The organism is Pedobacter sp. AK017 (assembly GCF_014200825.1).
Taxonomy (GTDB): Bacteria; Bacteroidota; Bacteroidia; order Sphingobacteriales; family Sphingobacteriaceae; genus Pedobacter; species Pedobacter heparinus.
On sequence record NZ_JACHCW010000004.1, the window covers coordinates 115,344 to 173,014 of the forward strand.

The 57,671-nt window shown below is 43.4% G+C and carries 48 protein-coding genes (2 of these 48 cut by a window edge); 40 read left to right on the forward strand and 8 right to left on the reverse strand.

The annotated features are described in order from the left end of the window. Positions 1-864, forward strand: partial view of an outer membrane beta-barrel protein gene (locus tag HDC92_RS07095; protein ID WP_183873332.1) — the end only. 1,947 nt of this gene lie to the left of the window's left edge; only the last 864 of its 2,811 coding nucleotides appear in the window; the start codon falls outside the window, past its left edge; it ends in the stop codon at positions 862-864. A gap of 220 nt (positions 865-1,084) precedes the next feature. Further along, positions 1,085-2,740: a polysaccharide lyase gene (locus HDC92_RS07100; protein ID WP_015808605.1), complete on the forward strand. Its 1,656-nt coding sequence runs from the start codon at positions 1,085-1,087 to the stop codon at positions 2,738-2,740. Positions 2,741-2,898: 158 nt separating this feature from the next. On the opposite strand, the gene HDC92_RS07105 is transcribed toward HDC92_RS07100, so the two are convergent. Together HDC92_RS07105 and HDC92_RS07110 are read right to left on the reverse strand one after the other, a co-directional pair. Further along, positions 2,899-3,327 (reverse strand): SRPBCC family protein, encoded by a 429-nt coding sequence (locus HDC92_RS07105; RefSeq protein WP_015808604.1) that lies wholly within the window; start codon positions 3,325-3,327, stop codon positions 2,899-2,901. Positions 3,328-3,548: 221 nt separating this feature from the next. Beyond that, positions 3,549-6,035: a T9SS C-terminal target domain-containing protein gene (locus HDC92_RS07110; RefSeq protein WP_255484470.1), complete on the reverse strand. Its 2,487-nt coding sequence runs from the start codon at positions 6,033-6,035 to the stop codon at positions 3,549-3,551. A gap of 243 nt (positions 6,036-6,278) precedes the next feature. Here HDC92_RS07110 and HDC92_RS07115 point away from each other — a divergent pair, with 243 nt between their 5' ends. The 19 genes from HDC92_RS07115 to HDC92_RS07205 all read left to right on the forward strand — a co-directional run bounded on the left by HDC92_RS07115 (position 6,279) and on the right by HDC92_RS07205 (position 37,266). Next, complete coding sequence (locus tag HDC92_RS07115) at positions 6,279-7,511, forward strand: hypothetical protein (protein WP_183873336.1); 1,233 nt, start codon at positions 6,279-6,281, stop codon at positions 7,509-7,511. Then, positions 7,512-8,450 (forward strand): sensor histidine kinase, encoded by a 939-nt coding sequence (locus HDC92_RS07120; RefSeq protein ID WP_183873338.1) that lies wholly within the window; start codon positions 7,512-7,514, stop codon positions 8,448-8,450. A 54-nt stretch (positions 8,451-8,504) separates the two neighbouring features. Continuing rightward, on the forward strand, positions 8,505-9,269 hold the full coding sequence (locus tag HDC92_RS07125) for a LytR/AlgR family response regulator transcription factor (protein ID WP_183873340.1): 765 nt from the start codon (positions 8,505-8,507) through the stop codon (positions 9,267-9,269). A gap of 238 nt (positions 9,270-9,507) precedes the next feature. Continuing rightward, a complete protein-coding gene (locus tag HDC92_RS07130; protein ID WP_015808598.1) occupies positions 9,508-11,133 on the forward strand; it encodes a polysaccharide lyase in 1,626 nt (541 codons plus the stop codon). A gap of 196 nt (positions 11,134-11,329) precedes the next feature. Then, positions 11,330-14,446: a DUF6298 domain-containing protein gene (locus HDC92_RS07135; RefSeq protein WP_255484471.1), complete on the forward strand. Its 3,117-nt coding sequence runs from the start codon at positions 11,330-11,332 to the stop codon at positions 14,444-14,446. A gap of 10 nt (positions 14,447-14,456) precedes the next feature. Then, positions 14,457-15,878: a glycoside hydrolase family 140 protein gene (locus HDC92_RS07140; protein WP_183873343.1), complete on the forward strand. Its 1,422-nt coding sequence runs from the start codon at positions 14,457-14,459 to the stop codon at positions 15,876-15,878. Then, positions 15,875-16,810 carry a glycoside hydrolase family 43 protein gene (locus HDC92_RS07145; protein WP_183873345.1) on the forward strand — a complete coding sequence of 312 codons (936 nt, stop codon included), beginning with the start codon at positions 15,875-15,877 and terminating at the stop codon, positions 16,808-16,810. Before HDC92_RS07140 ends, HDC92_RS07145 begins: the two co-directional genes overlap by 4 nt. 33 nt (positions 16,811-16,843) lie before the next feature. Beyond that, a complete protein-coding gene (locus HDC92_RS07150) occupies positions 16,844-18,685 on the forward strand; it encodes an exo-alpha-sialidase (RefSeq protein WP_255484472.1) in 1,842 nt (613 codons plus the stop codon). Positions 18,686-18,693: 8 nt separating this feature from the next. Next, positions 18,694-20,127: a sialate O-acetylesterase gene (locus HDC92_RS07155; protein WP_183873349.1), complete on the forward strand. Its 1,434-nt coding sequence runs from the start codon at positions 18,694-18,696 to the stop codon at positions 20,125-20,127. 14 nt (positions 20,128-20,141) lie between these two features. Beyond that, positions 20,142-22,904 (forward strand): glycoside hydrolase family 2 TIM barrel-domain containing protein, encoded by a 2,763-nt coding sequence (locus HDC92_RS07160; protein ID WP_183873351.1) that lies wholly within the window; start codon positions 20,142-20,144, stop codon positions 22,902-22,904. 33 nt (positions 22,905-22,937) lie between these two features. Beyond that, complete coding sequence (locus tag HDC92_RS07165) at positions 22,938-25,670, forward strand: alpha-L-rhamnosidase (protein ID WP_183873353.1); 2,733 nt, start codon at positions 22,938-22,940, stop codon at positions 25,668-25,670. Between the two features lie 13 nt (positions 25,671-25,683). Then, positions 25,684-26,358 (forward strand): DUF3826 domain-containing protein, encoded by a 675-nt coding sequence (locus tag HDC92_RS07170; protein ID WP_255484473.1) that lies wholly within the window; start codon positions 25,684-25,686, stop codon positions 26,356-26,358. A gap of 23 nt (positions 26,359-26,381) precedes the next feature. Continuing rightward, positions 26,382-27,518, forward strand: a complete 1,137-nt coding sequence (locus tag HDC92_RS07175; protein ID WP_183873355.1) for a sialidase family protein — start codon at positions 26,382-26,384, stop codon at positions 27,516-27,518. A gap of 3 nt (positions 27,519-27,521) precedes the next feature. Next, positions 27,522-28,916: an acetylxylan esterase gene (locus HDC92_RS07180; RefSeq protein WP_183873357.1), complete on the forward strand. Its 1,395-nt coding sequence runs from the start codon at positions 27,522-27,524 to the stop codon at positions 28,914-28,916. A 4-nt stretch (positions 28,917-28,920) separates the two neighbouring features. Then, a complete protein-coding gene (locus HDC92_RS07185) occupies positions 28,921-29,808 on the forward strand; it encodes a sugar phosphate isomerase/epimerase family protein (protein ID WP_183873359.1) in 888 nt (295 codons plus the stop codon). Positions 29,809-29,814: 6 nt separating this feature from the next. Next, positions 29,815-32,331 (forward strand): L-rhamnose mutarotase, encoded by a 2,517-nt coding sequence (locus HDC92_RS07190; RefSeq protein WP_183873361.1) that lies wholly within the window; start codon positions 29,815-29,817, stop codon positions 32,329-32,331. 15 nt (positions 32,332-32,346) lie between these two features. Next, positions 32,347-33,432: a Gfo/Idh/MocA family protein gene (locus HDC92_RS07195; RefSeq protein WP_015808585.1), complete on the forward strand. Its 1,086-nt coding sequence runs from the start codon at positions 32,347-32,349 to the stop codon at positions 33,430-33,432. 30 nt (positions 33,433-33,462) lie between these two features. Continuing rightward, complete coding sequence (locus HDC92_RS07200) at positions 33,463-35,052, forward strand: SLC5 family protein (RefSeq protein WP_183873363.1); 1,590 nt, start codon at positions 33,463-33,465, stop codon at positions 35,050-35,052. Between the two features lie 9 nt (positions 35,053-35,061). Continuing rightward, complete coding sequence (locus HDC92_RS07205; protein ID WP_183873365.1) at positions 35,062-37,266, forward strand: amylo-alpha-1,6-glucosidase; 2,205 nt, start codon at positions 35,062-35,064, stop codon at positions 37,264-37,266. On the opposite strand, the gene HDC92_RS07210 is transcribed toward HDC92_RS07205, so the two are convergent. Further along, on the reverse strand, positions 37,257-37,766 hold the full coding sequence (locus HDC92_RS07210; RefSeq protein WP_183873367.1) for a DUF6266 family protein: 510 nt from the start codon (positions 37,764-37,766) through the stop codon (positions 37,257-37,259). The two genes, HDC92_RS07205 and HDC92_RS07210, sit on opposite strands and share 10 nt — an antisense overlap. A gap of 289 nt (positions 37,767-38,055) precedes the next feature. Here HDC92_RS07210 and HDC92_RS07215 point away from each other — a divergent pair, with 289 nt between their 5' ends. The 7 genes from HDC92_RS07215 to HDC92_RS07245 all read left to right on the forward strand — a co-directional run bounded on the left by HDC92_RS07215 (position 38,056) and on the right by HDC92_RS07245 (position 41,306). Next, on the forward strand, positions 38,056-38,565 hold the full coding sequence (locus HDC92_RS07215) for a DinB family protein (protein WP_183873369.1): 510 nt from the start codon (positions 38,056-38,058) through the stop codon (positions 38,563-38,565). A gap of 150 nt (positions 38,566-38,715) precedes the next feature. After that, complete coding sequence (locus HDC92_RS07220) at positions 38,716-38,913, forward strand: helix-turn-helix domain-containing protein (protein ID WP_255484474.1); 198 nt, start codon at positions 38,716-38,718, stop codon at positions 38,911-38,913. Between the two features lie 39 nt (positions 38,914-38,952). Then, positions 38,953-39,498, forward strand: coding sequence for a Crp/Fnr family transcriptional regulator (locus HDC92_RS07225; RefSeq protein ID WP_255484475.1), 546 nt, complete (start codon positions 38,953-38,955; stop codon positions 39,496-39,498). A 115-nt stretch (positions 39,499-39,613) separates the two neighbouring features. Then, positions 39,614-40,102 (forward strand): DUF4199 domain-containing protein, encoded by a 489-nt coding sequence (locus HDC92_RS07230; protein ID WP_183873373.1) that lies wholly within the window; start codon positions 39,614-39,616, stop codon positions 40,100-40,102. Continuing rightward, entirely contained in the window at positions 40,099-40,458 is a 360-nt protein-coding gene (locus tag HDC92_RS07235; RefSeq protein WP_015808578.1) for a DUF1801 domain-containing protein, read from the forward strand. Before HDC92_RS07230 ends, HDC92_RS07235 begins: the two co-directional genes overlap by 4 nt. 50 nt (positions 40,459-40,508) lie before the next feature. Then, positions 40,509-40,943, forward strand: coding sequence for an SRPBCC family protein (locus HDC92_RS07240; RefSeq protein WP_183873375.1), 435 nt, complete (start codon positions 40,509-40,511; stop codon positions 40,941-40,943). Positions 40,944-41,105: 162 nt separating this feature from the next. Next, the gene (locus tag HDC92_RS07245) at positions 41,106-41,306 is read left to right on the forward strand and encodes a hypothetical protein (RefSeq protein ID WP_183873377.1); all 201 of its coding nucleotides are present in this window, start codon (positions 41,106-41,108) and stop codon (positions 41,304-41,306) included. Positions 41,307-41,364: 58 nt separating this feature from the next. On the opposite strand, the gene HDC92_RS07250 is transcribed toward HDC92_RS07245, so the two are convergent. Continuing rightward, the gene (locus HDC92_RS07250; protein ID WP_015808576.1) at positions 41,365-41,595 is read right to left on the reverse strand and encodes a hypothetical protein; all 231 of its coding nucleotides are present in this window, start codon (positions 41,593-41,595) and stop codon (positions 41,365-41,367) included. 12 nt (positions 41,596-41,607) lie between these two features. Next, positions 41,608-41,919: a hypothetical protein gene (locus HDC92_RS07255; RefSeq protein WP_183873379.1), complete on the reverse strand. Its 312-nt coding sequence runs from the start codon at positions 41,917-41,919 to the stop codon at positions 41,608-41,610. Positions 41,920-42,212: 293 nt separating this feature from the next. Between HDC92_RS07255 and HDC92_RS07260 the strand changes: the two genes are divergently transcribed. Genes HDC92_RS07260 through HDC92_RS07270 form a run of 3 tightly spaced genes read left to right on the forward strand, consistent with a single transcriptional unit; the run spans position 42,213 to position 43,068 of the window. Further along, a complete protein-coding gene (locus HDC92_RS07260; RefSeq protein ID WP_255484476.1) occupies positions 42,213-42,527 on the forward strand; it encodes a hypothetical protein in 315 nt (104 codons plus the stop codon). A 28-nt stretch (positions 42,528-42,555) separates the two neighbouring features. Further along, complete coding sequence (locus tag HDC92_RS07265; RefSeq protein WP_183873381.1) at positions 42,556-42,840, forward strand: hypothetical protein; 285 nt, start codon at positions 42,556-42,558, stop codon at positions 42,838-42,840. Between the two features lie 27 nt (positions 42,841-42,867). Further along, positions 42,868-43,068, forward strand: coding sequence for a hypothetical protein (locus HDC92_RS07270; protein ID WP_317618087.1), 201 nt, complete (start codon positions 42,868-42,870; stop codon positions 43,066-43,068). A 35-nt stretch (positions 43,069-43,103) separates the two neighbouring features. Here HDC92_RS07270 and HDC92_RS07275 read toward each other — a convergent pair whose 3' ends face one another. Beyond that, positions 43,104-43,538, reverse strand: a complete 435-nt coding sequence (locus HDC92_RS07275) for a DUF1810 domain-containing protein (protein ID WP_183873382.1) — start codon at positions 43,536-43,538, stop codon at positions 43,104-43,106. 341 nt (positions 43,539-43,879) lie between these two features. Here HDC92_RS07275 and HDC92_RS07280 point away from each other — a divergent pair, with 341 nt between their 5' ends. Then, positions 43,880-44,677 carry a hypothetical protein gene (locus HDC92_RS07280; protein ID WP_183873384.1) on the forward strand — a complete coding sequence of 266 codons (798 nt, stop codon included), beginning with the start codon at positions 43,880-43,882 and terminating at the stop codon, positions 44,675-44,677. Here HDC92_RS07280 and HDC92_RS07285 read toward each other — a convergent pair. Beyond that, positions 44,658-44,801 (reverse strand): hypothetical protein, encoded by a 144-nt coding sequence (locus HDC92_RS07285; RefSeq protein WP_183873386.1) that lies wholly within the window; start codon positions 44,799-44,801, stop codon positions 44,658-44,660. The two genes, HDC92_RS07280 and HDC92_RS07285, sit on opposite strands and share 20 nt — an antisense overlap. 132 nt (positions 44,802-44,933) lie before the next feature. Next, complete coding sequence (locus tag HDC92_RS07290; protein WP_015808572.1) at positions 44,934-45,713, reverse strand: IclR family transcriptional regulator; 780 nt, start codon at positions 45,711-45,713, stop codon at positions 44,934-44,936. A 215-nt stretch (positions 45,714-45,928) separates the two neighbouring features. Here HDC92_RS07290 and HDC92_RS07295 point away from each other — a divergent pair, with 215 nt between their 5' ends. The 8 genes in view from HDC92_RS07295 to HDC92_RS07330 are tightly spaced (at most 39 nt apart) and all read left to right on the forward strand, a layout consistent with a single transcriptional unit that may run on beyond the window. Beyond that, complete coding sequence (locus HDC92_RS07295) at positions 45,929-48,679, forward strand: family 78 glycoside hydrolase catalytic domain (RefSeq protein WP_183873388.1); 2,751 nt, start codon at positions 45,929-45,931, stop codon at positions 48,677-48,679. Positions 48,680-48,687: 8 nt separating this feature from the next. After that, a complete protein-coding gene (locus tag HDC92_RS07300; protein ID WP_183873390.1) occupies positions 48,688-49,797 on the forward strand; it encodes a glycosylase in 1,110 nt (369 codons plus the stop codon). Positions 49,798-49,806: 9 nt separating this feature from the next. After that, entirely contained in the window at positions 49,807-52,224 is a 2,418-nt protein-coding gene (gene galB, locus HDC92_RS07305; protein ID WP_183873392.1) for a beta-galactosidase GalB, read from the forward strand. 39 nt (positions 52,225-52,263) lie between these two features. Beyond that, the gene (locus HDC92_RS07310) at positions 52,264-53,424 is read left to right on the forward strand and encodes an ABC transporter substrate-binding protein (protein ID WP_015808568.1); all 1,161 of its coding nucleotides are present in this window, start codon (positions 52,264-52,266) and stop codon (positions 53,422-53,424) included. Then, positions 53,421-54,572 carry a CaiB/BaiF CoA transferase family protein gene (locus tag HDC92_RS07315; protein ID WP_015808567.1) on the forward strand — a complete coding sequence of 384 codons (1,152 nt, stop codon included), beginning with the start codon at positions 53,421-53,423 and terminating at the stop codon, positions 54,570-54,572. The genes HDC92_RS07310 and HDC92_RS07315 overlap by 4 nt, the downstream gene beginning before the upstream one ends. Positions 54,573-54,575: 3 nt before the next feature. Continuing rightward, positions 54,576-55,739, forward strand: a complete 1,164-nt coding sequence (locus HDC92_RS07320) for a CaiB/BaiF CoA transferase family protein (RefSeq protein ID WP_183873394.1) — start codon at positions 54,576-54,578, stop codon at positions 55,737-55,739. Beyond that, positions 55,732-56,964 carry an extracellular solute-binding protein gene (locus HDC92_RS07325; RefSeq protein ID WP_183873396.1) on the forward strand — a complete coding sequence of 411 codons (1,233 nt, stop codon included), beginning with the start codon at positions 55,732-55,734 and terminating at the stop codon, positions 56,962-56,964. Before HDC92_RS07320 ends, HDC92_RS07325 begins: the two co-directional genes overlap by 8 nt. 6 nt (positions 56,965-56,970) lie before the next feature. Next, a protein-coding gene (locus HDC92_RS07330) for a Gfo/Idh/MocA family protein (protein ID WP_183873398.1) crosses the window boundary here: on the forward strand, positions 56,971-57,671 show its 5' portion. The gene runs 379 nt beyond the window's last position; 701 of the gene's 1,080 nt are visible here — the first part of the coding sequence; it begins with the start codon at positions 56,971-56,973; its stop codon lies off the right edge, out of view.

Here is a 57,671-nt window from a genome sequence, read left to right on the forward strand (position 1 = left end):
CCTAGAATTGGTAATCCTGACCTGAAAGCATCGTTTACACATACCATAAGGTCGGAGTACAACAACTACCTGGCAGATATTAAGATGAATTATTCACTAAACATGAATGCTTCTTTTACGCAGAACAGTGTGGTAAACAATACGATAGATGTGCTGGATCCAAATGTGATAGTCGGGCCCAACCAGAAAGCGGTATACATTTCTGAAACGAGGTACATCAATGTGAACGGTTCCTATCGTCTGGCAGGAAATTACTCCGTCAGCAGGCAATTTGGCAACCGCAAATACAATTTATCATTCAGTGGTTCAGCAAATTACAACCATCGGATTTCAATGAGCAACGGCGACCAGAATATCAATACGGTTAAAACTTTTATTGAGCGTTTCGGACCAAGGATTAACCCTTCAGACTGGTTTGAGGTGAATTCTTATGTTTCGCACAATTATACTAAATCTGAAAACACCCTTTTAAAAAATCAAAATGAGACCAGTACGCTTGCATTCAATGTGGATGGGAAAATATATTTTCTGAAAAGCTGGTTGTTTGGCTACAGCGCCAGTAAAAATTATGTAAGCGGTATCAAGGCCAATCTGACCAGCAACCCTTTTGTAGTAAATGCTTATCTTGAAAAAGAATTGCTTAACCGAAGGGGAAAAATCTCTTTGCATGCTTTTGATATCCTGAACCAGAATAATTTTGTAAACCGTGATTATAATGACAACGGGGGATATACAGATACAAAGTCCAATGCGCTTAGCCAGTATTTTATGCTTCGTTTAAGCATGCGCCTGCAGAAATGGAGCGGGGCGAAGGGGCGTAAGGGACAACCGATACGGAGAAGAGGGGACGGGAGTTTTATGTAAAATTAATCAGGAACGGGGGACACGAACTGTAACATACCCGAGACATAAACGTTATTTTGACGTATAAAAAACTGATCAGATAAGATCATACAATAGATGGGAAAAATACTATAGTAAAAGACATTTGTTAGGTTGCATTTTTGGATTATTATACAATCTAACCAAATCATATTCATCTGAAATACCAGGTACTTTTGGTATATCTATTATTCGAGACATCATGAACAAGAGATTTTTTCAATTCGTATTTTCTGCAGCACTGGTGGTTGCAGCGCCCTCTGCTTTCGCTCAATACCCTAAAATACCACAGGATGTGGCTAAAGCTTCAGGTGATATGATGAAGGAAGCCTATCGTCAATCGGAGATCGCCTGGCAAAAAGCAATCCCGATTATAGAAAAAGAAGCTAAAGAAGGTAAGCCTTATATTCCATGGGCAGGAAGGCCGGTTGATTTGCCGCAAGCGGAAATTCTGGCTTTTCCCGGTGCTGAAGGTGGGGGTGCCTATAGCTTTGGTGGTCGCGGTGGCCGTGTCATTGTGGTCAGCAATTTAAATGATAGTGGGCCTGGTTCTTTACGTGATGCCTGTGAGCAGGGTGGTGCAAGGATTGTAGTATTTAATGTTGCTGGAATCATCCGCATCAAAACCCCTTTAATTATCCGTGCACCTTATATTACCATTGCCGGGCAAACTGCACCAGGTGATGGCGTTTGTGTAGCTGGTGAATCGGTCTGGTTAAATACCCATGATGTGGTTGTTCGTTTTATGCGATTTAGAAGGGGAGAGACCTTTGTTGGCCGCAGAGATGACGCTATTGGCGGAAATCCTGTAGGGAACATCATGATTGACCATGTTTCGGCAAGCTGGGGACTGGATGAAAATATGTCTATGTACCGTCATATGTATAATGACAGTACCGGTAAACAGGAAGTTAAACTGGCTACCGTAAACATTACCATTCAGAACTCTATTTTTTCTGAGGCTTTAGATACCTGGAACCATGCCTTTGGCAGTACCCTGGGTGGAGAAAACTGTAGTTTTATGCGTAACCTTTGGGCAGATAATGGTGCACGTAACCCCTCTATCGGATGGAACGGTATTTTTAACTTTGCAAATAATGTGATCTTTAACTGGAACAACCGCTCTACAGATGGTGGTGATTATACGGCCATGTACAATATTATCAATAACTATTACAAACCTGGGCCTGTTACCACGTTAAATGACCCGATCAGTTACCGGATCTTAAAGCCGGAATCTGGTCGCAGTAAATTGCCTTATGTAGTGTTTGGCAGGGCTTATGTGGAAGGAAATATCATTGAAGGCAATGAAAAGGTAACTAAAGATAACTGGAATGGGGGTGTGCAGGTGGAAGATAAGAAAGGCAATCTGATGTCTTACGAGCAGGCCCAGCCTTACTTTGCTGCCATGCGGGTTAAAAAACCTTTTCCAATGGCTGAAATGACCATTTTACCAACCATGGATGCGCATAAGTATGTGCTGGCCAATGTGGGTGCAACTTTACCAAAACGTGATCCGGTAGATACACGTGTAATTGAACAGGTGAAAACCGGTAAAATTAATTATCTGAAAGATGTGAAATTATCAGATAAACCGGATTTTGAACACAGGAGGCTGCCAAAAGATTCTTATAAAATGGGTATCATTACCGATATCAGCCAGGTAGGTGGATATCCGGAATACAAGGGCACACCTTACAAGGATTCGGACAATGATGGTATGCCGGATAGTTACGAAACAAAAAATGGATTAAATCCCAATGATGCAGCTGATGCAGCAAAGATCACCAAAAGTGGCTACTCGAATATCGAATTGTATTTAAACAGTGTGGTTCCGTTAAAAACAGTTAAACCTTAAGATCCTTTTCTTCTTGTATTAAGAAGGAATATGCTTAAATTTAACAAGCTGTGCTTAATTATTTGAGCACAGCTTATTATGGCTTAATTTCATTTATAGCAAGGGCTAACTGCAACCAGTTCCCGAACCGGGGCAATCTAAATTTGGATACCTGGGTACTAAAACTTTCGTTTTTGATAGGGTGTTCCCTGCCCATCTTCACAGTAACTTTTCAGGCTTAACAGGAACATAGCCCAGTTGTAGTTGCACCATCGGTAGAATTCTGTCAGTTCGCGCCAATCGAAATGCTTGAGAACAACTGTTGTTACTCCATCCTTCTCTGTCAGATCAAATGAAATACCTGTTCCTACCCACTCCGGGTCTGTAGCTATGCATTTCCAGAGCACCCTTTTGTTCTGAGACAGCTCTACTACTTCCATTTTTGTGGCATAATTATCTCCGAAATCAAACTCATTGATAAAGCCTAATTCGGGTTTAACGATCAACTTTTCCGTCCAAACAGCCCCAAGTCCAGTTTGTGTTGTCAATGCTTTATAAATAACTTCGATAGGTGCTTTGATATAATTGATATGTTCGATTTTTTCCATTTTTATGATTGAGTATACTTGCGGCTTTCAAATGTATATATATTATTGTTAACATATATGGGCCGCCTGCGGCAAAAAAGGTGGCGATATGCGGCAAGCGTGGAAGTTACTGGGTTAAAAATATAGAAAGCGACCTGACAAAACATGTTTTAGACAGTATATAAAGAACAGCAGATATGGAAAGGGAGCATTTCATTGCTCCCTTTTTTATTGCATTTATCTTAAATTCCCGTTGCCATATTTATGGTTCTGGTAAAGGTGCTTCCTGCGGCATCGGTTACCGTAAACTTAAAAGACGCGAGTCCGCCTTTTGCAGAAGTAAATTTAACCTTGCCATTGTCAGCCAGTTCAACCTGGCCGTTAACTGCGGCAAAAACCCGGTATGCCGGTTTTTCTGTATATCCCCTGGACAGCTGTTTCAGGTCTATCTCAACACTTCCACTTGTTGCCATCATAAAATGAGGACCTGCCATCCATTCCAGATAATTATCAAGATTCGTAAAACCATTTTTATCAGGGTCTGCATTGGCATCGGAGAAGTCTCCTGAAGCAGAGTGGGGATTCAGCTGGTGCAATTTTTCCCACCAGTCTGGCAGACCATCATGGTCGCTGTCAAAATCGGCCGGGCGTTGCACTTCAGGATAATTTTCCCATCCCCCAACATCTTCCTGCGAATCAGGCAACCCTGGTTTACCCGATTTGCTGCCTTTATAGGTATAAGTTCCACCAAGTGTTTCATTGATGATGCGGATATCATGATCGTCAAAAATTGGCTGGTTGCAGCCAACATCAGACAATACATCCTTATAAGCATCTCCTGCACTTTGTGTAGTTACATATGGAAGGAAGAAGGGCTTGTCGACAAAGGTTTGGTAACTTAATTTTCTGCCCGATTCTTTGCGCCCCCTTTCCTGGTTCTTTTCATCAAATTGCCCCGGCATAACGTTGCCATCGAAGAAATAGCGCTGCATACCGCCACCATAGCCCTCATGCTGTGCATTTAAAGCAAATTTAAAAGTAGTGGCCGCACCTGGTTTGTAGTAATTGTTTACAAAGTTAACTTCCATTGCACCACCATCTGTAGTACGATAGTCCCAGTTATATACGACATTGTTGCGCATGTCCATTCTGCCTAAGTAATTGCCGTCGCCATCGGCCCCACCAGCTAAACTCCAGTTTCTGCCGGCACAATGTGCCAGCAGGTTATGATGAAAACTACCAACATCGCCACCAACACTGGCTGCAAAACCATGTGATTTTCCGACCTCATATTTATTGTGTCCGGCAATATTTAACGCTTCTGCTATAAGGGTACGTTGCAAAGTGATGTTATGGGCTCCCCTCGAGCTAAATGATTCATCAATGGTCCAGCTGATAGAGCAATGGTCTACAATGCTATGATTTGCACCGGTTATTCCCATGCCATCGTAAGTTGTACCGCTTCCAAGGCGAACACGCATATAACGGATAATAGCATCATCTGCTACAACCCCCAATGGTGCGCTGCGGATACAGATTCCTTTGCCTGGTGCAGTTTGACCAGCAATGGTTACATAGGGCTGATTGATGATCAGCCGCGATTTTAAGGTAATGATCCCCGAAACCGTAAATACAATTGTGCGTGGGCCAATATCCTTTACAAGGGCCTCCCGAAGACTTCCAGGGCCTGAATCGTTCAGGTTGGTTACTTCAACCACTTTTCCACCCCGGCCGCCGCGGGCAAAACGGCCATAACCTTCGGCACCAGCAAAAGCAAGCTGACGTGGCCTGAAATGCCAGATATTACCTTTAGTAACTTTCCCTGCTGCATTCAATTCGTCAACTCTCCAGTAATAAGTAAGCATACTGTAAAGCTTTTCTGCGTTATAAGTGCTTGTTTTGCGGTTGCCTTTAAATTCTGGAGAACGTTTAGTTGCAGAAGCTACTGCGGCCGAATCGTTTCCAAAATACAGATCATGTGACAATGCGGTTTTTGCGGCGGTCCAGCTCAATGTTAGTGTTCCGGCATCTGCATTAACGTGTTCATCGCTATGCAATGGCTGTGGCGACTGGGCAAGGTCAGTCACATTGGGTGTATTTAGTTCAAAACCATTAATAATCAGATTTTTATTGGCCGCTGAAGAGCCCTTGTCGGCTTTAAAAGTTATTACCACGTCTTTACCAGACTGTGCGCTAAACTGCAGGTAAGCCGTACTGATATTGGTATTTGCCAGCACGCGGTAAGAAGGTATCAGTTTCCTTACCTCAAGTTTCCCATTTACATAGATGTCAATAGGGGCATAATTGTCGGGCCCTCCGCCCCCGATAATGTTATGAAAGGTAAGCAGGGTATTTGGCCCTGCCGGAAGTCCGCTGATGCGCATTTCTATTTCAGCTCCGGCATTTCCATCGCTAACCATCAGTCCATCACTGGCCAGCCTGGCATAATTTGGTGCCTGAACACCTGTTTTATAATAATCAGTTTGCAGTCCTGAGCCAGCTGTGCCTTTCTTACTGAAGGTGATGGTTACACCTTTGACCTTAAGCTGATCAGAAATTCCGGATTTAACCGGCCAGGGTATATATTCAAATTCATTTACTTCTGCAGCTCTGCGGGAAGAGACATTTAAATCTACTTTTAATACAGGTCTGTTGGTTTGTGCCATTACCATGCCTGGAATGGAAAGGTATGAAATGAACAACAGGAATTTAGTGTAAAAAGGTTTCATTATATATTTGGTTCTTATGTTTTGAAACTTAGGCGTTTCGTTCATATAAATAGAAAGAAATTATTGTTGATAGCAAATAGATGATGGTTGTAATCAGACTTTATTGTACTGAACCGGGATAACTCATGGATGAATTTATTCAACCTGTTAATATCCCGGTTCAATTCTAAATTATCAGTATCTGGCTGGTATTTATTTGTTAGAACAATATAAATAAATAAATTGTCTGGATTAACTAAAATAATGAGATTTAATCGCTGGTATTTACATTTTATGTTCCTGATTTTCCTTGCAGCCCAGGTAAGGGCCCAGCACGAAGGGTTTATATATGGGGAAATTAAATTAAAAAACAAGCAGGTCTATACCGGCCAGATCAGGTGGAGTGGCGGGCAGGTATTGTGGTCCGATATCCTGCTGGTTGCCAAGCAGGTTAATCCCAACCTGAAGTATTTGAGTGAATATCAGCTAAACAACCTGTCTAAAGACGGCGTTGAGCCGGTACTTGACTGGAAATTTATGAACTTATGGAAAGATAAATATCCAGAAAGGAAAAGTGAAATTTTATCACGTTTCGGAGATATTGCGCTGATCCATGTAACCGGGGCAAAAGAAGCACAGCTTTACTATAAAAGCGGATCTAAAATCAGGGTAATGGTGGACGAGCACGAGAGCCGGCATTTGGGCAAGGACATTGTAGTGTATAACAATGAACTTGTGCGTACTATAAAATGGTCTGCCATCAGCACCATACGTTTTTTTGCTGGCCCCCCTCGTTTAAACCATCTCAAAGGGAACCCACTTTACGGTACAGTGATCACAACAGCAGGGCCATTTAGCGGCTTTATCCAATGGGATAAAATAAAATACCTTGATAACCAAAGTCTGCAGGGTATATTGAACGGGGAGCAAGCTGTTCAATACGAATTTTCTGATATTGCTGAAATAGAACGTTTTGATAAAGGGGTGAAAGTAAACCTGAAGTCGGGGAAAAAAGTTTATTTAACTGATGGGGGGGATGTTTCAGCTACCAACGCCGGAATAGTAGTGATGCATCCCCGGTGGGGCAGGGTAATTGTCACCTGGAAAGCTTTCAGATCAATACGCTTCGAGCCAATGCCCGACAACCTGGGCTATGAGGCTTATGAAAGTCCGAAAAAGATATTTGCAGCGGTAACCACACGCGATAAAAGGATGTATAAAGGCAATTGCGTTTTTGATATGGATGAAGAATGGAACTGCGAACTGCTGGAAGGTAATAAAGACGGGATGTACTACCAGATACCTTTTAAGTACATCAGCAAAATATCCCCAATGGGCCAGAGCTACACCAATATTACTTTAAACGACCAGCGGGAATTGATTTTAGGGTATCACAATGATGTAACAGCAAAAAATTGGGGTATATTGGTCTGGCTGGAAAACCCGGAACACAAATATATACCCTGGAGTATGATCAACGAAATCTCATTCAGATAAATGATGTATCTAAACTACCTGGTCGCATTTTTATGGATTTTAAGCGTTATTGTCCTGCTTTGGTTTGGCAACAGATTTATTTTTAGATTATTGGATAAAAGCGTGTCCTGGCTTAAATATACGGCCAGGAGGTTTTTCCTTCAGCTGATGCTGAGTTGTATTTATTCTCTGGCCTGCATTAACCTTAGTTATTATCTATTTAAGATTACCAGTACAGTTACCCCGCCCGATCTGGCCCAGATCCTGGTGCTCAACATTTATGGGCTGTTGTTTATTATTCCGGTACTTTCAGTCAATTTTGGCATTTATTTTATGATGCAATGGAAAAAAGAACATATAAAGTCCGACCAGTTGAAACAGGAAAATTTAAATAGTCAGCTGGAAGCATTACGCATGCACATTGACCCTCATTTTCTGTTCAATAACCTGAATGTACTGTCAACCCTCATTGAAGAAAACTCCAGGGATGCCCAGTTTTTTCTGGAACGCTTTGCCGATGTATACCGATATGTACTGCAATATAAAAAAGAAGAGTTGGTTGCCCTAAATACGGAAATCACTTTTATCAGATCGTATGTTTTTTTATTGAAAAAACGTTTCGAAGAACAATGTATAATTGATATTGACATTCCCGGAGATCTACCGGACACGATGTGCATACCTCCATTGTCGTTACAAATGCTTGTCGAGAATGCAATTAAACACAATAAAATATCCCTGAAGAGCCCGCTGATGATCGGTATTTTTATTGAGCATGGAACAACTTTGGTTGTCCGGAATAATTACCAGCCCAAACCGAATTCGGAAAGTAAACTGGCCAATACAGGTTTGGAAAATATCAGTAAAAGATACAAGTACTTATCTGATAGTGCAATAACTGTAGTTAGAGATGAAAATTCCTTTGTTGTGAAACTTCCGCTTTTAGAACTGGAAGATTGAAAAGCCAATTTTATATATTAGTGCCAGTGAAATTAGAGGTTTAACCCCAAACGCATGAAAGTTTTAATTGTTGAAGATGAGGTTCCTGCTGCCCAAAGACTCCAGGCCTTATTAACTGAATATGGAGGGATAACGGTATTGGAAGTTTTACCCAGTATAGAAAGTACTATAAAATGGTTGCAAAAACATCCGCTTCCGGACCTCATTTTTTTAGATATCCACTTATCTGATGGACTTTCTTTTGAGATTTTTAAGCAAACTACGGTAAAATGCCCGGTAATTTTTTGTACTGCATATGATCAGTATGCATTGGATGCCTTTCAGCTGCATAGCATAGACTACATTTTAAAACCTATACAGTACAATAAATTGTACAAGAGCCTGGAGAAAATGAAGGATATCCGCCAATCCTTTTCTTCTGTCTCGGACCCCATCCAGATGAATGACATTGTCAGCATGATCAGGAAAGGGGAAGCCAGCTATAAAAGCAGGTTCATGGTAAAATCAGGGGCAAAGATCAAAACCATAAAAACTGATGACGTAGCCTATTTTTATTCCCATAATAAACTGAGCCTGCTGGTTACAAGGCAGGGCGAGAAATTTCCGATTGACTATGCCCTGGATGAGCTGATCCAGATGCTCAACCCGGGCCTGTTTTTTCATGTCAACAGAAAACTGATCATTCACGTTGATGCAGCCAAAGAAATCCACCCTTATTTTAAAGGGAGATTAAAATTGGTACTCCAGCCTGCAATAGAAGAAGAAGTAATTGTAAGCAGCCAGAAAACGCCTGCTTTCAAAGAATGGCTTGATCAATAATTCAGTTCAATGATATCCGCATTCAGTATCAAATAATCCCCCTTCATCAGGTTATCATTTTTATTAAGGTTAATATTCAGTTCTTTCATATCATCACAGGGCTTTCCTTCTTATATTCCGCTTGCAGCATTTTGGAGGAGGGACATTTTGATTATGATAACATCATACAGGACCATGTGAAAATTGTACAAGATATATAGTTAACCGTATGTTAATTTTGAACTACTAACCAAATGTTATGAGAAAAACCGTTTTGACCCTGCTTTCAGTGCTTTGCACCGGAGTAGCTTTTGCCCAATATCCAACCATTCCACCAGCCTTACAGGATTCATCTGATGCCGTTGAGGCACAGCAAAGAAAATTGTCTGATCAGGCCTGGGAAAAGGCTTTTAAAATAGTGCAGGAGGAAGCTAAAAATAATGGACGGCCTTATGTACCTGGAGCATCCAAACCCTCCGACCTTGTAAAGGTTAAACTGCCGGCTTTTCCTGGAGCTGAAGGTGGTGCCGCATTTACACCGGGAGGACGTGGAGGTAAGGTCATTGTAGTAACCACACTGGCCGATAGTGGTCCGGGATCATTTCGTGCTGCCTGTGAAGAAGGTGGAGCACGTATCATAGTTTTCAATGTTGCTGGAATCATACACTTAAAAAGCCCGGTTAGCATCCGTGCGCCGTACCTGACCATTGCCGGACAATCTGCTCCGGGGGATGGGGTATGTATTGCCGGGGAATCTTTATGGATAGATACCCATGATGTGGTGATCCGATACATGCGTTTTCGCCGCGGAGCTACTGATGTAACCCGCAGAGATGATGCGCTGGGTGGTAATCCAATAGGAAATATCCTTATCGACCATGTTTCGGCAAGTTGGGGATTGGATGAAAATATGTCTATTTACAGGCATGTATATCATGCAAATGATGGTTCAAAACCAGAGAAACTGCCGACTGTAAATGTGACCATACAAAACTCTATCTTCTCTGAAGCACTGGATACCTATAACCATTCGTTTGGTAGTACCATTGGTGGGCTAAACAGTACATTTATGCGGAATTTATGGGCCAATAACATTAGCAGAAACCCATCTATAGGGATGTATGGCGATTTTGGTTTTGTGAACAACGTAATTTTTAACTGGTGGAACCGCAGTGCTGACGGGGGCGATAACAATTCACTGTTCAATTTCATCAACAACTACTATAAACCAGGACCGATTACACCAGCAGGGCAACCCATTTCGTACAGAATATTAAAACCCGAGTCTGGCCGGGATAAAAGATATGCACATCTCTTTGGAAAAGCTTATGTAAGCGGGAATGTGGTAGAAGGTAATGAAAAAGTAACAAAAGACAACTGGGCAGGCGGTGTGCAACCGGCCGACAGAACAAATAATCAAAAATTACTGGATTCCATCCGTACAGATAAACCTATGCCAATGGCGCATGTAACTACGGTTGATGCTTACAAGGCATATGATTATGTATTGAAGAATGCCGGTGCCACTTTACCGAAACGTGATGCGGTAGACTTGCGTATCGTTGAACAGGTTAAAACAGGAAAAATCAAGTATAGCGAACAGGCAAAACCACCGGTTGGCGGGCAGTTCATTAAAAGACGTTTACCTGCAGATTCTTATAAACAGGGAATTATCTCAGACATTAGCCAGGTAGGTGGTTATCCTGAATATACAGGAACGGCTTATCAGGATTCAGATAACGACGGAATTCCTGATGCCTGGGAGATCAAAAACGGTCTGGATCCCAAAAATGCTGTTGATGCCGGAAAGATCAGTAAAAATGGTTATGCTAATATTGAAAATTACCTGAACAGCCTGACCGACATTAAAAGTGTAAGACCATAACAAGGTCTTTACACAATTAAAGGGCTTATGATAAGATCATATAATAGATAGGAAAAATGCTATAACAAGCATTCGGCTTATCTTTTAATTTTGTGACACAAATATAAATTTGAGTGGCATCTAAGGGTTTTAAACCGTTATTTCTGCTTGTAAAATTACAACGATTGTGAAATGTAATCCTATAAAATATTGTCGTTTGTTGGGCTTGCTCATACTGGGACAGTTTTTCGTATTGGCCGGGTATGCACAAAAAGTAAATATCCCCGAACCACCAAAACCAATATTTAAAGGTAAAGAAGGTAAACTGAATTACAGTCCGGACGAAAAAGGCAACCGGATTCCCGATTTTTCTTATGCAGGTTATAAAGCCGGAGAGCAACCCATACCAGAGGCTGTAGTAAAGGTTGTTGTGCCGGTTAAGTCAGGCGATGCTACGCTGAGGATCCAATCGGCCTTAAACTATGTTGCAGCTTTGCCTTTAGGCAAAGATGGCTTAAGGGGAGCTGTATTGCTGGAAAAAGGAAAATATGAAGTTGGAGGTACTTTAAAGATCAATGCCTCCGGCGTGGTTTTGCGTGGAAGCGGAATGGGGGAAAACGGAACGGAGATATTTGCAACAGGACTGGACAGAATGGGGGTATTACGCATAGCTGGTAAACCAGATCGTATTAAAGAGGCCCCTGTAGCAGTTACAGATCAATACGTTCCGGTAAATGCAATGACGGTTACCCTTGCAAATGGAGGATTTAAAAAAGGTGATCAGGTAATTGTACAACGCATATCCTCTAAAAACTGGATTGATTTGATTGGAACAGACCATTTTGGCGGGGGCATTACCTCACTGGGCTGGAAAGCAGGACAACGTGACATTTACTGGGACAGAAAAGTGATTGGGGTTGAAGGGAATACTTTATTATTGGATGCACCCTTAACTACAGCGCTGGATGCTGTTTACGGTGGGGCTACTGTATCAAAATATAGCTGGAATGGCAGAATTTTCAATTCCGGTGCAGAAAATATAAGATTTACATCGGACTTTGATGATAAAAACCCTAAAGATGAATACCACCGCTGGACGGCTATTTCTATAGAAAATGCCACAGATGCATGGGTACGCCAGGTTGTTTTTGAACATTTTGCAGGTTCAGCAGTAACTGTTCAGGAAACTGCAAACAGGATAACTGTGGAAGATTGTAAATCGCTGGCGCCGGTTTCGGAGATTGGTGGCGAACGCAGATATACTTTTTTAACTACAGGAGGGCAAACACTGTTTCAAAGATTGTATTCTGAATATGCTTATCATGATTTTGCAGTTGGCTTTTGTGCTCCCGGTCCAAATGCTTTTGTACAGTGCCAGGCTTATCTGCCATTTAGCTTTAGCGGAACAATTGACAGTTGGGCATCAGGTGTTTTATTTGATATTGTTAATGTGGACGGACAGGCCCTGAGTTTTATGAACAGGGGGCAGGACGGACAAGGTGCAGGCTGGTCGGCCGCCAACAGTGTATTCTGGCAGTGTACAGCGGCCCGGGTAGACTGTTATGCTCCGCCAACTGCGCAGAACTGGGCATTTGGTACTTGGGCACAATTCTCGGGCGACGGTTATTGGGATATGTCTAACGAGCAGATCCAGCCGCGTAGTTTGTATTATGCCCAATTGAAGGACAGGCTGGGAAAACAGGCCGATGAACGGACTTTTGTAATGCCTGTAGAAACGGAAGCTTCAAGTAGCCCGCCAGTGGATGTAGCTCAGAAGCTAACCAGACTGGCTGATAAACCAGCCATGCTGTTAACGGAATATATAGATCAGGCAACCGAAAGACAAAAGATTTCAACTGATACGCGCAATGCAAAAAATATTGACAAAATAGGTGTTGAGAAAATTAATACTCCGGCTAAGGCCAGTGCGATGCAGATAAGCAATGGTTGGTTGCGTCGGGGCAATGCCCTGGTAACCGGAAACCGTGCAGACGTCCAATGGTGGAATGGCAGCGCAAGGCCATATGCGCTTAAAGGCATGAAAATGCACATCACCCGTTTTGTACCTGGCCGTACAGGTAAGGGGCTGACAGACGATCTGGAAGAAATAACTGACTCTATGCAAAAAGGATCAGTAAAGATCTTAGACCATAATTATGGTTTGTGGTACGACAGGAGACGTGACGACCATGAGCGGATCAGAAGAATGGACGGAGAAGTATGGACGCCATTTTATGAATTGCCTTTTGCACGCAGCGGACAGGATAAAGCATGGGATGGACTGAGTAAATACGACATTAGCAAATACAACCCATGGTATTGGGGCAGGTTAAAACAATTTGCAGACCTTGCTGATCAGAAAGGCCTGGTACTGATCCACGAAAACTATTTCCAGCATAACATTATAGAAGCTGGTGCGCATTATGCCGATTTTCCATGGCGTACGGCAAATAACATCAATAATACCGGTTTTCCGGAGCCAGTACCTTACGCGGGCGACAAGAGGATATTTATGGCAGGGCAATTTTATGACATCAGCAATGCTGAGCGTAAGGCACTGCACCGTGCCTATATCCGTAAATGCCTTGATAATTTTAAAGACAATACCGGTGTAATCCAGTTGATCGGTGCAGAGTTTACCGGGCCATTACATTTTGTAGAGTTCTGGATAGATACCATTAAAGAATGGGAAAAAGAGACAGGTAAACACCCGATTATTGGTTTAAGTACCACTAAAGATGTGCAGGATGCCATATTGGCCGATAAAAACAGGGCAGGAGTAGTCGATCTGGTCGACATCCGTTATTGGCATTACCAGGCTGATGGTTCTGCTTATGCACCACAAGGTGGACAAAACCTGGCTCCTCGCCAGCATGCACGTTTGCTGAAACCTAAAAAAACATCTTTTGATCAGGTATACCGTGCTGTAGCAGAATATCGTACCAGATATCCCGAAAAGGCAGTGATCTATTCAGGTGATGGTTTTGATGCTTTTGGCTGGGCCATTTTTATGGCTGGCGGATCTTTGTCAAATGTTCCGGCTGCCAATAATGCTTCGCTTTCGGGTGTGGCCACAATGAAACCATTTAATTTGGCTGGCCGGTCTTCAGGTCAGTATGCTTTGGCTAATCCAGATGGCGCATATCTGTTGTACAACAGCTCTTCCGTTCCTGTAAAACTTGACCTAAGTAAAGCTACAGGAAACTATGTGGTAAAATACATCAACCCGCGCAGCGGCCTGGTGGTTAAGGAAGAAAAGATAAAGGGGGGAGCCGCTAAAGAATTTAATAAGCTTTCATCGGGAGACGAAGTCGTTTTTATCAATAAAATTTAAATATTATTGCATGTATCAAAGAATAGTTTTATTCGCTATGGTCTCGTTAATGCTCTATGCCTGTGCATCGGACCAAAAACCGAAAAGTTTAAAAAGAGGGTTGCACATTTCAGCAAACGGCAGGTATTTTACTAAGGAAGATGGCAAGCCTTTTTTCTGGCTCGGCGATACAGGCTGGCTTTTGTTTAACAAACTGACCCGTGAGCAGGCCAGCCAATACCTGGAAGACCGTATGCAAAAAGGTTTTAATGTAGTGCAGGTAATGGTGTTACATACAGTGCCATCCGTAAATATTTATGGCGATTCTTCGTTGGTTGGAGGAGATATTTCAAAACCTAAGGTTACGGAGGGTAGCTCATTTGCAGACTCCACACAATATGATTTCTGGGACCATGTAGATTATATCGTAGATAAAGCAGCAGAGAAAGGTATATATATGGCGATGGTACCGGTTTGGGGCACGAATGTGAAAAATAAAAAAGTTACACCTGAACAGGCTAAAATTTATGCCGAATTTCTGGCGAAACGTTATAAAGACAGGTGGAATATTATCTGGTTAAACGGTGGGGACATCAAAGGGTCAGAAGTAAAACCAGTATGGGAAGTGATTGGCAGTACTTTACGGACAAATGATCCCAACCACCTCATTACTTTCCATCCCAGAGGCCGGACCGGTTCGTCGGAATGGTTCCATGAGGCCAAATGGCTCGATTTTAATATGGTACAGTCCGGACATCGCCGTTATGAGCAGGATACTTCCGCAAAAGAAAAATGGCATTATGGCGAAGACAACTGGAAGTACATTGAAAAAGATTACAGCCTTAAACCTGTAAAACCTACTATAGATGGGGAACCGTCTTATGAAGGCATACCGCAGGGATTACATGATGTGACCCAGCCAAAATGGAACGATGCCGATGTGCGCAGATACGGCTACTGGTCGGTATTTGCCGGTGCTTTTGGTTATACTTATGGTGATAATTCTGTAATGCAGATGTACAATCCGGCAGATAAAGATCCGGCTTATGGTGCAACCAAGCCATGGCAGGAAGCCATAAACGATCCTGGCGCAGGGCAGATGGTCCATTTAAAAGACCTGATGCTTTCCAGAAAAAGTGAAGCTTATTTTGACAGGGTACCAGATCAGTCGCTTATTGCCGGAGCTGCTGGCGGCGATGGAGAAAAATACAACAGGTTAATGGCTACAAGAGGTAAGGACTATATTTTCGTATATACCTATACCGGCCGCAACATTCCCCTGAAGATGGGTGTACTGGAAGGTGATAAAGTTAAAGCATCCTGGTTCAATCCAAAAAATGGAAAAACAACAGTGATTGGCGAAATAGAAAATAAAGGAATACATGATTTCGATGCACCTGGATTAGAAAGAAATGGAAATGATTGGGTGTTGATTATAGATAAATTGAAATGATGAACAGTCTGAAAAGTACATACTGGTTATCTTTATGCTTGACACTATTGGTTGCACTAAGCGCTTGTTCCAAAAAAGGTTACGTATTTACCTCCTTTCATGAACCTGCCGATGAAGGCTTAAGGATGCTGTACAGTTATGATGGTTACAAATGGAACGACCTGGATAAAATTTACCTGAAACCGGAAATAGGCGAGAAGAAGATCATGCGCGACCCATCAATGGTACAAGGACCGGATGGGGTATTCCATCTGGTCTGGACCTGCGGATGGAAAGGGGAGAAGGGATTTGGTTACGCCAACTCAAAAGACCTGATACACTGGTCGGCAGAACAGTTTATCCCGGTATTACAACAGGAGAGTAATGTCATTAATGTGTGGGCCCCGGAGTTGTTCTATGATGACCAAAAAAAAGAATTTATCATCATCTGGGCCTCTACCATTCCACATCGCTTTGCAAAAGGAATAGAAGATGAAGAGAACAACCACAGGATGTATGCCATTACCACCAAAGATTTTAAAACATTTACCGACACAAAATTATTCCTCGATCCGGGTTTCAGCGTAATTGATGCGGTCATTGTACAACGGTCGGCAAAAGACCATGTGCTGGTACTGAAAGACAATACCAGGCCAAACAGGAATTTAAAAGTAGCTTTCAGCAGCGATGCCTTAGGGCCATACACGGGCGTTTCTGCAGCCTTTACCGGAAAATTGACAGAGGGGCCAACGGTTGTCAGGCTCGGAAAAGACTGGTTAATTTATTACGATGCTTATGGGGAGAAAAAATATGCAGCGATGAAGACTAGTGATTTTAAAACTTTTACTGATGTGACTTCAGAGACTATTGTTCCCAAAGGGCATAAGCATGGAACTATAGTAAAAGTAAGCAGGAAAATAATTGAAAATCTGAAAAAAGATAAGGCCAACTAATGGTTTAAACACCATTGAAAAGATTGTATGCCAATGAGAAGATATAAAATTTGGTTAACCCCCGTACTTTTGATACTGGTACAAGCAGCACAAGCACAAGATACCTTACGTTATACCGGCAGTGTCATGGTTAATGCCGACTATCACCATGGTCAGCTTGTGCCTGCGATGGGGGTACACAACATCCAGACTTTCAGGGCCAACCGGGAACATCCTGAACTGGCTGAGGGACTAAACTGGACTTATAACCATGCACCCATGCTGGCCTGGTGGAATGGTACTTTTTACCTGGAATACCTGAGCGATCCTGTGGGTGAGCATATCCCGCCCAGCAGAACACTGTTGCAAACCTCTAAAGATGGTTACAAATGGTCTAAGCCGGACATTGTTTTTCCGCCCTATAAAATTCCCGATGGCTGGAAAAAAGATGGCTATCCTGGTGTAGCTAAAGATTTATATGCCACCATGCACCAACGCGTTGGTTTTTATGTATCCCAGTCCGGACGCCTGTTCCTGCTGGCTTACTATGGTATCGCTATGGATAAAAAAGACGATCCGAATGATGGAAAAGGCATCGGGCGCGTCATCAGAGAGATCAGGAAAGACAATACTTATGGTCCTATATATTTCCTCAGGCCGAATTCCAGCTGGGATATGAAGCATGCGGCATATCCGATGTATAACAGCAGTAAGGATAAAGACTTCGTAAAAGCATGCAATGAAATTCTGGCCAGTCCCTTAATGATGCAGCAAATGGTAGAAGAGGCCGATAGAAATGATCCTCTAATTCCATTGAACAGACCAGTAAAGGCATTCAGTTATTACCACCTGCAGGATGGAAGGGTAGTGGGGTTATGGAAACATGCGCTAACATCCATCAGCAAGGACAGTGGCAAGAGCTGGCAATATAATCCGCTGCGTGCACCTGGAGTAGTAAACAGCAATGCCAAAATATGGGGTCAGCGTACCTCAGATGGCCGTTTTTCCATAGTATACAACCCTTCGGAATTCCGCTGGCCACTGGCCGTTTCTACTAGTGATGACGGCTTGGATTACAAAGACCTTTTGCTGGTTAATGGCGAAATCTCTACCATGCGCTATGGTGGTAATTACAAATCCTATGGTCCGCAGTATATCCGTGGGATCCCGGAAACTGATGGTAAGCCAGCTGATGGCAATATGTGGCTTACTTATAGTATGAACAAAGAAGACATCTGGATCGCCAAAGTACCGGTACCTGTAATTTCCAGTACTAAAATGCCGGTCGATGAAGTGTTTAATTCCCTTCCCGACGGGCAGGAACTTAAATTATGGAACATTTTTAGTCCGCTTTGGGCCCCGGTTCGAATAGAAAAGACACCCGATGGTACTAAGGCACTCACTTTGCGCGATAAAGATCCATACGATTATGCCAAAGCGGAACGGTTGATCCCGGAAGCAAAAAAAGTAAAAGTAGAATTTTCAGTAAGCCCGGCCCAGAACAATACCGGGTCATTGCAGATTGAATTTCAGGATGCCAAAGGTACAGCAGCGGCCAGGTTAATATTTGATGCCGATGGTGCCTTAAAAGCCAAGGTGGGTTACCGGAATTCTGAGGTCATGAAATACGAAGCAGGAAAAACATACCACATCAGGATAGAGCTGGACCGGGACAAAAGGATGTACGACATCTTTGTAAATGGCCAAAGTAAAGGAACAAGGCTGATGTTTGTACCTGTAGCATCATTTGAAAAAATTACGTTCAGAACAGGTGATATACGCCGGTTTCCGGATGTAGATACACCAACAGATCAGGATTTCGATCTTAAAAATGCTGGCACACCAGTGAAAGAAGCCGTATATTACGTCAAATCATTAAGAACAACAGCATTTTAAATTAAACTATGAATCTGAAAACGTATTTCCTTTGCACAGCCTTATTTTTTGGATGGACGACAGCAGTCCCGGCAAAAGTATTATTGCCACAGATCTTGTCTGGCAATATGGTATTGCAGCGTGATAAACCCTTAAACATCTGGGGCTATGGCAGTCCGGGCGAAAAGGTAACTGTTAGTTTTTCTGGTCAGCAAAAGACTGCGGTAACCGATGCAAAAGGTAACTGGAAGGTGCTTTTATCTCCCTTGAAAACCTCAGCAGTTCCGGCCACAATGACCATTAAAGGAACAAATACCATTCAGTTAAAAAATATCCTGGTAGGTGAAGTATGGTTGTGTTCGGGGCAATCGAACATGGAATATGCCATGCACAAATTAAAGACCATGAAAAAGCCACTGAATGAAAAGCTGGGTTTTCCGGCAAATGAAGTGGCCAATGCGCACAATAACCTGATCCGTATCTTCGTGGTCAACCGTAAAGATCTGGCTAAACCGGATACCAATCCCAAAAACTGGAACGTAGCTGCAGATCCGGCATTAAAAAATTCATCTGCTGCTGGTTATTTTTTCGCAAAGGAATTGCAAAAACAACTTCATGTGCCAGTTGGGATGATCACTTCCGCAGTTAGTGGTAGTGCCATAGAGCCCTGGATTCCAGTAGCAATTCTTGCCGGTCCTGATTTTCAGGGACAATATCTGGGTAGCGATCCGGGTAAATTCTATCCTACCATGATCGAACCACTTATGCCTTTCGCCATTAAGGGGGTAATCTGGTACCAGGGAGAGACCAACTGTTTCAGGAGAGAAAATATTACCTACAGTTATAAAATGAAGGCGCTGATCAACAGCTGGAGAAGGGGATGGAAAAACCCGGGTATGTCATTTTATTACGTGCAGATTGCACCTTTTCAATATTCCAAAACCATGCAGAATGTGGAGATAGAACCAGAATTCTGGGAAGCACAGGCACAGGTGATGCGGATGCCTAAAACAGGTATGGTAGTTACTACAGACCTTAACGATAAAATAGATGAGCTGCACCCTACCTACAAATGGGAAGTGGGGAGGCGTTTGGCACTTTGGGCCCTGGCCAGAGACTATGGTAAAAAAATAGTCTACTCCGGACCAATGTACCAATCCGTGAAATTTAAAGGCGCTACTGCCGAACTGCAATTTAACCATATTGGATCCGGATTGAAAAGTTCGGATGGTAAGGCATTAAGTGATTTCAGTATTGCAGGTGCAGATGGCAGGTTTGTGCCCGCTGTGGCCCGCATTAGCGGTACCAAGGTACTGGTTTCGGCAGCAGCCGTAAAAAAACCGGTGGCAGTACGTTTTGGCTGGACTGAATCTGCCAGTCCTAATCTATACAATAAGAATGGCCTTCCTGCATTGCCGTTTCGTACAGATAATCCGCTGATTACCCAATTTAACCCGATATAACCCAATCCCGATTCATGAAGCTTAAACCGATCCTTTCCGTACTGCTGCTATTGTTGTTTTCTGTTGTTCAGGCCCAGCAAACCGAACAACTGTATTTGTCGGGTACCGGCAACGACGATACAGTTAAATGGGATTTTTTCTGTACTGCAGGGATGAATTCGGGTAAATGGACAACTATACCGGTTCCTTCCAACTGGGAATTACAGGGCTTTGGAAAATACAATTACGGATTTGCCAAAGACAGTGTAAGGGGCAAAGAAGAGGGCTTATATAAATATAATTTTAAGGTACCATCAGCCTGGAAGGGCAAAAAGATCAATATTGTATTTGAAGGATCAATGACCGATACGGAAGTAAAGGTTAATGGAAAATCGGCAGGCCCCACACATCAGGGATCTTTTTACGTATTCCGGTACGACGTATCAAGCTTGTTAAAATATGGTTCAGCCAACCTCCTTGAGGTAAAAGTAGCCAAACATTCTGCCAATAAATCGGTAAACGATGCCGAGCGGAAAGCAGATTTCTGGATTTTTGGAGGCATATTCAGGCCAGTATATCTGGAAGCACTTCCCCTGCAGCATATAGAGAGGGTAGCTGTAGATGCGCAGGCCGATGGCCGGTTTAAAGCGGAAGTTCAGGTAGTGGGCAAGGCTGATGAGCTTAGCTTGCAGTTGTATACAGCCGATGGAAAGCAGTACGGTGCGCCAGTCAGCACCAGGTTAAATGGTAAAGCCGGAATGACCAGCCTTTCAGGTATTTTTCAGTCGCCGCAATTGTGGTCTTCAGAATTTCCTAATCTGTACACCGCCACATTCACCCTATATCAAAATAGCAAAATTATACATACCCTGTCCAAAAAGATCGGTTTCCGTACCATTCTTGTAAAACCAAGGGATGGGGTATATGTAAATGGTGTTAAAATAAAATTTAAAGGTGTGAACAGGCATTCTTTCCGGCCTGCATCCGGGAGAACATTGAGCAAAAAGAACAGCATTGAGGACGTTGAGTTAATGAAGGAAATGAATATGAATGCGGTGCGCATGTCACATTATCCTCCTGATGGTCATTTTCTGGATGTATGTGATTCGCTGGGCCTGTATGTAATGGATGAACTTGCTGGTTGGCACGGACATTATGATACTCCAACAGGAACCAAACTGGTTAAAGAAATGCTGCGCCACGATGTGAATCATCCATCCATTATTTTCTGGGCCAATGGAAATGAAGGAGGGCATAACCGCGATCTGGATCCCCTGTTTGCCAAAGAAGATATTCAAAAACGTCCGGTAATCCATCCCTGGGAAGATTTCAATGGATTCGATACCCAGCATTACCGGGAATACAACTATGGTATTGGCAACTACAGGCAGGGCCACAGCATACAGATGCCCACTGAATTTTTACATGGTATGTTTGATGGGGGACATGGTGCCAGTTTGGAAGATTACTGGGACGATATGTTATCGAACCCGCTTTCTGCCGGTGGATTTCTCTGGGATTTTGCCGATCAGGGGGTTGTCCGTACCGACAAGAATAACACAATAGATGCAGATGGCAACCGCGGGGCTGATGGAATTGTAGGACCTTTCCATGAAAAAGAGGGCAGCTATTTTGCCATCAAAGAGATCTGGAGCCCTGTGTTTTTTGAACATAGGGAAATGACACCCGAATTTGACGGGGTATTTAACATAGAGAACCGTTATCATTTTGCGAATCTGAATACCTGTACGTTTAGCTGGAAACTGTTAAACCTGAAAACCGGACAGGAAATGAGCGGGAGGTTGATCTCACCTGATGTACAGCCGGCAGCAAAAGGCCGGCTGCAGGTAAATTTGCCACAAAACTGGTTCTCTTTCGACGTATTGTACCTTACCGCCACCGATCTATATGGCAAAGAATTGTTTACCTGGAGCTTTCCCATCACACTCCCTAAAAAAGAGGCGTTAACCCTGGTTAAAACTGCTGGAGACAAGGCGGTAAGCTTTAAAGAAAGTGATAGCCTTTATACTGTTTCAGCAAATGGTATACAGTTAAGCTTCAGCAAAAAAAATGGGATATTGCGTCAGGTAAGGAATGAAAAGGGAATTATCCCATTTACAAACGGACCGCTTGTACAGGAAGGTGCCACCAATTTTCAAAATATCCATCAGTATAAGGATGGTGAGAACCTGGTCATAGCATCCACTTTTGACAGAAAAACTGCCTACAATACCTTAAAATGGACCATCTATCCTTCGGGCTGGGTAAAACTACAGGTGAAATATTTCCCTGCCGAGTACCTTACTAATTTTATCGGATTAAATTTTTCTTTTCCGGAAGACCAGATCAAGGGGGTGGAATACATGGGAAGAGGCCCATACAGGGTATGGAAAAACCGCTTAAAAGGCAATCCTTTTGGTGTCTGGAAAAAGGATTATAACAATACAGAAACCGGCGAAACCTGGATATACCCCGAATTCAAAGGATACCATTCTAACATGTACTGGTGTAAATTTATTACAAAAGAGCAACCTTTTAAGGTGGTAACCGAAAATGAGGACGTTTTTTTAAGGTTGTTTAGCGCAGCATTTAAAACCGACCAATGGCACAATTATGAACCGCTTTTCCCTTCTGGCGACATTTCCTTTATGCAGGGCATTCCCGGTATCGGTACAAAAACGCAAAGGGCAGACCGGAGTGGGCCAATGGCCATGAAAAACATTTTTTATGATTATGAAAAAGATCCTGCAAGAGCATTGGACTTAACACTTTACTTTGATTTCTCGGGGAACAACTAATTGCGTAAATTAAATGGAAAAAGGCAGAACCAGATGAACCTTAAAAGACATATCCTACTCACAGCGATTTTAATGCTGAACCTCAGCATTGCTTTTTCGCAGGTAACGCTGCAAAACCTGCGCTGTGAAATGCTGCAAAACCCTTTGGGAATTGATGTGGCCAAGCCCCGTTTAAGCTGGGAGATCGCCTCAACCCGAAATGATGTGCAGCAGACTGCCTATCATATCCTGGTTGCTTCATCGCTGGCCAAACTTACTGAAAATGATGCCGATATCTGGAATTCAGGCAAAGTCAATTCAGCGGAATCTTTGTACAACGTGTATGCCGGGCAGACCTTAAAAAGTAAAAATAAATATTACTGGAAAGTAAAAGTTTATACCAGTAAAGGCGAAAGCAGCTGGAGCCAGCCAGCCTTCTGGCTAATGGGGTTATTGCATTATAAAGATTGGGAAGGCAGATGGATAGGTTTTGACCGCTTTTTTACCGGCGACAATGAGGCCGAGGCAAGGCTATCTGCCCGTTATTTCAGAAAAGAGTTCAGCACCACTAAAACTGTAGCCTCAGCAACCGCCTACCTGATGGGCATGGGTTTGTATGAGCTGTATATAGATGGGCAAAAAATTGGCGACCAGGTGCTGGCACCGACGGCAACCGATTATACAAAAAATATAAAATACAATACCCTTGATGTCACTGAGCAGCTTAGGCATGGGGGAAACCACGCTATAGGGGTTATACTAGGCAACGGTCGTTTTTTTGCCATGCGCCAGTCCAAAGCTTATAAAGTAAAAACATTCGGACTACCTAAACTATTGCTGCAGGTAAACATTAAATATACAGATGGTTCAACGGCAACCATAAAAACAGATGATACCTGGAAAGGCACAGCCGATGGACCAATTCTGGCCAATAATGAGTACGATGGAGAAATATATGATGCCCGGAAAGAATTTAAAGGATGGAGCGAACCAGGATTTAAGGAAGACAAGTGGCTACGGGCCGAATATGTACAGGAACCCGGGGGAACTTATGAAGCCCAGTTAAACGAAGGCATGAAAGTCATGAAAACGCTGTCGCCCGTGTCCATTGCCAGACGCCCGAATGGCAATTACATCCTCGATTTCGGCCAGAACTTTTCGGGCTGGGTAAAATTTAATGTCAAAGGGCCTCGTGGAACAAGTGTTTCCCTGCGTTTTGCTGAATCACTGGAGCCCAATGGTGAGCTGTTCAGGACCAATCTTCGTGATGCCAAGGCCACCGATATTTACACGCTTAAAGGAGAAGGGACTGAAACCTGGGCACCAAGGTTTACTTATCAGGGCTTCCGGTATGTAGAGTTGAATGGATATCCTGGTGTTCCGCAAAAAAGTGATTTCTCAGGGTGCCTGATCTATGATGACATGAAAACTGCAGGTACTTTTGAGTCATCGAACAGCCTGCTTAACCAGATTTTCAAAAACGCATGGTGGGGCATTGCATCTAATTACAAAGGGATGCCTGTCGACTGCCCACAGCGCAATGAACGTCAGCCCTGGCTGGGCGATAGGACCGTAGGTGCTTATGGCGAAAGTTTTTTGTTTGACAATACGGCATTGTATAAAAAATGGCTGGATGACATCCGATATGCCCAGAAAGAAGATGGGGCAATACCGGATGTGGCCCCGGCATTCTGGCGTTATTATAGCGACAATGTAACCTGGCCTGCAACCTTACTTTTTGTAGCAGATATGCTGTACCGGCAAACGGGTGACAGCACAGTGATCCGTAAAAATTATCCGGCAGTAAAAAAATGGATGAGCTATATGAAAGACAGGTACATGAGCAGTGAAGGGATCATGACCAAAGACAGCTATGGCGACTGGTGTGCACCGCCTGCAACAGCCGAGGATGGCAAAGGGGTAAATGCTGATCAGAAACACCCGAGTGCCTTAATTGCTACGGCTTATTATTATCACCTGGCCAACATGATGGCCGGTTACAGCGCACTTACAGGAAATGCAGGAGATAAGGAAAGCTATACCAGATTCGCTGCTGAGGTAAAAAATGCTTTTAACCGTAAATTTTATAATTCGCAGGGATATTATGGTGATAATAAATTAACGGACAATTTGTTGCCGGTCTACTTTGGCCTGGTGGGAGAAGCCGATAAAGGAAAAGTAGTAAAGCAAATCTGTTCCATAATTGAGGAAAAAAACAATGGGCATCTCAGTACAGGGTTAATCGGCACACAATTTTTAATGCGTACACTTACTGAAACAGGAAGGCCTGACCTGGCCTATAGAATTGCCTCGCAGAAAGCCTATCCGTCCTGGGGTTACATGATTGAAAATGGTGCAACTGCTATCTGGGAATTATGGAATGGAAATACTGCTGCACCTAAAATGAATTCGCAGAACCACGTTATGATGCTGGGCGATTTAATGATCTGGTATTATGAAAATCTTGCTGGTATTAAAGCTGCTGCACCTGGTTTCAAAGAAATCACTATGAAGCCAGAGCTGATTGAAGGACTCAACAATGTAACTGCAGGTTATCAGTCGGTATACGGCCTTATAAAAAGCAGCTGGACCAAAACCGGTAAAAAATTTAGCTGGAACATCAGTATTCCGCCAAATACCAGGGCAAAAGCCTACCTGCCTGCCAGCATGCAAAGCCAGGTAAAAAAAGGAGCTTCAGCTGATGGAGCGAAGTATATCATGGCAGAAAATGGAAGGGTAGTATTTGAGTTGAAATCAGGAGAATATGCTTTTGTAGTTGAACAATAGAAAAATAAAAAAAATGATAAACAGAACCACAAAATTTTTAATGAGCTGCTGCCTGATGGCTGGTATTTCCTTCATTTTCATAAATGGGGCGGATGCCCAGGAACTAATTATTCCGGCCGATGTGAGTGCCAAAGCCGCTGAATATACTGCTGCATTAAAACTGGATGATGCCGCAAAAAGCAAACGTGTAGAAAGTGTGGTCGCCATACACATGACCCAGGTAAAAGACTGGCACAACGCCCATCCGGCTACTACAGTGCCTGCAGGTATCAATCCGGTAACGGGCAGCAAATTAACTGAGCTTGACCGTACCATTATAGCCGATTCGGCCATGCCGGAAACCGTACACAAAGATTTAATGGAGGGGCTGCGTAAAGAGTTAAGCACAGAACAGGTAGAAGCGATACTGGACAAATACACAATAGGTAAAGTAGACTTTACGATGAAAGGCTATAAGGCCATTGTACCAGACCTGACAACTGCGGAAGAAGCGAAAATTCTTGGTTTTTTGAAAGAAGGCCGCGAAATGGCGGTAGATTACAAGAACATGAAGCAGATCTCGGCCATTTTCGAGATTTACAAAACCAAATCTGAGCAGTTCCTGAACAATAACGGCCGCAACTGGAGGACATTGTACAGTGATTATACCAAAAAAATCAAGGCCGAGAAAGCAAATAAAAAGCAATAATAAATACCCTTATTAAAGAAAAAATGTTAAAAAGAAGCGCAGGTATAATCGGTTTACTGATTTGTTTAACCGGAGGATATGATTTAAAGGCACAATCGCAAAAATGGCGGTCAGGTATTATAACAGACGAATTCTTATATGAGAAGGCAGCATTTCCTTCCTGCCATTCTGCTACCATAGCCGAAACGCCTACCGGATTGGTGGCAGCCTATTTTGGTGGTACCCATGAACGCCATCCGGATGTGGAGATTTATGTGAGCAGGCAGGTTAACGGAACCTGGCTTGCTCCGGTTTCTGTAGCCAATGGTATACAAAACGACAAAGTCAGGCTGCCTACCTGGAACCCTGTATTGTACCAGGTGCCTGGTGGAGAACTGTTGCTTTTTTACAAAATTGGCCCTAAGCCATCCGAATGGTGGGGCATGATGCGCAGCTCAAAAGATGGCGGCATTACCTGGTCTGAAGCGCAGAAATTACCGGAAGGCCAGATTGGCCCAGTAAAAAACAAACCGGTGCTGCTCAGCAATGGTAACTTGTTCTGTCCTTCCAGTACAGAAGGCAAAGGCTGGAAAGTCCATTTCGAAGTAACCAAAGACAATGGCAAAACCTGGCGCTTAATCGGCCCGCTGGAAGGTGGGGAGATCAATGCTATACAGCCAAGTATCCTGGATCATGGCAATGGAAAACTACAGATCCTGGCCAGGAGCAGGAACAGGGCAATTGTAGAATCCTGGTCGCAGGACAACGGTGAAACCTGGTCTGCTTTAGCAAAAACGTCCCTGCCAAACAACAATTCAGGCACCGATGCAGTAACTATGAAAGATGGCAGACATGTATTGGTATACAACCATGTACTGCCTCCCGGAGACCTGGCAAAAGGGGCCCGGACGCCATTAAATGTAGCGATTTCCAAAGATGGTAAAAACTGGTCGGCAGCGTTGATCCTTGAGGATTCGCCCATCAGCCAGTATTCCTATCCTGCGGTAATCCAAACCTCAGATGGTTTGCTGCATTTCATTTATACCTGGAGAAGGGAAAAGATCAAACATGTAGTAGTTGATCCATCAAAACTTAAGCTTAAAAAGATAGTAAATGGCATTTGGCCAAAATTAAAGGGCTATACAGCCCCTGTGGTTACTGATGTTAAAAACGAGGAATAGCAGATGAAACGGATAGCTTTATTTCTGGTGGCAATGGCTTTAAGCAGTATATTGCTGGCACAGACCCAAAATTCGGATAGCCTGTACAGGCAGCCGCTTAAAACTGTTTTATCGGAAATAGAAGGCCGTTTCAAAGTAAAAATAAAGTATAGTGAAAACCAGGTGAACAACCGTTGGGTAAACTATGCCTTATGGCGCTTCAGACCCGATGTTGACGAAACACTGGCCAATGTGCTCGCACCGCTCGACATGAAGGTCAATAAAGAAAAAGAAGGGGTTTACAAATTAAAAGAATACGAATATTACCGCTGGAATGCAGCAGAGGGCCAGGCTACCCTAAACCATCTGGCCTCACTGTACCAGGATAAAGCCAGCTGGGAGAAACGCAAGGCCTTGATCAGGCCATTGTTGTACCAGGCACAGCAATTGTCGCCCTTACCTGCAAAACCTTTATCTAAACCCATCATTACACCAAAAAGAGTAATGGATGGTTATACGGTAGAGAACATTGCGATAGAAATATTGCCCGGCCTGTACATCAATGGTTCTTTATACAGACCCTCGAAAATCAGGGGAAAAATACCTGTAATGCTTAGTCCGGACGGGCATTGGGGGCAGCAACGTTACCGTGCCGATTGCCAGCTGCGTTGTGCCACCATGGCCCGCATGGGGGTAATGGCCTTCAGTTACGACCTTTTTGCCTGGGGCGAATCGCTGTTGCAGTTTAAACCGGAAGACCACAGGCGAAGCCTGGCACAAACGATACAAACCTTAGGTGGCATCAGAATACTGGATTATGTATTGTCCCTTAAAGAAACAGATCCGGGCAGGGTGGGCATTAGTGGAGGTTCGGGTGGCGGAAGCCACACTGTATTGATGGCCGCCATGGACGATCGGATCAAACTCAGTGCACCTGTAGTTTCGCTTTCTTCTTCATTTTATGGAGGTTGTCCTTGTGAAAGTGGCATGCCGATACACCTTTGCGCAGGTGGAACCAATAATGTGGAGTTGGCCGCGATGGCGGCACCAAATCCTCAGTTGGTCGTGTCAGATGGTAAGGACTGGACGGTTACCGTACCTGGGCAGGACATGCCTTTCCTGAAAACGATATATGGTTATTACGGACAGGCTGAACGGGTTGAAAATGTGCATCTGCCGGAAGAAGGACACGACTTCGGTTATTCCAAGCGAAAGGCCCTGTATGATTTTTTAGTGCAGAATTTCAAACTCGATGTTGCCGGAGTAAAAGATAAAGATGGCAAATACGATGAAAGTAAATGTACCATTGAAAAAGAACCTGCCATGTATGTATTCGGCGAAAAGGCTGAGCGTTTGCCTGCAAATGCCATAAAGGGTTTTGAGCAACTGGAACAAGTATTTAAAGCGGCAACAAAATAAGAAAATGGACAACAGGCGTATTTTTATCCGGAAATTTGGACTGCTTGCAGGGAGTGTTTTACTGTCAGATCAGCTAATGGCCTTTGCCGCCTTTAAGGGACCACGCTATAAAGTGGCGGTAATAGACCTGATGATCCTGAAAAGACAAAAATTAAGTGCCTTTCCTTTAAGCAAGGAAATTGGTGCCGACGGTGTTGAACTCGATATGGGCGGTCTGGGCGACAGGGATACTTTCGATAACAAACTGGCCGATCCCTTAGTACGCGCGGAATTTCTGGCGAAAGCAAAAGAATTGAACCTGGAGATCTGTTCATTGGCCATGACCGGTTTTTATGCGCAGTCGTTAGCCACCAGGCCTACCTACAAACAAATGATCGGCGATTGTATCAGTACCATGAAAGCTATGAACGTTAAAGTGGCTTTCCTGCCATTGGGTGTACAGGGTGATCTGGTCAGAAATCCTGAACTTCGCCCAGCTATAGTAGAACGCCTGAAAGTAGCGGGGGCAATGGCCAGACAAGCTGGAGTAGTGATTGGGATTGAAACTGCTTTAGATGCTGCAGGAGAATTGAAACTGTTACAGGACATTGGTTCAGCTGCGGTTAAAAGTTATTTCAATTTTTCGAATGCCATTAAAAACGGGCGCGACCTGCACCAGGAGCTCAGGATACTAGGCAAAAAGAATATTGTCCAGATCCATTGTACCAATGAAGATGGGGTATGGCTGCAAAATGACCCTAAGGTTGACCTGAAGGCCATTCGTAAAACCCTGGATGATATGGGTTGGAAAGGCTGGCTGGTCATCGAGAGGTCGAGGGACCAGAAAGACCCAAGAAATGTAAAATGGAATTTTAGTGCAAATACGGCTTACGTAAAGTCGGTTTTTCAATAAGCCTTTATGAGATCAGTTAAAACTTACCTGGTACTGTTTATCACCTTGTTGCTATTGGGAGAGCTTAAGGCGGCAGATATTTATGTCTCTTTAAAAGGCTCAGACCATAATCCCGGAACCAAAACGCAGCCGGTAGCCACATTGGCCAATGCTTTGCGCAAGGCCAGGGAATTGCGGCGTTTAAATGATCCTTCTGTCAGAAATGGGATTAATATTATTATAGAACAAGGTGTTTACCAGCTGGATGAGCCCGTTGTGGTACGGCCGGAAGATAGCGGAAGTGCAGCAAGCCCTACCTACATTACTGCTGTAAAAAATGAAACCATAGTTTTAAGTGGTGGCAGGCAAATCTCGGGTTGGAAAAAAGCAGCCGAAATAACAGGCCTGCCAGAAATTGCAAAGAATAAGGTTTGGGTGGCCGATGTACCTGAATTGGGAAACAGGTTACTGGAATTTCGGCAGCTCTGGGTAAATGGCAAAAAAGCGATAAGGGCAAGGGATTGCAATGCTGACAGTATGCAGCGTATTTTGTCATGGGATTTTAACAAGCGTACCTGCAAAATCCCGCTCAGCAAAAACATTGCAGCAGCAAAAGGTGTCGAAATGGTCATCCAGCAATGGTGGGCCATCGCCAACTTAAGGGTTAAATCACTAAATGTAACCAACAATGAAGCTGAGCTGGCTTTTATGGAGCCCGAAAGCAGGGTGCAGTCGGAACATCCCTGGCCAGCGCCATGGCTTTCTACCAAAACAGGCAATTCACCCTTTTATTTAACCAATGCCATTCAGTTCCTGGATCAGCCTGGAGAGTGGTATGAAGATTTGCAGAACGGCAAGGTATACTACTGGCCTTTAGCTGATGAAAACCTGAACACGGCTGAGGTGATTGTACCTTACCTGGAAACGCTGCTTAAGATGGAAGGTAGCATAGACCACCAGGTGAGCCATGTACATTTTAAAAATATTTCATTCCAGCATGCCGGTTGGCTGCGGCCTTCGCATTTTGGACATGTGCCACACCAGGCAGGCATGTACATGCTCGATGCCTATAAATTAAAAGTTCCGGGAACACCTGATAAAAAGACCCTGGAAAATCAGGCCTGGGTAGGACGGCCCGCGGCAGCTGTTGAAGTAGCTTATGCACAGCATACCAGTTTTGAATCCTGTCGTTTTGAACACCATGCCTCAACGGGACTCGATTACCGGCAGGGAACCAGCAATAACCTCATCAAAGGCAACCTGTTTAAAGATATAGGGGGTAGCGGGATATTGCTGGGTATATTTTCTGATGAAGCCACAGAAGTACATTTGCCTTACAAGCCAAAAGATGAAAGGGAGATCTGTACCAATGAAAGCATACTGAACAACCTGATTACCAATGCAACCAATGAGGATTGGGGCTGTGTAGGTATTGGTGCCGGCTATGTAAGGGGGATAAATATTGCCCACAATGAAATTGCTGAAGTAAGTTATTCAGGTATCAGTATGGGCTGGGGCTGGACAAAGAGCAGCAATGCCATGCGCAACAATACGATCAGGGCAAACCGGATCCATCATTATGGAAAATACCTCTATGATGTGGCCGGAATTTATACTTTATCGGCCCAGCCTGGCTCATCAATTACCGGCAATGTTATAGACAGCATTTATAAAGCCCCTTATCCGCACGATCCGGAGCATTGGTTTTATTTATATACCGATGAAGGTTCTTCTTATTTTACCGTAAAGGACAATTGGACACCTGCTGATAAATACCTGCAAAATGCCAACGGACCTGGAAATGTATGGCTAAATAACGGGCCGGGGGTTGGGGGAAACATCAAACAGCAGGCTGGATTGGAACCCGCCTATCAGTGGTTACGCAAAGAAAGTTACGTACCTCAATCCAGGCAACGTATCAACGAGGTTTCACTTCAAAACGGAAAACAGCTTGTCATCGAAGTGATCCTTAAAACACCAGTAAAAGCTGCCAAAGATTCCTTTAAGCAGGTGTGCATCCAGCAGGGTATTCCGGTTTCATCTGTATACCAGTGGAACAATCGCTTGCTGCTCTATGCATTAATGGCTTCCCCTGAAAACCTGATGAAAAAGATTCGGCAGCAGTTTAACAATGCAGAGGTAAAACTATACGATAAGGTGTTTTATACTTTTGACCGCAGTACACATTGCGGCCTGGAAAAGGTTAAAGAATGGGACAATATCATTTTGAGTGCCAACCTGGTGAAAGATGAAAAATTGCAAAAAGCGTACCTGGATTACCATGCCACGCAATTTGAAAAATGGCCGGAAGTGGCCAAAGGATTTTGCAATGCTGATTTTCAGCAACTCAGGATTTTTAAGAGCGGCAGACAGCTGATGCTGGTCATCAGCATACCAAAAGGGGCAAGTTTAGATGAGCTGAACCCTAAAACTACCTTAAACAATCCCCGTGTAGATGAATGGAACCAGATAATGAAGAAATATCAGGAAGGTATTGCAGGCACAAAGCCGGATGAGACATGGGTGTTTTTTAGTAAAGAATAGAAGATTTAGAACAATATGTTAAAATTAGGAATTTTAGGTTTGGGAGAAGGGCGCAGCACCATGTCGGCAGCCCTTGCGAGTAATAAATACGAGCTGGTCAAAATTTGTGATGCCAGTGAAGCGGTATGCAAACAAAGGGCAAAAGAGTTCGATTTCCCTGATTACACTACCAGTTACCAGGAAATGCTGGATGATGCCGCCATCGATGTCATTGCCATTTATACACCTGATCATTTACATGCAGACCATGTGAAACTGGCCTTACAGCATGGTAAACATGTAGTGTGCACAAAACCTTTTATTGATGATCTGGGTAGGGCCAGGGAGCTCCTGGAGATATCAAGGCAAAGCGGTAAAAAAGTTTTTGTAGGTCAGAGCTCCAGGTTTTTTGAACCTTATAAAAGGCAAAGAACAGATTATACTGAAGGCATCATCGGCGAACTGATCACCGTAGAATGTCACTATAACGCAGACCATCGCTGGTTCCTTGAAAAAAAATGGGCACTGGAACCTTCTTTTAAATGGTTGTATGGGGGCTTAAGCCATCCTGTTGATTTTATCAGGTGGTACCTGCCCGAAATCGAAGAAGTAATGGGCTATGGGATGATCAGCGCCAATGGTAAAAAGGCAGGATTAAAAAATGAAGATACCATGCATTTCATTTTTAAAGCTACAGATGGCAGGGTTGCGCGTGTAAGTGGTGCTTATACAGGGCCCATTCAGCCCGCTTACAGGGAAAGCGAAATGAGCTGCGTATTAAGGGGAACTGAAGGGGCCAGTCAGGCCGATTATCACGAACTCCGTTATGCGGTAACCACCAATACCGGCGAAGAAAAGCTGATCACCTGGGGTGATGCCAAATTGAAACACTTCTTCCGTTTTGAAGGGCAGAGCCATCATGCGGGCGAATACCAGAACTACCTGGAATATTTTGCAGAAAGCATAGCGGACAATACGACTGCCTATCCCGATTTAAAGGAAGGTATCGGCACAATTGCTTTGTTACAGGCTATGGACAGGTCGCTGCAAACCGGTGTTCCCGTTAAAATTAATGATATCCTGAATGAATACCAGCTATTGAGGAGCGATTTCGGCCTTTAATGCAAAACCAAAAAAAACAAATCTAATATAATGGGAAACATTGTTGAACGTTTAACCAGCCTCGATTACATCATCGTCATTGCCTACCTGGTTATTCTAATTGTTATCGGTTACCGGGCCAGTTTCTCTAAAAAGAAAAATGAGGATGAAACGCTTTTCCTGGCCAATAAATCGTTGGGCTGGTCAAGCATAGGCTTTAACATGTGGGGTACCAATGTTGGCCCCTCCATGTTGCTCGCCTTTGCCAGCATTGGTTACAGTACAGGTATTGTGGCCGTCAATTTCGACTGGTATGCCTTTGTTTTCCTGTTTTTGCTGGCCATTGTTTTTGCACCCAAATACCTGGCCGCCAAAGTAAGTACCATGCCCGAGTTTATGGGCAAAAGATATGGAGATTCTACACAGAATATTCTGGCCTGGTACGCGCTGATCAAGATCCTCATTTCCTGGTTATCCTTAGGTTTGTTTGCCGGGGGCTTTCTGGTAAGACAAATACTCGGCATCCCCATGTGGCAATCCGTTACTGTACTGGTTGCGTTTGCGGGTTTATTTACTTTTTTCGGCGGCCTGAAAGCCATTGCCAAGGTAAATGTTTTTCAAATGATCCTGTTGATTGCCGTGTCGTTGGCATTAACCATATTGGGCCTGTATAAAGTAGGGGGTATTGAAGCTTTATACAGCAAAACCCCTGCACATTACTGGAACCTGATCCAGCCGGCAAGTGATCCAAAATATCCCTGGTATGCCATTTTGCTGGGCTATCCGGTAGCAGCTGTGGCTTTCTTTTGTACAGACCAGGCTATGGTGCAATCGGTTTTAGGTGCAAAGAACCTGGAGCAGGGCCAGCTTGGCGTCAGTTTTATCGGCTGGCTAAAAATATTGTCATTGCCCCTGTTCATCATTACCGGCATACTGTGTTATGTATTGTTCCCGGGTTTAAAAGATCCTAATGAAGCCTATATGACCATGGTTACCCATCTTTTTCCTCCGGGAATGAACGGTTTGGTCATTGTGGTACTTATTGCCGTACTGGTGGGCACCATCGGTTCTTCATTAAATTCCTTGAGTACCGTATTTACCATGGATGTTTATGTGAAAAACATCAATCCTCAGGCCAGCAATAAACAGATCATTAGGATGGGCCGGATATCCGTCATCGCGGGCTGCGTATTTGCCGTCATCGTAGTACTGGCTATCGATAACATCAAAGGCCTTAACCTTTTTGATGTGTTTCAGTCGGTACTTGGTTTTATTGCACCTCCTTTATCGGTTGTATTCCTGTTAACCGTTTTCTGGAAAAGGACTACCCGCAAAGCAGTGAATTTTACGCTTTCAGTGGGCTCTGTTTTGAGCCTGGGTACAGGCGTTACTTACCTGTGGATCCTTCCACCTCATAAATACCTGTTCTGGCCACATTACCTTATCCTTTCTTTTTTAATTTTTGCAGGCTTGCTGCTCATTGCCATACTGATCTCGCTGGCCGACAGGAACCCTACAATTTATGAGATCAATGAACTGGATAAAAGTGCCATCGAAAAACCGACCAACCGGGTCTGGGTTTCCTGGATTGCCCTTGCCATTGTGATGGTTGCCTTATATATATTTTTTAACGGACATTAATTTTTTGATATGAAACTCATCCCCAATTTTTTAAAAACCAGTATGCAGCAAACAGTGCTGTTGTTATTGTTGGCCCTTGTTTGCTGTGCTGATACTGTTCTGGCGCAGCAATCTGGTAAAGCATCCTGGATCTGGTATCCTGGCGATCTGGACATCTGGGTATCCAATAAAATGCAAAACCGCAGAACAGAAAGGGGAGCTTTTTTGCCACCATTCTGGAAAATGGATAGCCATTATGTACTGGTTGAATTCCATAAAGAGTTTAACCTGGCCAATGCCGAAGAGGTCAATCTATATGTAGAGGGACAGTACAATGTGAAAATTGACGGGCAGGCTTTTTCGGGTTATCCTAAAAAGATCACCGTACCGGCAGGTAAACACAAACTTAGTTTAAAAGTATACGGACAGGATAAAGTACCAGCCATATTGGTACAGGGAAAAACAGTTGTATCGGATGAGAGCTGGCTGGCTACTTTTGAAGATAAGGAATGGATTGATGCGAGTGGAAAGGCATCCGATAAATCGGGTACTACCTTTGTATCTGCCGCTTCCTGGAACCTGACCGATCCCTTATCGCCACCATCCCGGTTTAAGCTGGCCACTACGCCTATGGCTGCGGTAAAAACAGACAAAGTAAACAATGGTTTTGTGGCCGATTTCGGTAAGGAAACCTTTGGCTTTATTAAGCTGCATGGCTTAAAAGGTAAAGGTAAACTGCACATTTATTATGGAGAATCTAAAGAAGAGGCCTTATCTGCCGACCATTGCGAAACCCTGGACCTGCTGGAAATTGACCTGAAGGGAAAACAGGATTCAGTAATTGAACTTTCCAAAGCTTTCAGGTATGTCAACTGTCAGCCTGAAGGTAATGTAACCCTGGATAAAGTGAGCATGTTGTATGAGTATGCGTCGGTCACAGAAAAAGGGAATTTCCGTTGCTCAGATGAGCAGATCAATAAGATCTACGACATTTCTAAGTATACCTTCCACCTCAATACCCGCGAATTTTTTATCGATGGGATCAAGCGCGACCGCTGGGTATGGTCGGGCGATGCTTACCAAAGCTATCTGATGAACTATTATTCGTTCAACGAATCGCCAATTGTGAAACGGACTTTACTGGCCCAAAGGGGTAAAGATCCGGTAACGGCACACATCAATACCATCATGGATTACTCTTTCTATTGGTTTTTAGGAATTTATGACTATTACCAATATTCGGGTGATCAGAAATTTGTACAGGATATTTATCCAAGAATGAAAAGCCTGATGGATTATGTTTTAGGGCGCCGGAATAAGGACGGTTTGCTGGAATGGATGCCTGGCGACTGGATTTTTATAGATTGGGCCGATAAATTGAGCAAAGACGGGGAAGTGAGTTTTGAGCAATTGCTGTTTTGCAGGAGTCTGGAAACTATGGCACTCTGTGCCGATATGGCAAAAGATACTGAGGCCGCTGCCAATTATAAAAAGCTTGCTGCCGATTTGAAAGCCAGGATATTTAAGCTGTACTGGGACGAGAATAAACATGCCCTGGTACATAGCAGGATTAACGGGAAGCCTACAGACAACGTAACACGTTATGCCAATATGTTCGGCATTTTCTTCGATTATTTTAGCCCTTCACAAAAACAGGAGGTAAAACAACATGTATTGATGAACGATAAAATCAATAAAATTACTACACCATACATGCGTTTTTATGAGCTGGAAGCACTTTGTGCCATGGGCGAGCAATCTTACGTACTCAAACAAATGAAAGATTACTGGGGCGGTATGCTGGAATTGGGTGCTACCTCTTTCTGGGAAGAATATAACCCTGATAAAAAAGGGGTAGAGCATCTGGCTATGTACGGCAGGCCTTTTGGTAAAAGCCTTTGTCATGCCTGGGGCGCCAGCCCAATTTACCTGCTGGGTAAGTATTATTTAGGTGTTAAACCACTTTCAGCAGGTTATGAAACTTATGTAGTTGAACCTTCACTGGGAGGATTGGAATGGATGGAAGGAAAGGTACCAACACCATCGGGCGAGATCTCATTGTATTGCAGCAAAAAAGAGATCAAGATTAAAGCAGATGAAGGATCAGGTGTGTTAAGGTTTAAAAGTGTGTCCAAGCCAGTTGTAAAAGGTGGTAAAGTAGTTGAAGTTGGCAAAAGGACTTATGAACTTAAATTGATGAAGGGTGTTCAGTACACGGTTAATTATCAGAAGTAATTATCCCGGTTAAACAAATGGCTTGCGAAACACATCAGTTCCGCAAGCCATTTCATAACAGGACTGTCTACAAAAACCGCTTTGTCAGTCGGCTTCCCATCTTCCGATCCGGCAGGGCCCAGCTCCCATAAAAACTTAACTGTGCCAGGTGTATCAATCAATACTTCAGCGTTTAAAGCCATTGGCAGCGCCCCATCGCTAAACTTCAGTTTCGTAAAGTCAATCGTGAAATCAGGCGATACGCCGGTAACGGCATTGTTGATGTTGTAGGCCACAGCGGCATTCATGGCCGATTGATTACTTGGCTTGTTTTGAAAACCAACCTTAATGATGGCACTCAGCCGCTTTAAAAATGCCGTCATCAGCGCAAGCTTTAGCTGTACCGGTATTTGTGCGGTAGTAGGTGGGCGTTTCACCTTACGTGGCATGGCCTTAACCAAATCCATTAGTCGCCAGAAACAGCCATACGCAGTTCCCAATTGTCCCTGAAACTTATACAAAAGCCTTTACATGAACCACAAAAAAGAAAAAATATTTTAATTTAGGATTTATTGAACTTTCTAAAGGCACTGATCACCTGGAATATAAAATCCCAAATTAACGCTATCAAAAAAGAGTTAAAGTTTTTATCTTAGGCTCACTGTTTCACTTCTACAAAGGAGGTGCTTATGAAAAAGTCACATATAAAAATAGCTCATTAGCGAAACGAAATTATTAAAGTATCGCTTTTCTGGTGCTGATCGTTCAGGTCAGTCACCCTTCTTATGATCGTTTAATTATTTTTTTATTATGACAAAAAATCATTTTTTGTCCCTGTACCAGTATAATACATGGGCCAATAATACAATATTGAATCACCTCAAACAACTTCCTGAAGGAATTATCCGTAGCCAAGTCAAAAGTGTTTTTCCTTCTATATTTGATATCCTGATGCATGTTTACATCATTGATCAGGGATGGTATTCTGTTTTAACCAAAGCATACCGTTCAGATGATTATCAAACTATAAAGACTACAGTGGATCGTTTGGTAAGCGAGGTCAAAGATCTGGGACTGGAAGATTTTACGAAAAAGCAGCAGAACCTGGCTATCAACCTGGAAACTTTTATTCCCGGGAACGACATGGGATATATGGATACATTTTCAGGTGTTCAGATGACTTACGGGGATGTGGTTACGCATATGGTTAACCATGGCACTTACCATCGTGGTAATGTGACGGCGATGTTGCATCAATTGGGGGAAAAGGGGGTACCCACTGACTATGGGGTATACCTTTATTATACCAGTCGGCAATAACATTAGAGGGGAGCTTAGGCTTCCCTTAATCTGCTTTTATAGTGCTTGCGCGTAGATAGTTAAGCATTTTAAAAATGGTTAATTTTGTCGCAATACCCCACTATGATTGGCGCAATAATCAACCTTATTTAATGTGTAGACTGCATAACTTTGTTAAATGAGTATATCCAACGTGTCAAGATTGAAGCAGCTAAAAAAGAATTGGAATCGGGAGAAATGAAGATCAATGATATCATGCTGGAAGTGGGCTATTCTGATAAGAGCACTTTCAGGAACTCATTTAAATTATTAACCGGGTTACTCCCTAATGAATACCGCAACAAATATCATAGCAGAGTTACTAATTAAAACAAAATGATGATGGACCAGTTTTTCAAAAAAATAGGGATGTACACAGTCCTTTCAAAAGAAGCTGAATCTGCCTGGAGAAACCTACTTAAAGAAAAGACCTATAAAAAAGGAGAATGCTTTATAAGAATTGGACAGGTGCCTAAAAAGGTAGCATTTGTCTTAAAAGGTCTTTTTTCGCAAAATTACATTGACGACAACGGTGATACAATAATAAAATACTTTTTTCATGAAGGCAGGATTGCCGGCTCCATCCCGGCTACCTTGCAGCAGTCGGAAAGTTTGTTTGATATTACAGCACTTGAAGAAACAACCGTTCTGGAATATGATTTTGTTGCGTTCAAAAGGTTGGTTTTAGGTTATCCTGATATTGCCGTATTTTATATTCATTATCTGGAATTACATTGGGTTATTGACAAAGAACTCTATGAGGTTTCGCTGCGAAGCGATTCGGCAAAAATTCGCTATGCTGATTTTTTACGGAAATATCCCGAGCTAGTTAAAAGGTTAAAGAAACATCACATTGCCTCCTATCTTGGCATTACACCAACGCAGTTAAGCCGGATTTTTGGTTATAGTGGATAAATTTTAAATCCTCAACATTTGTAAAGGGTTTTCCATTTTGACGTCTTCATCTTTGTATTGTAATCAACATTAAATCAAAACAATGAAACAATAGTAACCAATTAAACAAAATAACATGGAAAAGTATAAAATTGAACTCAAATGGGCATTCATTTTTACAGCAATGTATCTGCTATGGATGACAATGGAAAAACTTGCAGGATTACACGACAAGTATCTCGAACAACAACAGTTAATAAGTATGTTTGTGCTGGTTCCTGCTATTATTATTTATGCTCTTGCCATAAAGGACAAGAAGAAAAACCACTATGCAGGAACCATAACTTATAAACAAAGCTTTATGAGTGGACTTCTGCTTACCATATTCGTGGTTCTGCTCAGCCCGATCAGTCAGCTTATTACCTCCCATATTATTACGCCTGACTACTTTGCCAATGTTATTGCGCATACGGTCAAATCCCGAATGTTTACCCAGGAGCAGGCCGAAGCACAATTCAATATTAAAAGCTACATCATTACCAGTATTATAGGAGGATTGGTAACAGGTATCATTTTCAGTATAGTCATTTCCGTATTCACCAAATCAAAAACCAGATTAACATGAGCAAGACAAACAAAATAGACGAGTTTGTAAGTAAACTCAACCATCCGATGAAAGCCGAAATTGAGGAGGTTATAAAAATAATCCGCAGTGCAAGCAATGACCTGGAAGAGGATGTAAAATGGGGTGGCCCGAGTTTTGATTACAAGGAACCAATGGCGACGCTAAGTTTGAGGGTGGCAGGAACAATTGTTTTCATATTTCACAAAGGAGAGTTGATTAAAGACGAAAGTAGCTTATTGGAAGCCGCACCGAAAGGCAAAGCCTATTTGAAACTTCGCTCCATGAAAGAAATAAAGGACAACGAAGCGAACATTCAGCATATCGTAAAGGAATGGATTAAACTCATGGATGCCTGAGAAAATAAGGTGCTACAACAATATTATTGAATATTAAAAAAATAAGCATTATGGGAACTGAAAATCTTATAGCAAAGGCCGAAGAGGCGATCTTAGCAAAAGTTGACCAGGTTTGGAAAGCACTGGTTGATCCGGATTCAATCAAACAATATATGTTTGGAACTTCTGTTCAATCTGATTGGAAAAAAGGTAGCAAAATTACCTGGCAGGGGGAATGGAAAGGAAAAAAATATGAGGACAGAGGTGAGATCACAAAGATTGAACCCAATAAGGTATTGCAGTACACGCATTTTAGCCCCCTTTCCGGTTTAGCCGATAAGCCCGAAAATTATCATACTGTTACCATCAGTTTATCTGCAGTGGGGAACCATACAAAAGTTATTTTGACCCAAGATAAAAACCTTAGTGAAAAAGCGCAACAGGAATCGCAGAAGAATTGGGAAAATATGCTTGGATCCCTCAAAGAAGTTGTAGAAGGCCATTAGCCGTCTTTGTTTGATTACCCTGGGTGTTCTTGGATGCGGTATAGAAAAATGTATAACCCAACAGGAGCTGCATTTTCCCAGGCCTATGCTATTAAACACTATAAAACAGCTTGTTTTCGTGAGCGGCCAGGTAAATTTTCATTGGTCTTGATGTGATGTTCTGTGCACTACAGCCAAACTGGTTTTTTGTGGATGAATGGTGCCGTGGTTGGGGCCTATCCCGGTGGAGTAGAGCCTGATCTGATCCGTTTGGATGAGGATCGTCCGGAAGGTGTCAGGGATAAAGTAGATGGGGTAGCTTTGCCTGAGAATGATCCGCTGAACGGTAAATCTGAAGGCGGCCTTTTAAGTTTTTGGAGATGACTGAGCTGAAGTTAAAAGTGATCGGCTGTGATGATGCGGCATGGAAATCATGGTTTAATTATCCCTTTGCCTGCTCATGAGCATGGATGGCGTCCCGGATGGAATTAAGCAATGGCATATCCAGTTCACAGCCCTGGCTTTCGCAGTGGGCATGATCTTTTTCATCGAGTTGGATGGTGCCAATGGTGTCTTCTTCTACATAAATCTGGTAACGGGAGTTTCCTAACGATTTGATATTGTAAAAATGACCTCTTCCATTATCAGCTACTTCTATTCTAAATTGTTCCATGTGTTACTTTTTTTAATTCAAATCATCTTCATCAATATTCAGACTAAGCTCATCATCTTCATCCCTGTTTAAGTCAAAGTCGTCATCTTCCAGGTCTTCTCTTGCAGGGAAATCATCTTCATCGTCCTGCTCATCATCGTCCTGCTCGGGATCAATCGGTGGATCTTGCTCGTAGAAGCTGGGATCCAATTCATCAGTTTCTGCGGTAATGGCAGGATCTGTTAAAATGGTCTGTTCTGCTCCATCGGTCTGCCGCTGGTGATAATTTCCTGCAGGGTTACTACTTTTATCTTCTGTTTGATGTTCCAGGCTTATATTTTCCATGGTATCCATAGTTTTGTTTTTTGGTGTTAGTGGAAAAACAGTTGGAAAACAAAAATGTTCTTAAATGTTCAAACCCTGGCAAAACCAACTGAATATGGTTTGTCTATGATCCAAGCGATATAGGTGTTGGCGATATATAGGAAATGGTTTTACCGTTGAAGCGGGGACCGGCTTTGAGAGATCGTTAGTGACCTGCATTTCCAGGAACTGAAAAACGACCTTTCTGGTTTCCCTGATTAGCGTGTATTGTGTATAGAGTAGATTTGACATATAAAGTCAATATACAATTTTTGATGAACGCTTCAGCGTCCTGGATGTTGTACCCTAAATCATTTTGGATTAGCCTTAAAACACTTTGCGATGGGGGTTGTTTTGCTTTTAGACTTAAATTTAAAGCTATGCCCTGGTATAATGGAGACTACCCGCCATCTTATAAGAACCTTCCTGTTAAGATCAGGAATAAAGCTGTGGAAATTGCCAATGCCATCCTGGAAGAAAGCGGGGATGAGGGCGTGGCTATTGCAACCGGTGTGAAACGGGCCAAAGAATGGGCAGAGAAGGAGGGGGACAGCAGTGGTGATAACCAGGATAAAACGGATAAAAAATGATCTTTTCTATTTTTCAATTATAAAGCCTATGAACACTGATGCACAAATATTGAGTGACGATTTTATCAATGATCTGGCTGCGGACTGGTATTTTTTAAGCCTGCATTTAAACGCTCTGGGTAATAGCTGTGCCAGCGAGATTTCTGATGAGCTGATTGAAAGTGGGTTGAAGTTAAAGCTAATTTTGAAGGCCGGGCAATATACTTACCTGCAACCCCTGAATATTTGTGTGGACAGGGATACTTTCTTTGATATCTGGCTGGATGCGGACGGTGATATTCAGACCAGTGCGCTGTTTTGTGATGCGGACTAAATATGAAGATTGCTACTTATAATATCAATGGCATTAATGGCCGGCTGGAAAACCCTTTTGGATTACCTGCGAAATGCTTATGGAAGGGATGCTGGCCTTCGTTTGGACCATTTCCTGTTGAATAAGAATCTGGCGGAATACCTGGACGCTGCCGGGGTAGATAAGCATGTACGCGGCTGGACACATTCCAGTGATCACGCCCCGGTATGGATCAATATTCATATTTGATCCAGGAGGATAATAAGTCGATTGATTTTCTTGCTTTAGTTTTGGTTTTGCAGGTTGAGGATCTTCAGGGTGATGTGGTCTTTCAGACCATTGAAGAATTTTTTAAGCACGAGTTCGAAGACGGGGTCTGCGCCCGGTACCTGGGAAAACAGGGTCATGCAGGATTTAAGTTTGAGATCGTCGGGGCTTCCGAATATTTTATGGGCATCGTTGGTCTCCAGGCTGAGCAAAACGTGGCTCAACAGGATCAGTCTTGGACCGAGCATCCGGTGCTGGAGGTATTCGGCAGCTTCTTCCAGGTCTTCAATGGCATAGCGTTTGGAGATTTCGGTATACCCTAGTCCCTGGATCTGCGGGAAGATGTACCACATCCAGTGGCTTTGTTTTTTCCCGGATTTCAGTTCGCCTAGTGCCGTCTGATACACGGATTTTTGTGCGGAGATGTATCTTTCCAGGTTATGGCTTTTCATGGTTTGGTCTGCTGAAGGGCGATTAGGGTTATAAGGGTCGGTTTTTGAGCGGCGGATATCAGGAGCTTGACCGATTTCTATATTTGGTAATCTCGAATTTACAAAGTTTGACTGTAAAAACGTGTAATGGATTAATGATTAATTGGTAAAATATATAACCAAATCTTATATCTCTAAAAATCCAACTATAGTCCAACTTCACAGCTACTATACTCCAGGTTTCTTTGGCAATAGTTGGAGTGATATACGTGTTTTATGCATTTGTACTTATCTGTTTCAATTTGCTCGTCAAACATTAATAAAGCCATTGCTGTTATTTCTATTTTATTCAGTATAAATTTATGGCAAAATTCGACGGAAAGTTTTTTAAAGGAACGGTTGGTCCGGTGGTATACAAGCAGTACCGCGGTATGCAGCTGGTTACTGCCAAATCAAGGCTAAAAAAATCAGGACAGACAGAAAAGACCAAAAAGGCTGCCCTGGCTTTTGGGTTAACCAGTAGTCTTGCTGCCGATATGCGGAAAAATTTAGGAAACATCATTACTGATTTTTATGATGGAACGATGATCTATCGCTTCAAAACCGATGTTCAGTTTGCCATGCACCAGGCAATGGACCAGGAAACAGGCAGCTATCATTTTACTGCAAACAGCTTTGAAAGGCTGAACGGTTTTGAATTTAATTCCGGTTCGCCGGTGATGAACCTTTTTTTTGTACAGCCAGAACAGCAAATAAGCGGAAATACTTTAAGGCTCAGCCTTCCTGAAATGAACTTGCCTAAAGACCTCCGGTTTCCAAAAAATGCCACAGCCTGCCAATTGAACATTGCCATAGGCATGTACGACCTTAGCTATGGGCACAAAGCCATTTGTCCTGTACAATCCATTGAAATTCCGTATAGTGACGAAGTTCTGATTCTCCCAGAAAGACAGTTTAATTTTACCATAATGCCCGGCTGTTTGTGCATTACACTGTTCTCGTTTCAGTTTATACAGCAAACATTTTCAGGTAAGCAGATCATCAATAGTAAGGCTTTTAACCCGGTTGCCATCTTCAGGGCAGTACTTGCTGATGGTACAGTGCCGGAAGAGCAGACCAGGCACTGGCAACGCATGAAGTTTAGTCTTCCTCATCATTGAGGTCATACAACTTGATTTTACTGATGATAGGCATTACTTCCTCCATCATCTGGTTCAGTGTTTCAAGCTTACATTTGATATTTAATAAGATTTCTTCCTCGGATATGGGAGCATTGGTTTTCATAGCTTGATCTTTTTGGTCATTACTAAATCATCGGGATAAATATAGTAATAATGTTCTTAATTAACCAAAAAGAAATATGTTGTCTATTTTATCAATTATTTACTTGTTGTTAACCATCTGTTATGGTAAAATTTACAATGCAATAATGCCAATCCTTTCTTCAATTTTCTTTGCACACTTAACTGCTTCTACCAATACTGCTTCATTGTCAATTTCATTATTCATGTTTAAGGCTGTTAAGCTGGAAACGGTTAAACAGGCAATGATGCCGGTACTGCCGCGGCCAATTGGAACCGATACATCTACAACACCTGCAGCCAGGTCGCTTGTTTTAACATAAGCTCCCTTTGCCTGTATTTCTTTTAAAGATTTTAAAAACTTGTTCTTTTCCTTATCGCTGTATTCTGTATAGATCGTGTTACCACTCAAAGCAATTTCCTGTTCAGCCTCGGGCATATAGGCCAGCAGCACTTTTCCGGAAGCAGTTAAAGGCAAAGGAAACAGGTTACCCTCTTCTATAGAAAGTGCAATAGGACCAGGGCTTTTGGCGTGGATAATGACCATCACCTGGTTCATATATAATATACTGAGGTGACAGGATTGTCTTACGGTATTGGCCAGTTCTTCTAAAGGATGTTGCGCCGCCTTTCGCAATTCATCAACAGGGGAATGCCGGTGTGAAAGATAAAATAGTTTTAAAGATAGTCTGTATTTTCCCGAAACTTCGTCCCTTAATATATACCCGCGGCTTTCTAAACTCATCAGCATCCTGTAAATCTCGTTCGGACTTTTGTCTATTCCTACCGCAATTTCTGTTTGGGAAAGCGGGATGGACTGAGCAGACAGATATTCCAGTATATCCAGACCTTTATCCAATGCAGGGGCCTGATATTTCATTTCTTTATCCTTCATAAAACTGGTGCGTAATTTTTTTAATCAACAAACATACTAAATGCTTTTTATTCATTTTTCTCTCAAATGTGTATAAAATTTACTTAATATAAGTTTTCATATTTGAAATAAATATTTATATTTGAATTAGTAACCATTTATAAACCGGATACCTGGTTTAAAATTCAACTAAATAGCTAATTTAGTTTTAACAGGTATTAATCTTATAAAACAGAATGAGCAAACTAATCTATTTCCTTGGTTTATTTTTTTTTACGATTCCGGTATTTTCACAACAGCTGAAAGTAAATGAGCTGCGCTGCACTTATAAAAACAATCCTCAGGGTGTGGAAAGTCCTGCCCCGGCATTAAGCTGGAAATTGTTTTCAGCGCAAAGAAATGTACTGCAATCGGCTTATCATATCATTGTAGCAGACGATGCTTTAACCCTTGCAAAAGGCATAGGGAATGTATGGGACTCGAAAAAAGTGGCTTCTGCCCGGTCTTTGCTGGTTAACTATAATGGTAAGCCGCTTATTTCTGGTAAAACTTATTACTGGAAAGTAAAAGTTTGGGATAATAATGGCCTAGCCTCGGCCTGGTCGGATCCCGCAACATGGCAAATGGGTTTGTTAACCGTGTCCGACTGGAAAAATGCAAAATGGATAGGCTATGAGAAAATGCCAGATTCGCTGGTTACTATTTTACCACTTGATACAAAAAAAGATAAACCTGAGGGTAACAATATACAGCCGCTTTTAAGAAAAGAATTTAGGGTAAACAAAGCAGTAAAAAAAGCCACCATGTTCATTTCCGGTCTTGGACATTTTGAACTGCAACTGAATGGCCGGAAAGTAGGTGACCATTTTTTAGATCCGGGCTGGACTAAATATGATAAAGAAGCTTTATATGTACCTTTTGATATCACGGCACAATTAAAAGATGGAAACAACGCTTTGGGTGTTATGCTGGGCAATGGGTTTTATTATATTCCACCAATTAAGGCGCGTTATAAAAAGCTGAGGGCATCTTTTGGCTACCCAAAAATGATTTGCCGTTTGCTGATTGAATATAAAGATGGGAGTGTGGCCAACATCATCAGCGATGAAAGCTGGAAAACAGCTGCCTCAGCAATCACTTTTTCCAGTATTTATGGCGGGGAAGATTATGATGCCAACCTGGAGCAAAAGGGCTGGGACATTCCCGGATTTGATGATAAACATTGGAAGAGTGCAGTTGCTGTAGGCGGTCCTGCTTTAACTTCACAAAAAGCCGAACCGCTTAAGGTATTTGATCAGTTTACTGCTAAAACCATAAAGCCGCTTGGGAATGGCGACTGGGTGTATGACCTTGGACAAAATGCTTCGGCCATTATTGAACTAACTGTTAAGGGTAAAAAAGGGGATACCGTAAAGATTATTCCTGCCGAACTGCTTAAAGCAGATGGTACGGCAAATCAGCGGGCTACAGGCAGCCCTACTTATTTCCAGTACATATTAAAAGGAGATGGTGCAGAAACCTGGCGCCCCAGGTTTATGTATACTGGTTTCAGGTACCTGCAGGTAATTGGCGGGATACCGGAAGGACAGTCTAATACAACTGGTAAGCCCTCATTAATAACCCTGAAAAGTTTGCATGTACGCAATGCAGCCGCAACTGCAGGTTCATTTGAAAGTTCAAGTGAACTGTTCAATAAAACAGATGATCTGGTCAACTGGGCCATTAAAAGCAATATGGTTAGCGTATTTACCGATTGCCCGCACCGGGAAAAACTGGGCTGGCTGGAAGAACTTCACCTGATGGGCAGTTCTGTGCGCTACAATTATGATGCTGCTGCGCTGTTTAAAAAGGCCCTGCAGGACATGCGGAATTCGCAGACAGCAGATGGCCTGGTACCTGAAATTTCGCCCGAATATGTAAAATTTGACTATGGCAATGGTATGTTCCGCGATTCTCCGGAATGGGGGAGCAGCAGTATCCTGGTGCCATGGTATCTTTATGAATGGTACGGGGAAACACAGGCGCTTGCCGAAAATTACGACATGATGCAGCGTTATGTGGCTTACCTGGGTACGAAAGCTAAAAACAATATCCTTTCACAAGGGCTGGGTGATTGGTTTGACCTTGGGCCGGAACGACCTGGGGTTTCTCAGCTTACCCCAATGGGGGTAACCGGCACTGCTATTTATTATTACGACCTGAACGTAATGGAGAAAATTGCCCTTTTACTGGGTAAAAATGCTGATGCCGGCAAATATGCAGCATTGGCGATGGAAGTAAGGAAATCATTTAACGATACTTTTTTTAATACAGAGACCAAACAATATGCTACAGGCAGCCAGACAGCCAATGCCATGGCCGTATATATGAACCTGGTTGCCCCTGAATATAAAGATGCCGTAGTCGCCAATCTGGTCAAAGACATCAGAGACCGAAATAATGGTTTAACCGCCGGGGATATTGGTTACCGCTATGTATTGCGGGTATTGGAAGCAGAGGGCAGATCGGATGTAATTTACGATATGAACAGCCGGACTGATGTACCGGGCTACGGTTATCAGCTGGCACAAGGTGCAACCGCCTTAACGGAATCATGGGCCGCTTTGCCCACGGTGTCCAATAACCATTTTATGCTGGGCCACATTATGGAGTGGTTTTACAGCGGCATTGGCGGGATCCGCCAGGAAAAAGGCGCTGTTGCTTTTAACCACATCCAGATTTATCCGGAACCGGTTGGCGACCTGCGTTATGCCAAAAGCAGTTACCAGTCGCCTTATGGCGAAATTGCAAGTAACTGGAGAAAAACCGCTGATGCGTTTGAACTGGATGTTATTGTACCTGCGAATACAAAAGCAACTGTCTATCTGCCTGCTACAGCAACGCAGCAGGTCAGTGAATCGGGGCAAAAGATCCGGCCTGCTGGTTTTGAAAAAGGAAGAGCTGTAGTCCAGGTCGGCTCGGGTAATTATAAATTTAAAGTACAATAGTTTTGATCATGAAGTTTACCTTATCCATCTTCAGCTTTTTTGTTTCGGTAGCAGTCTTTGCCCAGCCGGGTAAGGAGGTTTCGGCTGCCAGGATGAAATCGATTTATGAGGAAGTTAAGACACCTTATAAGTATGGATTGGTGATGGTGCCTGATGATGAAGGGCATAAAATGGATTGCCCGACTGTGTTCAGGGAAAGCAATACCTGGTACATGACTTACCTGGTGTATAGCGGGCGTGGTTATGAGACCTGGCTGGCCAAAAGCAAAGATTTGCTGAACTGGGAAAAATTGGGCCGCCTCATGTCTTTTGGTGATGCAGGAAAATGGGATGACAACCAAAAAGCCGGATATAATGCGCTGACCAGCACAAGGTGGGGTGGAGATTACAAACTAGGCAAGTTTGAGGGGAAGTATTGGATGTCTTATTTTGGAGGGAAAGAAAAGGGCTATGAAACGGAACCTTTATCTATAGGGATGGCTTATACTGATAAAAAGCCCTGGGTTGCCCAGGAATGGACCAGACTGCCCGAACCGGTATTGACTTCGGCTGATGCGGATGTAAGGTGGTGGGAAAACCGCAATAAGCTTTTTAAAAGCACGGTAATTGAAGATAAGCAGCGTTTAACAGGACATCGGTTTGTGATGTATTACAATGCCGTTGGTGATTCACTGGAGAACAATAAAAAGACCAGATGGTATGAGCGTATCGGTATGGCAGTGTCAGATGACATGTTGCACTGGAAAAGGTTTGGTAAGGATCCTGTGGTGCATCATCCGGTTGGGATTACTGGAGATGGGGTGATCCAGAAAATAAACGGGACTTGGGTGATGTTCTATTTTGGGGCCTTTTGGCAGGACAGACAGGGAGCTTTTAACCGTTTTGCTGCTTCAGATGACCTGGTTAACTGGACAGACTGGACTGGAAACAATTTAATTGAATCTTCTGAAGTTTACGATAAGCTGTATGCACATAAATCTTTTGTGTTAAAGTATAAAGGATTGGTATACCATTTTTATTGCGCGGTTAATAAAAAAGACCAACGCGGAATTGCAGTAGCCACTTCAAAAGAATTAGGGAAAAGTAAGCTGGAGTTTATAAGTCCGGATAGTAAATAAAGATACATCATGATGTTAAGAAAGAACCTTGTTTTATTGTTGCTGATGCTGACTGTTGGGGCTGTTGCATATGGCACCCCGCGCATACGCCAGAATTTTAACCAGGACTGGAAGTTTTTTCTGGGTGATGATGCTGCGGCGAAATTACCCGGTTTTAAGGATGGTAAATGGAGGACACTTACCTTGCCCCACGACTGGAGCATTGAAGGGAAGTTTGATGAAAAGAATCCTGCAAAACCGGAAGGTGGGGGATTACCTACGGGTATTGCCTGGTACAGGAAAACATTTACATTACCGGCGTCCATGCAAAAAAAAGATGTTTTTATTGAGTTTGATGGGGTGTACAAGAACAGTGAGGTTTGGATCAATGGTCATTTACTGGGGAAAAGGCCCTATGGTTATATTTCGTTCCGTTACGAACTCACAAAATATTTGAAAACGGGCCAAAATGTCATTGCTGTAAGGGTAGACAATGCTGCCCAGCCCGATTCGCGCTGGTACTCAGGATCCGGAATTTACCGTAATGTCTGGTTAACGGCCACCGGAAAGGTTGCAGTGAACCAATGGGGTACATTTGTTTCTACACCCTCGGTAAGTAAAACCTCGGCAAACGTTTACATCAAAACCCAGATCAGAAACAAAGAGCGGGTAAAAGCTAAGATCGATGTGAAATGGGAAGTACATGATGCAGATGGCAAAGTGGTATCTACTACAGAAATGAAGGACATATCCTTAAAAGACACCTTGTTTGAAGTAGCAGAATTTGCCAGGGTAAACAATCCTAAGCTGTGGTCGGTAAAACAGCCGTACCTTTATAAAGTAATGACCCGGGTATTTGTCAATAAAACATTAACAGATACTTATGAAACTCCACTGGGCATCCGCTATTTTAACTTTGATGCCAAAAAAGGATTTTTCCTGAATGGTGAATCCCTGAAAATCCTGGGGGTTTGTATGCACCATGACCTGGGTGCACTGGGTGCTGCGGTGAATGTAAGGGCCATGGAGCGCCAGCTGGAAATATTGAAAGAGATGGGCTGTAATGCCATACGTACGGCACATAACCCGCCAGCTCCGGAATTACTTGATCTTTGTGATAAAATGGGATTCCTGGTAATGGACGAAGCTTTCGATATGTGGGCTAAAAAGAAGAACAAACAGGATTATCATCTTGATTTTCCTGAATGGCACCAGCGCGACCTTCAGGACATGGTGAAAAGGGACAGAAACCACCCTTCTATTATTTTATGGAGCATTGGCAATGAGATCCGTGAGCAATTTGATAGTACCGGGGTGGCTTTAACCAGGTCATTGGTAAAGATGGTAAAGGACGTAGATGCCACACGTCCGGTTTTATCGGCATTGACAGAAACAGATTCTGCGAAGAACTTTATTTACCAGGCCAAAGCCCTGGATATTTACGGGTTAAATTATAACCATAAACTGTATAAGGATTTTCCAAAGAACTATCCCGGACAGACATTACTGCCTTCAGAAACAACTTCTGCATTTGCTACCCGCGGTTTTTACGACATGCCATCCGACAGTATCCGCCGCTGGCCTAAAGATGGGAAAACCAAATTTACAGACGGAAATGCAGCCTGGGCAGTTTCTGCTTATGATAACGTTTCTGCATATTGGGGTTCTACACATGAAGAAACCTGGAAGGAAGCAAAAAAATATGCCCATGTACCAGGGATTTTTGTATGGTCAGGATTCGATTTTTTAGGAGAGCCAATACCTTATCCTTGGCCGGCAAGAAGTTCTTACTATGGCATCATTGACCTGGCTGGCTTTCCTAAGGATGCCTATTATATGTACCAGAGTGAATGGACCAGTAAACCGGTACTGCACCTGTTTCCGCACTGGAACTGGACTCCGGGTAAAAAGATAGATGTTTGGGCCTATTACAACAATGCGGATGAGGTAGAACTGTTCCTGAATGGAAAATCTTTGGGTACCAAAAGTAAACAGGGAGAAGAACTACACGTAGTATGGCCGGTTAATTTTGAAGCAGGTACTTTAAAAGCGGTGTCAAGGAAAAACGGGCAGGTGGTGCTGATCAAAGAGATTAAAACTGCTGGTAAGCCTGCAAAGATAGAACTGATTGCCGACAGGACTACTATAACCGCAGACGGTAAAGACCTTTCTTTTGTAACGGTAAGGATTTTAGATGCAGATGGCAATCCGGTGCCGGATGCAGCCAATAGGGTACAGTTTAAACTGGAAGGTGAGGGCACGATAGCTGGTGTAGATAATGGTTTTCAGGCCAGTCTGGAACCTTTCAAAGCCTATTACCGGAAAGCCTATAACGGACTTTGCCTTGCTATTGTACAAGCAAAAACCAAAGCCGGAAAATTAACATTAACGGCCTCTTCAGAAGGTTTACAGCAGGCTGTTGTAACAATTACCTTGAAAGGCAAATAACATTGCGGTAAAAAAATAAAGATAAAGAGCAGAAAGGTCATGAGTGACAAAATTAGTTTAAAAGGAATAACATGGAACCATAGCCGTGGCTTTACCCCAATGGTAGCTACAGCACAGCGTTTTTCAGAGTTGAATCCATCAGTAGAAATTATATGGGAGAAAAGAAGTTTACAGGCTTTTGCTGATTTTTCCATACAGGAGCTGGCCGAAAGATTTGATCTTCTGGTAATTGATCATCCCTGGGCAGGTTTTGCCGCCAAAACAGGATCCATTCTTCCGCTGGACAAATATTTTACAAAGGATTATTTAAAAGACCAGGAAGACAATACAGTAGGACATTCTTATGAGAGTTACAGTTACGACGGACACCAGTGGGCACTCCCGATAGATGCGGCGACACCCGTAGCGGCCTGCCGACCGGATTTACTGGAACAGCATGGCCTTGCTTTGCCAAAAACATTTGAGGATTTACTGAACCTGGCCGATAAAGGCCTGGTGGCTTTTGCGGGGATCCCCATTGATGTACTCATGAATTTTTATACATTTTGCTGCTCGCTGGGCGAAGATCCCTGCCAGCAGGAGGACCTGATCATATCCAGTGATATTGGTATTGCCGCACTCAGGATGTACAGGGAACTGGCTTCAAAGATTCATCCCGATAATTTTAAAAGAAATCCAATACAGACATATGAAGCCATGACCTTAGGTGATGATATTGCTTATTGTCCTTTTGCTTATGGGTATTCCAATTATTCCAGAAAAGGTTATGCCCGCAAACTGCTGCATTTTCATGACATGATCTCTTTGAATGGGCGCAGTAACCTGCGCAGTACGCTTGGAGGAACCGGCCTGGCCGTATCTTCAGCTTGTAAGCATATAGAAATGGCCGTAAAATATGCAGGATATGTAGCTTCGCCATTCTGGCAACAGGGGCTTTTCTTCGAAAATGGTGGTCAGCCCGGCCACTTAAGTGCCTGGACAGATGCAGAAGTGAACCACAGGTCGAATGATTTTTTTGTGAATACGCTGCCAGCACTGCAGAGGGCTTTCTTGCGACCGCGTTACCACGGGCACATGTTTTTCCAGGACCATGCCGGGGATATCGTGCGTGATTACCTCATGATGGGAGGATCTGAAATATCAGTACTGGAAAAGCTGAATAGTTTATATGTAGAATCCAGAACCCTGCAGTTGTCATGAAGAGACCATTAGAAGGAATTCTTGTTTTAGAGTTTTGCCAGTTCCTGGCGGGGCCATCAGCTGGCCTGAAGCTAGCCGATCTGGGTGCACGCGTAATTAAAATCGAACGTCCGGTAAAAGGCGATGCCTGCAGGCAGCTGGCCATTAAAAATCTCTTTGTTGAAGGAGATAGCTTACTTTTTCATACCATTAACCGGAATAAGGAATCTTATGCGGCAGACCTGAAAAATCCGGAAGATCTGGATCTGCTTCGTAAACTGATTGGCAAAGCGGATGTGATGACCCATAATTTCAGGCCTGGGGTGATGGAAAAGATAGGACTGGATTATGTTTCGGTACAGCACATCAATCCAAAAATTATATATGCCGCAGTTACCGGATATGGAACCGCGGGGCCATGGGCGGCAAAACCCGGGCAAGACCTGTTGGTACAGTCTGTTTCCGGCTTAACGCAACTTTCGGGCAGCAGAGACGAGGGGCCAGTGCCTTTTGGCTTGTCGGTAACCGATATCATGTGTGGCAACCACCTGACGCAGGGAATTATAGCCGCTTTGATCAAGCGGGCCAAAACCAATAAAAGCGTGCTGATAGAGGTAAGTTTACTGGAATCGGCACTGGATGTGCAGTTTGAGGTACTGACCACTTATTTGAATGATGGCGGGCAGTTGCCGCAAAGAAGTGCTGTTAAAGGCAGCGCACATGCTTATTTAAGCGCCCCTTACGGCACCTACCAAACCAAAGACGGATACCTGGCCCTGGCTATGGGCGATCTGAACAAGATCAGCCAGTTGATTGGCTGCGACATCTCGGCCGCATACACCAGTGCCGCTGCTTCTTTTGAAAACAGGGATGCCTTGTTGCTGTTATTGGGGAAGACATTCAAAACCAATACCAATGCGCATTGGCTGAGTGTACTGGAGCCGGCTGACGTTTGGTGTGCGGCAGTACTCAGTTATAAAGAGGCTGTTGAAATGGAGGTCTTTAAAAATCAGGAAATCAGGCAACAGCTGGATTTAGGGAATGGACGTACCATAGCTACTACAAGGGCTCCCATCCGTGTAGACGGGCATAAACTTTATGCGGCCAAAGCCGCACCTAAAATAGGTGCAGACAATGAAAGGATTAACAAAGAATTTGATTTAAAATAGGATATGAAAGCCCTGGAAGATTATTTAGTGGTAGATTTTAGCCAGTTCTTATCGGGCCCCTCTGCAAGCTTGAGGTTGGCCGATATGGGTGCAAGGGTGATTAAAATAGAGCGTTCAGGAGTAGGCGATATATGCCGTACCTTATATACTTCCAATGTCATTATGAATGGGGAATCCTCTGTATTTCATGCCATCAACAGAAATAAGGAGAGCTTTGAGCTTGACCTTAAAAATGAGGAAGATTGTAAAATGGTATGGGAATTACTGGAAAAGGCGGATGTAATGATCCATAATTTTCGTCCGGGTGTAATGGAAAGGCTGGGTTTTGGTTATGCAGATGTGCAGCAGCTGAACAAGAGCATCATTTATGCGGAACTCTCTGGCTATGGAACAGAAATTGAAGGTAAAGGCAAGCCCGGACAGGATTTGTTGCTGCAATCGGTAACTGGTTTGACCTGGCTAAGTGGTAATGCCAACAGCGGCCCGGTAGCTATGGGACTTTCTATTGTTGACATGCTGGCAGGTTCGCACCTGGCGCAAGGTATCCTGGCCTGCTTATTTCGTAAAATAAGCACCGGAACAGGTGGCTTGGTACAAGTGAGTATGATCGAATCGGCGTATGATTTTCAGTTTGAGACCATCACTACTTTTATGAATGACGGTGCTGAGCTTCCAGAACGAACGGTACATAACAATGCCAATGCTTATTTAGGTGCACCTTACGGAATCTATAAAACTGCTGACGGCTTTATTGCCCTGGCAATGGGCTCCATCCCTGTACTTGCTGCTTTATTGGGCTGCAAGGCCATGGAAGTTTTTACCGATCCGGCTGAAGCTTATGACAAACGGGAGGAGATCAAGGCAATACTTGCAGCCCATTTACAGACCGCTGCAACCAAAAGCTGGCTTGCTGTGCTGGAACCTGCCGACATCTGGTGTTCGGAGGTGTTGAACTGGAAGGAACTGATGGAACATGAGGGCTTTAAGGCCTTAAATATGATTCAGGAAGTGGAAATGGAGGACGGTTATCGTTACCAGACTACCCGTTGTCCGATAAAGATTGACGGAGAATTGCTGGTTTCTTCCAAAGGTTCTCCTAAATTGGGGCAGGATAATGAAAGGATCATTAACCAGTTTATCACTTTAAAACCCAGTGTTCATGAATAAGGAAGCCATCAGGATAGCAGTGCGCAAATTTGCCCCTTTCGAGGCGGCTATGCAAAAGGTGTGGGATAGCTATTGCATGCATTCGGGTTGTACCCTGCAGGCAGAACTGGTTCCGCTCGACCTGCATGAGCTACATAAGGCTACTTTGGGCAATGATGGCCTGAAAAAAGGCGAATGGGACATTGCCCACATCAATACCGACTGGCTGCTGGAAGGTTATGCCAGCGAGGCCTTTGAAATACTGAACCCCCACCTCGATGCCAATGCCCCCTCGGCTTTTCCGGAGGGCTGGAGTCCGTCATTGCTGGCTTTACAGCAATTTGAAGGACAGGTGGTAGGTTTGCCCTTTCATGATGGTCCGGAATGCCTGAGCTACAGAAAAGACTTATTTGATGATGTTGCAGAACAGCAACGTTATCTGCAGCAATACGGAAGGGATTTGAAAATACCTGCAACATGGGATGAATTCCGGCAGGTAGCCAGGTTTTTTTACCGTCCGGAACAAAACCTCTATGGCAGTGTATTTGCGTGCTATCCTGATGGGCACAATACGGTGTTTGATTTCTGCCTGCAATTGTGGAGCCGGGGCGGGGCATTGCTCGATGAAGAGGGAAAAATAAATATTGATACCAAAGCCGCTGCTGAAGGGCTTGATTTTTATCGTCAGCTGCTGAAAGACACAAAAGCTGTACACCCTGGTTCGGCAAACTACGATTCTGTACAGGCCGGACAGGCTTTTGCCAGAGGTGAAGCTGCACTGATGATCAACTGGTTTGGTTTTGCATCGGTATGCGAGGTAGATGCCGCTTCGGCTGTGAAAGGCAAAGTAGGGGTAACTTCATTGCCGGTTTCGGAAAATAACCTGCCGGCTTCGTTGAATGTTTATTGGGTATATACCATAGGCTCGGGTAGTAAACATAAGCAAACTGCTTATGATTTTCTCCGTTTCGCAGTAAATGAGGAGAACGATAAGCAGTTGACGCTGGAAGGTGGAATTGGCTGCCGGATTTCAACCTGGAAAGATAGCCTGGTGAACAAGCTGGTACCTTATTACCATAAACTGGAACAATTGCATAAAGGGGCAAAAACACTTCCGCAAAAAAGCAATTGGGCAGAAATTGCAGCGATTATTGATGTGGCGGTATTAAAGGCCTTAAACAGCGAGCTACCTGCTGCAGAAATTTTGCGCCTCGCCCAGGAACAGATCATTTTAATTGACAAATAGACCTTTATGGAAATCATCTATCAACCGGTTTTACCTGAAAGCATACAACCCATTATCATTATCGGGGCTGGCGGTATTGTAGCAGATGCACACCTTCCGGCTTATAAAAAAGCAGGTTTTGCAGTTCAGGGAATTGTAAACCGTACCAAAGCTAAAGCTGAAAAGCTGGCGGAAGCTTTTCAGATCCCGAATGTTTATGATTCTGTAGCAGAAGCCGTAGCCAAGGCACCTGCGCATACCGTGTTTGACCTGACCATTATGCCCGAACAATACCTGGAAGTACTGGAACAACTACCAGATGGGGCAGCGGTACTGATCCAAAAACCCATGGGAGATGACTTTAAACAGGCCAGAGAGATCCTGGAACTGTGCAGGCAGAAAAAACTGGTTGCGGCCATCAATTTTCAGTTGCGTTTTGCACCATTTGTGAGTGCTGCAAGGTATATGATCGATCAGGGAATGATTGGTGAGCTGTATGATATGGAAGTGCGTGTGACCATTAAAACACCATGGGAGATTTTTCCGCATGTAATGGTACATCCCCGTCTGGAGATTCTTTACCACAGCATCCACTATATCGATATGCTGCGCTCTTTTTTAGGAGATCCGGAAACAGTAATGGCAAAGACCTTAAAACATCCGGCTAAAACACTTTCCTCTTCCCGCTCCACCATTTTGATGGATTACGGGGATACCATGCATGCGGT

Coding starts and splice junctions, on each gene's coding strand:
- HDC92_RS07100 (WP_015808605.1), top strand. CDS start 1,085: ATGAACAAGAGATTTTTTCAATTCGTATTTTCTGCAGCACTGGTGGTT.
- HDC92_RS07105 (WP_015808604.1), bottom strand. CDS start 3,327: ATGGAAAAAATCGAACATATCAATTATATCAAAGCACCTATCGAAGTT.
- HDC92_RS07110 (WP_255484470.1), bottom strand. CDS start 6,035: ATGAAACCTTTTTACACTAAATTCCTGTTGTTCATTTCATACCTTTCC.
- HDC92_RS07115 (WP_183873336.1), top strand. CDS start 6,279: ATGAGATTTAATCGCTGGTATTTACATTTTATGTTCCTGATTTTCCTT.
- HDC92_RS07120 (WP_183873338.1), top strand. CDS start 7,512: ATGATGTATCTAAACTACCTGGTCGCATTTTTATGGATTTTAAGCGTT.
- HDC92_RS07125 (WP_183873340.1), top strand. CDS start 8,505: ATGAAAGTTTTAATTGTTGAAGATGAGGTTCCTGCTGCCCAAAGACTC.
- HDC92_RS07130 (WP_015808598.1), top strand. CDS start 9,508: ATGAGAAAAACCGTTTTGACCCTGCTTTCAGTGCTTTGCACCGGAGTA.
- HDC92_RS07140 (WP_183873343.1), top strand. CDS start 14,457: ATGTATCAAAGAATAGTTTTATTCGCTATGGTCTCGTTAATGCTCTAT.
- HDC92_RS07145 (WP_183873345.1), top strand. CDS start 15,875: ATGATGAACAGTCTGAAAAGTACATACTGGTTATCTTTATGCTTGACA.
- HDC92_RS07150 (WP_255484472.1), top strand. CDS start 16,844: ATGAGAAGATATAAAATTTGGTTAACCCCCGTACTTTTGATACTGGTA.
- HDC92_RS07155 (WP_183873349.1), top strand. CDS start 18,694: ATGAATCTGAAAACGTATTTCCTTTGCACAGCCTTATTTTTTGGATGG.
- HDC92_RS07160 (WP_183873351.1), top strand. CDS start 20,142: ATGAAGCTTAAACCGATCCTTTCCGTACTGCTGCTATTGTTGTTTTCT.
- HDC92_RS07165 (WP_183873353.1), top strand. CDS start 22,938: ATGAACCTTAAAAGACATATCCTACTCACAGCGATTTTAATGCTGAAC.
- HDC92_RS07170 (WP_255484473.1), top strand. CDS start 25,684: ATGATAAACAGAACCACAAAATTTTTAATGAGCTGCTGCCTGATGGCT.
- HDC92_RS07175 (WP_183873355.1), top strand. CDS start 26,382: ATGTTAAAAAGAAGCGCAGGTATAATCGGTTTACTGATTTGTTTAACC.
- HDC92_RS07180 (WP_183873357.1), top strand. CDS start 27,522: ATGAAACGGATAGCTTTATTTCTGGTGGCAATGGCTTTAAGCAGTATA.
- HDC92_RS07185 (WP_183873359.1), top strand. CDS start 28,921: ATGGACAACAGGCGTATTTTTATCCGGAAATTTGGACTGCTTGCAGGG.
- HDC92_RS07190 (WP_183873361.1), top strand. CDS start 29,815: ATGAGATCAGTTAAAACTTACCTGGTACTGTTTATCACCTTGTTGCTA.
- HDC92_RS07195 (WP_015808585.1), top strand. CDS start 32,347: ATGTTAAAATTAGGAATTTTAGGTTTGGGAGAAGGGCGCAGCACCATG.
- HDC92_RS07200 (WP_183873363.1), top strand. CDS start 33,463: ATGGGAAACATTGTTGAACGTTTAACCAGCCTCGATTACATCATCGTC.
- HDC92_RS07205 (WP_183873365.1), top strand. CDS start 35,062: ATGAAACTCATCCCCAATTTTTTAAAAACCAGTATGCAGCAAACAGTG.
- HDC92_RS07215 (WP_183873369.1), top strand. CDS start 38,056: ATGACAAAAAATCATTTTTTGTCCCTGTACCAGTATAATACATGGGCC.
- HDC92_RS07225 (WP_255484475.1), top strand. CDS start 38,953: ATGTACACAGTCCTTTCAAAAGAAGCTGAATCTGCCTGGAGAAACCTA.
- HDC92_RS07230 (WP_183873373.1), top strand. CDS start 39,614: ATGGAAAAGTATAAAATTGAACTCAAATGGGCATTCATTTTTACAGCA.
- HDC92_RS07235 (WP_015808578.1), top strand. CDS start 40,099: ATGAGCAAGACAAACAAAATAGACGAGTTTGTAAGTAAACTCAACCAT.
- HDC92_RS07240 (WP_183873375.1), top strand. CDS start 40,509: ATGGGAACTGAAAATCTTATAGCAAAGGCCGAAGAGGCGATCTTAGCA.
- HDC92_RS07250 (WP_015808576.1), bottom strand. CDS start 41,595: ATGGAACAATTTAGAATAGAAGTAGCTGATAATGGAAGAGGTCATTTT.
- HDC92_RS07255 (WP_183873379.1), bottom strand. CDS start 41,919: ATGGAAAATATAAGCCTGGAACATCAAACAGAAGATAAAAGTAGTAAC.
- HDC92_RS07260 (WP_255484476.1), top strand. CDS start 42,213: ATGAACGCTTCAGCGTCCTGGATGTTGTACCCTAAATCATTTTGGATT.
- HDC92_RS07265 (WP_183873381.1), top strand. CDS start 42,556: ATGAACACTGATGCACAAATATTGAGTGACGATTTTATCAATGATCTG.
- HDC92_RS07270 (WP_317618087.1), top strand. CDS start 42,868: ATGGCATTAATGGCCGGCTGGAAAACCCTTTTGGATTACCTGCGAAAT.
- HDC92_RS07275 (WP_183873382.1), bottom strand. CDS start 43,538: ATGAAAAGCCATAACCTGGAAAGATACATCTCCGCACAAAAATCCGTG.
- HDC92_RS07280 (WP_183873384.1), top strand. CDS start 43,880: ATGGCAAAATTCGACGGAAAGTTTTTTAAAGGAACGGTTGGTCCGGTG.
- HDC92_RS07285 (WP_183873386.1), bottom strand. CDS start 44,801: ATGAAAACCAATGCTCCCATATCCGAGGAAGAAATCTTATTAAATATC.
- HDC92_RS07290 (WP_015808572.1), bottom strand. CDS start 45,713: ATGAAGGATAAAGAAATGAAATATCAGGCCCCTGCATTGGATAAAGGT.
- HDC92_RS07295 (WP_183873388.1), top strand. CDS start 45,929: ATGAGCAAACTAATCTATTTCCTTGGTTTATTTTTTTTTACGATTCCG.
- HDC92_RS07300 (WP_183873390.1), top strand. CDS start 48,688: ATGAAGTTTACCTTATCCATCTTCAGCTTTTTTGTTTCGGTAGCAGTC.
- galB (WP_183873392.1), top strand. CDS start 49,807: ATGATGTTAAGAAAGAACCTTGTTTTATTGTTGCTGATGCTGACTGTT.
- HDC92_RS07310 (WP_015808568.1), top strand. CDS start 52,264: ATGAGTGACAAAATTAGTTTAAAAGGAATAACATGGAACCATAGCCGT.
- HDC92_RS07315 (WP_015808567.1), top strand. CDS start 53,421: ATGAAGAGACCATTAGAAGGAATTCTTGTTTTAGAGTTTTGCCAGTTC.
- HDC92_RS07320 (WP_183873394.1), top strand. CDS start 54,576: ATGAAAGCCCTGGAAGATTATTTAGTGGTAGATTTTAGCCAGTTCTTA.
- HDC92_RS07325 (WP_183873396.1), top strand. CDS start 55,732: ATGAATAAGGAAGCCATCAGGATAGCAGTGCGCAAATTTGCCCCTTTC.